This is a genomic window from Aerosakkonema sp. BLCC-F183, assembly GCF_041929145.1.
Lineage (GTDB): Bacteria > Cyanobacteriota > Cyanobacteriia > Cyanobacteriales > Aerosakkonemataceae > Aerosakkonema.
The window spans coordinates 57,672-105,776 of record NZ_JBHFNU010000104.1; the positions used below are offsets into that span (position 1 = coordinate 57,672).

38 protein-coding genes, 1 tRNA gene and 2 pseudogenes (1 of these 41 cut by a window edge) are annotated in these 48,105 nt (G+C 44.5%); 22 read left to right on the top strand and 19 right to left on the bottom strand.

From position 1 onward, the window contains the following. Positions 1-1,244, bottom strand: partial view of a reverse transcriptase domain-containing protein gene (locus ACE1CD_RS30850; RefSeq protein ID WP_374800647.1) — the 5' portion only. The gene continues 298 nt to the left of window position 1, outside the view; only the first 1,244 of its 1,542 coding nucleotides appear in the window; its start codon is at positions 1,242-1,244; the stop codon falls past the left edge of the window. 950 nt (positions 1,245-2,194) lie between these two features. Here ACE1CD_RS30850 and ACE1CD_RS30855 point away from each other — a divergent pair. The 6 genes from ACE1CD_RS30855 (at position 2,195) to ACE1CD_RS30880 (ending at position 6,896) form a co-directional block, all read left to right on the top strand. Further along, positions 2,195-3,202 (top strand): rod shape-determining protein, encoded by a 1,008-nt coding sequence (locus ACE1CD_RS30855; protein WP_374800716.1) that lies wholly within the window; start codon positions 2,195-2,197, stop codon positions 3,200-3,202. 96 nt (positions 3,203-3,298) lie between these two features. Further along, positions 3,299-4,036: a rod shape-determining protein MreC gene (gene mreC, locus ACE1CD_RS30860; protein ID WP_374827230.1), complete on the top strand. Its 738-nt coding sequence runs from the start codon at positions 3,299-3,301 to the stop codon at positions 4,034-4,036. 110 nt (positions 4,037-4,146) lie between these two features. Beyond that, positions 4,147-4,728 (top strand): rod shape-determining protein MreD, encoded by a 582-nt coding sequence (mreD, locus tag ACE1CD_RS30865; RefSeq protein ID WP_374800651.1) that lies wholly within the window; start codon positions 4,147-4,149, stop codon positions 4,726-4,728. Between the two features lie 88 nt (positions 4,729-4,816). Further along, the gene (ribD, locus tag ACE1CD_RS30870) at positions 4,817-5,923 is read left to right on the top strand and encodes a bifunctional diaminohydroxyphosphoribosylaminopyrimidine deaminase/5-amino-6-(5-phosphoribosylamino)uracil reductase RibD (RefSeq protein ID WP_374827231.1); all 1,107 of its coding nucleotides are present in this window, start codon (positions 4,817-4,819) and stop codon (positions 5,921-5,923) included. Between the two features lie 158 nt (positions 5,924-6,081). After that, a complete protein-coding gene (locus ACE1CD_RS30875; protein ID WP_374827232.1) occupies positions 6,082-6,693 on the top strand; it encodes a hypothetical protein in 612 nt (203 codons plus the stop codon). 35 nt (positions 6,694-6,728) lie between these two features. Further along, positions 6,729-6,896, top strand: a complete 168-nt coding sequence (locus ACE1CD_RS30880) for a hypothetical protein (protein ID WP_374827233.1) — start codon at positions 6,729-6,731, stop codon at positions 6,894-6,896. Positions 6,897-7,030: 134 nt separating this feature from the next. Here the strand turns inward: ACE1CD_RS30880 and ACE1CD_RS30885 are convergent, their stop codons facing one another. Next, a complete protein-coding gene (locus ACE1CD_RS30885) occupies positions 7,031-7,264 on the bottom strand; it encodes a hypothetical protein (protein ID WP_374800657.1) in 234 nt (77 codons plus the stop codon). A gap of 157 nt (positions 7,265-7,421) precedes the next feature. Beyond that, positions 7,422-7,586 (bottom strand): hypothetical protein, encoded by a 165-nt coding sequence (locus ACE1CD_RS30890; RefSeq protein ID WP_374827234.1) that lies wholly within the window; start codon positions 7,584-7,586, stop codon positions 7,422-7,424. A gap of 86 nt (positions 7,587-7,672) precedes the next feature. Here ACE1CD_RS30890 and ACE1CD_RS30895 point away from each other — a divergent pair, with 86 nt between their 5' ends. Beyond that, positions 7,673-7,834 (top strand): hypothetical protein, encoded by a 162-nt coding sequence (locus ACE1CD_RS30895; RefSeq protein WP_374827235.1) that lies wholly within the window; start codon positions 7,673-7,675, stop codon positions 7,832-7,834. A gap of 68 nt (positions 7,835-7,902) precedes the next feature. Here the strand turns inward: ACE1CD_RS30895 and ACE1CD_RS30900 are convergent, their stop codons facing one another. The 5 genes from ACE1CD_RS30900 to ACE1CD_RS30920 all read right to left on the bottom strand — a co-directional run bounded on the left by ACE1CD_RS30900 (position 7,903) and on the right by ACE1CD_RS30920 (position 12,844). Next, on the bottom strand, positions 7,903-10,548 hold the full coding sequence (locus ACE1CD_RS30900; protein WP_374827236.1) for a S8 family peptidase: 2,646 nt from the start codon (positions 10,546-10,548) through the stop codon (positions 7,903-7,905). Further along, entirely contained in the window at positions 10,541-11,605 is a 1,065-nt protein-coding gene (locus ACE1CD_RS30905) for an ATP-binding protein (RefSeq protein ID WP_374827237.1), read from the bottom strand. The genes ACE1CD_RS30900 and ACE1CD_RS30905 overlap by 8 nt, the downstream gene beginning before the upstream one ends. A 229-nt stretch (positions 11,606-11,834) precedes the next feature. After that, positions 11,835-11,907: transfer RNA gene (locus ACE1CD_RS30910), tRNA-Ala, on the bottom strand. A gap of 51 nt (positions 11,908-11,958) precedes the next feature. Next, positions 11,959-12,681, bottom strand: a complete 723-nt coding sequence (locus ACE1CD_RS30915) for an HAD family hydrolase (protein ID WP_374800665.1) — start codon at positions 12,679-12,681, stop codon at positions 11,959-11,961. Continuing rightward, positions 12,656-12,844, bottom strand: a complete 189-nt coding sequence (locus ACE1CD_RS30920; protein ID WP_374827238.1) for a hypothetical protein — start codon at positions 12,842-12,844, stop codon at positions 12,656-12,658. Before ACE1CD_RS30920 ends, ACE1CD_RS30915 begins: the two co-directional genes overlap by 26 nt. 72 nt (positions 12,845-12,916) lie before the next feature. On the opposite strand from ACE1CD_RS30920, the gene ACE1CD_RS30925 reads away from it, so the two are divergent. The 3 genes from ACE1CD_RS30925 to ACE1CD_RS30935 all read left to right on the top strand — a co-directional run bounded on the left by ACE1CD_RS30925 (position 12,917) and on the right by ACE1CD_RS30935 (position 15,668). Beyond that, positions 12,917-14,098: an RtcB family protein gene (locus ACE1CD_RS30925; RefSeq protein ID WP_374827239.1), complete on the top strand. Its 1,182-nt coding sequence runs from the start codon at positions 12,917-12,919 to the stop codon at positions 14,096-14,098. A 161-nt stretch (positions 14,099-14,259) separates the two neighbouring features. Further along, the gene (locus tag ACE1CD_RS30930; protein WP_374800671.1) at positions 14,260-14,856 is read left to right on the top strand and encodes a GNAT family N-acetyltransferase; all 597 of its coding nucleotides are present in this window, start codon (positions 14,260-14,262) and stop codon (positions 14,854-14,856) included. Further along, a complete protein-coding gene (locus ACE1CD_RS30935; RefSeq protein WP_374800673.1) occupies positions 14,844-15,668 on the top strand; it encodes a class I SAM-dependent methyltransferase in 825 nt (274 codons plus the stop codon). Before ACE1CD_RS30930 ends, ACE1CD_RS30935 begins: the two co-directional genes overlap by 13 nt. Here ACE1CD_RS30935 and ACE1CD_RS30940 read toward each other — a convergent pair. Both ACE1CD_RS30940 and ACE1CD_RS30945 read right to left on the bottom strand, forming a co-directional pair. Beyond that, a complete protein-coding gene (locus ACE1CD_RS30940) occupies positions 15,665-16,255 on the bottom strand; it encodes a Uma2 family endonuclease (RefSeq protein WP_374800675.1) in 591 nt (196 codons plus the stop codon). The two genes, ACE1CD_RS30935 and ACE1CD_RS30940, sit on opposite strands and share 4 nt — an antisense overlap. A gap of 43 nt (positions 16,256-16,298) precedes the next feature. After that, complete coding sequence (locus ACE1CD_RS30945) at positions 16,299-17,807, bottom strand: TM0106 family RecB-like putative nuclease (protein ID WP_374800677.1); 1,509 nt, start codon at positions 17,805-17,807, stop codon at positions 16,299-16,301. 89 nt (positions 17,808-17,896) lie between these two features. Between ACE1CD_RS30945 and ACE1CD_RS30950 the strand changes: the two genes are divergently transcribed. The 7 genes from ACE1CD_RS30950 (at position 17,897) to ACE1CD_RS30980 (ending at position 31,065) form a co-directional block, all read left to right on the top strand. Continuing rightward, positions 17,897-19,075 (top strand): aminotransferase class V-fold PLP-dependent enzyme, encoded by a 1,179-nt coding sequence (locus ACE1CD_RS30950; protein WP_374827240.1) that lies wholly within the window; start codon positions 17,897-17,899, stop codon positions 19,073-19,075. Between the two features lie 624 nt (positions 19,076-19,699). Continuing rightward, positions 19,700-20,785 carry a glycosyl transferase gene (locus ACE1CD_RS30955; protein ID WP_374827253.1) on the top strand — a complete coding sequence of 362 codons (1,086 nt, stop codon included), beginning with the start codon at positions 19,700-19,702 and terminating at the stop codon, positions 20,783-20,785. An 11-nt stretch (positions 20,786-20,796) separates the two neighbouring features. Further along, positions 20,797-21,216 carry a secondary thiamine-phosphate synthase enzyme YjbQ gene (locus ACE1CD_RS30960; protein ID WP_374827241.1) on the top strand — a complete coding sequence of 140 codons (420 nt, stop codon included), beginning with the start codon at positions 20,797-20,799 and terminating at the stop codon, positions 21,214-21,216. 561 nt (positions 21,217-21,777) lie between these two features. Beyond that, a complete protein-coding gene (locus ACE1CD_RS30965) occupies positions 21,778-25,914 on the top strand; it encodes a PAS domain S-box protein (RefSeq protein ID WP_374827242.1) in 4,137 nt (1,378 codons plus the stop codon). 60 nt (positions 25,915-25,974) lie between these two features. After that, entirely contained in the window at positions 25,975-27,699 is a 1,725-nt protein-coding gene (locus tag ACE1CD_RS30970; RefSeq protein WP_374827243.1) for an alpha/beta hydrolase, read from the top strand. 325 nt (positions 27,700-28,024) lie between these two features. Continuing rightward, positions 28,025-30,223 (top strand): PAS domain S-box protein, encoded by a 2,199-nt coding sequence (locus ACE1CD_RS30975; RefSeq protein ID WP_374827244.1) that lies wholly within the window; start codon positions 28,025-28,027, stop codon positions 30,221-30,223. Between the two features lie 47 nt (positions 30,224-30,270). Continuing rightward, positions 30,271-31,065 (top strand): SPFH domain-containing protein, encoded by a 795-nt coding sequence (locus tag ACE1CD_RS30980; protein ID WP_374800690.1) that lies wholly within the window; start codon positions 30,271-30,273, stop codon positions 31,063-31,065. A 93-nt stretch (positions 31,066-31,158) separates the two neighbouring features. On the opposite strand, the gene folP is transcribed toward ACE1CD_RS30980, so the two are convergent. From folP to ACE1CD_RS31000, 4 genes are all read right to left on the bottom strand, one after another. Continuing rightward, entirely contained in the window at positions 31,159-31,983 is an 825-nt protein-coding gene (gene folP, locus ACE1CD_RS30985; RefSeq protein ID WP_374827245.1) for a dihydropteroate synthase, read from the bottom strand. A 182-nt stretch (positions 31,984-32,165) separates the two neighbouring features. Next, positions 32,166-32,891: a triose-phosphate isomerase gene (gene tpiA, locus ACE1CD_RS30990; protein ID WP_374827246.1), complete on the bottom strand. Its 726-nt coding sequence runs from the start codon at positions 32,889-32,891 to the stop codon at positions 32,166-32,168. A gap of 175 nt (positions 32,892-33,066) precedes the next feature. Then, positions 33,067-34,122 carry a DUF6745 domain-containing protein gene (locus ACE1CD_RS30995; RefSeq protein ID WP_374827247.1) on the bottom strand — a complete coding sequence of 352 codons (1,056 nt, stop codon included), beginning with the start codon at positions 34,120-34,122 and terminating at the stop codon, positions 33,067-33,069. 333 nt (positions 34,123-34,455) lie between these two features. Then, complete coding sequence (locus ACE1CD_RS31000) at positions 34,456-36,615, bottom strand: polyribonucleotide nucleotidyltransferase (RefSeq protein ID WP_374827248.1); 2,160 nt, start codon at positions 36,613-36,615, stop codon at positions 34,456-34,458. A 1,392-nt stretch (positions 36,616-38,007) separates the two neighbouring features. On the opposite strand from ACE1CD_RS31000, the pseudogene ACE1CD_RS31005 reads away from it, so the two are divergent. The 4 genes and pseudogenes from ACE1CD_RS31005 to ACE1CD_RS31020 form a co-directional block, all read left to right on the top strand. Then, positions 38,008-38,955 (top strand): annotated as a pseudogene (locus tag ACE1CD_RS31005) (SNF2 helicase-associated domain-containing protein); the annotation flags it as partial. A gap of 231 nt (positions 38,956-39,186) precedes the next feature. Then, complete coding sequence (locus ACE1CD_RS31010) at positions 39,187-41,949, top strand: SNF2-related protein (protein ID WP_374827254.1); 2,763 nt, start codon at positions 39,187-39,189, stop codon at positions 41,947-41,949. Beyond that, on the top strand, positions 41,949-42,782 hold the full coding sequence (locus ACE1CD_RS31015; protein ID WP_374827249.1) for an SWIM zinc finger family protein: 834 nt from the start codon (positions 41,949-41,951) through the stop codon (positions 42,780-42,782). The genes ACE1CD_RS31010 and ACE1CD_RS31015 overlap by 1 nt, the downstream gene beginning before the upstream one ends. Next, positions 42,779-43,147 carry a hypothetical protein gene (locus ACE1CD_RS31020; protein ID WP_374800700.1) on the top strand — a complete coding sequence of 123 codons (369 nt, stop codon included), beginning with the start codon at positions 42,779-42,781 and terminating at the stop codon, positions 43,145-43,147. Before ACE1CD_RS31015 ends, ACE1CD_RS31020 begins: the two co-directional genes overlap by 4 nt. A gap of 138 nt (positions 43,148-43,285) precedes the next feature. Here the strand turns inward: ACE1CD_RS31020 and ACE1CD_RS31025 are convergent, their stop codons facing one another. Further along, positions 43,286-45,151 (bottom strand): pentapeptide repeat-containing protein, encoded by a 1,866-nt coding sequence (locus ACE1CD_RS31025; RefSeq protein ID WP_374827250.1) that lies wholly within the window; start codon positions 45,149-45,151, stop codon positions 43,286-43,288. Between the two features lie 118 nt (positions 45,152-45,269). Between ACE1CD_RS31025 and ACE1CD_RS31030 the strand changes: the two genes are divergently transcribed. Next, positions 45,270-45,419, top strand: a complete 150-nt coding sequence (locus ACE1CD_RS31030) for a hypothetical protein (protein ID WP_374827251.1) — start codon at positions 45,270-45,272, stop codon at positions 45,417-45,419. Between the two features lie 58 nt (positions 45,420-45,477). On the opposite strand, the gene ACE1CD_RS31035 is transcribed toward ACE1CD_RS31030, so the two are convergent. The 4 genes and pseudogenes from ACE1CD_RS31035 to ACE1CD_RS31050 all read right to left on the bottom strand — a co-directional run. Next, the gene (locus ACE1CD_RS31035; RefSeq protein ID WP_374800706.1) at positions 45,478-46,137 is read right to left on the bottom strand and encodes a Uma2 family endonuclease; all 660 of its coding nucleotides are present in this window, start codon (positions 46,135-46,137) and stop codon (positions 45,478-45,480) included. A 15-nt stretch (positions 46,138-46,152) separates the two neighbouring features. Further along, a complete protein-coding gene (locus ACE1CD_RS31040; RefSeq protein WP_374827252.1) occupies positions 46,153-46,338 on the bottom strand; it encodes a PCP reductase family protein in 186 nt (61 codons plus the stop codon). A gap of 157 nt (positions 46,339-46,495) precedes the next feature. Next, complete coding sequence (gene psbC, locus ACE1CD_RS31045) at positions 46,496-47,884, bottom strand: photosystem II reaction center protein CP43 (protein WP_374800710.1); 1,389 nt, start codon at positions 47,882-47,884, stop codon at positions 46,496-46,498. Then, positions 47,868-48,105, bottom strand: a pseudogene (locus tag ACE1CD_RS31050) (photosystem II D2 protein (photosystem q(a) protein)); the annotation flags it as partial. The pseudogene ACE1CD_RS31050 and the gene psbC, both read right to left, overlap by 17 nt.

Sequence of the window (48,105 nt, forward strand, 5' to 3'; positions counted from 1 at the left end):
ATCGCATTATCCATGTGTTTGTGAGTGCGACTGTTCGCCACTGTAGAGTAATATGCTGCCCATCTTACAATTGCAGAATTGAGAGCACTAATTACTTCTATCTGACTGGATTTACAATTTTTAGCAAGCAATTCGTCCACGCTTGCCAAGTGTCGCTCGATCGCTTCTTTACTGGGTTTAATGAGCGTTTTATGCCCTCGTTTGCTTTGGGTTTTGCCCTCCCACCCGCTTTGTTTATCACGGCACGGGTATTGTCTGACATTGAATCCAAGAAAATCAAACCCTACATTTCCATCATGTTTCTTGAAGGTATGCGTAATTCGGGTTTGAGATTCTTTAAGGGCTAACCCCATTTCCATCAACCATTCTTCTATTAGCTGTTTGGCTTCCAGCACTACTTCCAAGCATTCATCCATAAGGACAAAATCATCGGCATACCGAACTAATGTCACTTTTTGTTTTCGATCGTTGGCGATCCTCTTGATGAATTTTTTTTGTAGCATATCTTCCAAACCGTGAAGGGCAATGTTTGCCAGCAAGGGAGATATTACTGCTCCCTGTAAGCTTTCTTCATCTGTCGGAAATACTTCCTTAGCATTCATAATCCCAGATTTGAGCCATGCTTTAATCTGTCGTCTGAATGTCGGAGTAGTTTGCAGCTTGGAGAGTAGCTTTTCATGGTCAATCCGGTCAAAGCGCTTCTCTATACGCGCCTCTAAAACATACTTTGTTTCTTGAACAATACTGTTATAGATGGCAGCTATAGCATCGTGGTATGACCGTCCGGGCCTAAAACCATAACTGTTTGGCTCAAAGCGAGCCTCCCATTCTGGTTCTAGCGCCAGTTTTAATAGGGCTTGCTTTGCTCGTTCTGCGATCGTTAGTATACCAAGCGGTTTTTTCTCATCCTTTCCGAGTGTGTTAATCCATACCCGTCTAGCTGGTTGAGATTTGTCATTGAATCGCAGTTTTTTGGCCAAGTTAATTTTCTGGTGGTTGGTTAGTTTAGCTACACCACCTACACCAAACATCTTCTTTTCCCAGTTATTCTGCGTGACTCGTCTGATTGCTACCAACTTGGCATACCAAGATTTAGTCAACAGCCTTTGTAGAGAGCGAACTGTTTTTACATCACCACGAATAGAGGCTCGATAGATTCTCTTTTGGAGCTTGAAAACTTGTCGCTGGACTTTTGCCCATTCGATCGTTTCCCATCCATACATCGGCTTTATTGCCGTGTTCATGACTTGTTTACTCCTACTAAAATTATCCATCTCTGAGTTATCGTGGCTCTGTCAGCATATCCTTTGGCTTTCCCAAAGGCATTGGCTTGAGAGCCAATCCCTCTCGCCAATTTCATGCGGTTGACTACCGACTCAAGATTCGACCTTTCTTGAGAGAAATTGGCGAGTTATCCCGTTCCTAGCTCCTGCGATTGCGATGGGGTTAGAGTCTTACTATCCGCCGGGTTTGTTGGGGATGCTCTAGGTCAAATTTCGGGTTGCCTAGCCCTTATCCTTGCCTTTTGGCTCAGCCAATAACCTGCGTAGGCTGTTGTAAATTACGACGGCTCAAGCGTAAGTTCAGATGGCCTTACTCGTACCCATCTCTGCTATTAGGGATTCTCTGTCAGGTTCAAAGTTACCTCTTTGTACACCCCGCTTCACCGGGAAAGATAGTCAGTCGTTCCGGTGGGAGTGTTGCATCTCCTGGCATCTAGGAGGAGGGAATTGGCTTCTAAAAATATTGCTATCGTATCGACTTCCAGCTAACATTTTTGAGAAATCGCACCCTCTCAGGAGCTAAGTTGTCAAGGTTCGGTAGGCATTCCTACTTATCCTTGCGAGCGATACCCAATCTGGGGATTGGTTTCTCACTCAACGGGTCGCACCGAAATACTTCACATCGGGGTCTTGGCCAACACGGCCTACTAAGCTAACGACATTGAGATTGAGAGTCATAATTGTTTATCAGTACAGCTGTACTCATTTACGGTGTATCTACTTTAGCGAATTGACGGTAGCATACAGATTTAAATTGTTGCTGGTGCAAGAATTTTCCTGCTTGACTAGACGCCGGATAGAAAACGTAATAAAATCCAGCACGGTTGGGTTACAGTCGTACACAAAAGCATCTCTCTTTGGGGGCCAAGAAGCGCGTGGGTTTTTTCAATCGCTTACCTTTATCTCGCGACATGGGTATCGACCTCGGTACCGCTAACACACTGGTTTATGTATCTGGGAAGGGTATTGTTCTTCAAGAACCTTCTGTAGTGGCCATTGATAAAGATACGATGGAGCCGCTAGCAGTGGGCGAAGAGGCGAAAAAAATGCTGGGCCGCTGTCCTGGCAATGTAGTTGCTCTTCGTCCCCTACGGGATGGCGTGATTGCCGATTTCGATACCGCAGAGCTAATGCTGAAAGCTTTTATCCGGCGGGTGAACGAAGGAAGAGCTTTAGTTTCACCAAGAATTGTGATTGGCATTCCCAGTGGCGTAACTGGAGTAGAACGGCGAGCTGTTATGGATGCAGCGCTTCAAGCCGGTGCGCGGGATGTCCGGTTAATTGACGAACCGGTAGCGGCAGCTATTGGTGCTGGACTACCTGTAGCGGAACCTACGGGTAATATGATTATCGACATTGGCGGCGGCACAACGGAAGTAGCTGTTTTGAGCTTGCAGGGTACTGTGATCAGCGAATCGGTAAGGGTCGCTGGGGACGAGCTGAATGATTCGATCGTTCAGTACATGAAAAAAGTTCACAATCTGGTAGTAGGGGAACGCACTGCTGAGGAAATTAAGATTCAGATTGCCTCTGCTTACCCAACAAATGCTGATGAAGAGCAAATTATGGAAGTCCGAGGTTTACATCTGCTTTCCGGTCTGCCGCGAACTGTTACCATTAAAGGGCCAGAAATCCGCGAAAGTATGTCGGAACCTCTGGCTGTGATTGTTGATGCTGTTAAACGTACTTTGGAGCGCACTCCTCCGGAACTGGCAGCTGATATTATCGATCGCGGTATCATGCTGGCAGGCGGCGGTGCTTTACTGAAAGGTCTGGATACTTTGATCAGTCACGAAACTGGTATCGTAGTACACGTGGCAGCCGATCCCTTGAGTTGTGTTGTGTTGGGCACAGGTCGGGTATTGGAAAATATCAAGCAGCTGGATAGAGTATTCAGCGGTCGCTCTCGCAACCTCTAATTTTTAGTAAAATTTAAATCTTGAAGACCAGAATTCAAAGTAAATTCTGAGTGCTAATACTTGACTGCGGACTTTTATTTTGCATAAACTCCTTGAATGTACACGCTACGTCGCTGGTGGGATCGTAATTGGTTACAATTGACCCTGGTGGGAACAGCTCTGACTGCTGCCTGGATCGCTAAGCAAACTCAGGGTGCAGCAATTTTTGAGCTTTACCAGATGGTGTCTCGTCCTTTTCAATCCAATCCACCCAAAACAGAGATTCTGGCAGATGCCAAAAGTTTGGAACTGCAAGCGCGGTTAGAGGAAACACAAAGCCAAAATCGCAAATTGCAAGAGCTTTTGGGATATGTATCTGCCCAAAAATCTAAAGGGATTGTCGCTCCTGTGGTTGGTCGAAGTGCGGATCGGTGGTGGCAACAGATTACTGTGGGCCGGGGCTCCGCAGCGGGAATAAAACAAGGCTATATTGTTACGTCTACCGGCGGTTTGGTAGGCCGGGTGATCGGTGTGACTAAAAATACTAGCCAGGTGTTATTAATTAGCGATGCCAGCAGTCGTGTTGGCGTTAGTATCAGCCGCAGTCGCTATATGGGTGTAATGCGCGGTCAGTCAGGAAATCGAGCGGTAATCCAATTCTTTGAAAGAGTTCCAGATGTCCGCAAAGGTGATGTGGTCGCGACCTCATCTGTAAGTCAGTTTCCGTCAGGTGTGCCTGTGGGACGTGTGGAATCGGTGAATCTCAGCCAAAGCCCCGCTCCTGAAGCTGAGATCGTACTTTCAGCACCCACAAGTTACTTGGAGTGGGTGGTTGTTCATCCAAGTGATAGATAATATATTTTGTCGATCGATCGCCTTGGCAAGGGAGAGAAAAATAGAGAAAATTAGCTGAAAATGCGGGTCGATTCAACCAAAAATGACAAGTCGCCGATAAACAATAACCAATGACCAGTTACCGCTCTTCATCTCAAAAATATCATCGCTGGCTTGATATCTCTAAATGGCATCCCACCAACCGTAAAGTTATCAATGCGATCGTCACGATTGGCTCAGTTTTATTGTGTTTGCTTTTATTGCTGGCTCGATTACCGGGAATGGAATTATTGGGCTTGGGGCCCGATTGGTTGTTGATTTGGGTGGTGGCATGGAGCGTAAAGCGCAGTCCCATATCAGGCGCGATCGCAGGTTTGAGTTTGGGGCTGATTGAAGATGGGATGACGGCACCTTATCCTTCTCATGCAATTAGTCTCGCTTGTGTGGGAATTTTGACCGCTTGCCTTAAAAAACAACGATATGTCGAAGAAGATTTTATTTCGGTAGCGTTAATTGTTTTTGGCATGGCAATAATGTCAGAAACGGTTTTTGCGCTTCAGTTCACAACTATAAGCGATCGCAATATGGCTGAAGTTTGGACTCAACATCAGCGCATTGCCCTGGCATCAGCTATTCTAAGCAGTCTCTGGGCTCCAGTTCTTTACTATCCGCTCAATCGTTGGTGGAAAAAAGTAAACTGGCAGGAGTCGTAGTTGAAGGTTCGCTGTTCGTAGTTCGCGACAAAGCAGGAAAGAAGACAAAATATCAACATTGTGCCTCTCGCTACCCAGGCTATGAACTATGAACAATGAAGAATTCGATCGGGCGATGATGCTGAGATGCTTGGAACTGGCTCGTTTAGCTCTAGGACAAACTGCGCCCAATCCTTTGGTAGGTTCGGTAATTGTCAGAGAAAGTAAGATCGTCGGGGAAGGGTATCATCCGGGAGCGGGTCATCCTCACGCGGAAATTTTCGCGCTCAGGCAAGCAGGCGAACTGGCTAAAGGTGCGACTCTATATGTTAATTTGGAGCCTTGCAATCACTACGGACGGACGCCTCCTTGTTCGGAAGCGCTGATCGCAGCTGGTGTGGGTAAGGTGGTGGTGGGTACGATCGATCCCGATCCGCGAGTGTCTGGTGGCGGAATTGAGCGTTTGCGATCGGCTGGTATTGAAGTGGTAGTGGGAATTGAAGCGGATGCCTGTCGCCAACTGAATGAAGCTTTTATCCATCGCGTTCTGTATCGCCGCCCATTTGGAATTTTGAAATTTGCTACGACTGTGGATGGTAAAATTGCCACGACCACCGGCGACAGTGTTTGGATAACGGACACAAATGCTCGCACCCAAGTACACAAGCTGCGGGCTGCTTGCGATGCTGTAATTGTGGGTGGCAATACCGTTCGTCGAGACAATCCCCACTTAACCACTCATCAAACAGAGGGGCACAATCCTTTGCGAGTTGTGATGAGTCGAACGCTGAATTTACCGGATCGAGCTTATCTATGGCAGACGGCAGAAGCTGGTACTTTGGTTTTGACTGAAAAAGGAGCTAATCCAGATTTTCAGCAGTTTCTGCTCAAAAGCGGTGTGGAGGTGGTGGAATTGGATTCGCTCAGACCTGCGATCGCTCTGTCATACTTGTACGAGCGGGGTTTACTTTCGGTGTTGTGGGAATGTGGAGGTACTTTGGCTGCACGAGCGATCGCAGAAGGAACCGTACAAAAAATTTTGGCTTTTATTGCCCCTAAAATCGTTGGTGGCACTTCTGCGCCAACACCTGTGGGAGATCTGGGATTCACTAAAATGAGCCAAGCGTTTACTTTAGAACGAGTCAGCTGGCAAACTGTAGGTCAAGATTGTTTGATGGAAGGTTATTTACCTGCACAGATATGGGCAAATGTTTGATCTAGAGTGGAGAGATTCTGGGAACTGGCAAATCGAAGTTAAGGACTAAAGAAGAATATACAATAGCCTTGACGCTCAATGCCCTATGGCTTAAGTTCCCGGATTGAAAATACCAATCTAGGTAGGAAGTGCAATAGACTAACAACAGCACAGAAAAAATGCTAGAACTTACTTTTTTAAGCTTATTTGTCGGTAGTCTTGGTTTCCAGGCAACAGCTATTGGGGGATGGATGCGTTGGTATCAAGCGGCGGTGGTGCAAGAAGAGGAACAGGAGGAAGAAATTTTGACCCGTTACGAATCCAAGGCAAATGCCGAGGCAGAAGCGCCTGGGCAACCGAACGGTTCCGCACAAGGGTTATCCCGCGAGCTGCGTTTGGCAGGATGGGAATTTAAAATTGTGCGAGCTAACCGGGATCTGTTTCGCGACCCGGTTGTGTTTCAGCGTTTATGCGATGAAGAGGGGGAAGCTGGTTGGATTTTACTAGAAAAACTGGACGATCGCCGCGTGCGATTTAAGCGACCTGTGGCGTTGCGGGATCTGATTAAGCCGGAACGTTTGAAATTCGATCCCTACAGATGTTATTATGGTTCGTCGTCAAGACCGCTGATGTGGTTGGGTGCGATCGCTGCTCTAACGGCAATTATTTTACCTGCTTATCTAGGTTATGCTTTGGTGGCCAGTACTCTCAAACAATCGACAGTTAATCCCTCCGCTATTCAAGAGCAAATTTCACCAGAAGGAACGCCAGAACCATCGCCGCGAGATTAGTCTGTTGTTAGTCTTGGTAAAAATGCCGATCGCTAATGACCGTAACTGATTACTACAAAAATTCACATAAAATTTCCCAGGTGCGCTTTTCTTGGAAGAGCGCTATTTGGCTTGGTACGTTGTGGCGATGCGGTGCTAAAGCGCAAGCAACAACGTACCTGCTGAATTTTTCTACTTCTGCTCCCCTTTCCCAGCTTTCTTAAAGATACAAAAGTACAAAATATCAGAGGCAACCGCAGGTGTTGCGAGTTATTGGCTCAATATTTTTATTAATGTTATAAAATATACCAAATTAAACGATCGGGGACATCCAATCCGATCGGGCTTTTTAGTATCGCTAATGGGTTTCTTGCCAGGTGGACTGACGCTCTAAGGCGAGGTCTCTGATCAAGGTCAATTTAGAGTAAATATACTCGTTGAGGATGTTGGTTTCGTTGTGGTCGAGCGATCGCTCGTTTTTCAATTGTTTGAGTAGCCACTGTACCAGCGTCGCATCATCGAGTTTTAACAGGATATTCGCTTGGGTGGTTTCAATTAAAGTCCATAACTGACGTAGTAGGGTGGGAGTCATACGACCTCCTCTTAAGTATTCCTTTACGTTTTAAGATACCCAATTTTGCTGGTACTAAACGGTATTGCACACAAGATGATACAAGAATTACAAAATGCTTAATAAACTGACTAATATCTTGATGGAAAAAGAGAGTATAACTGCCTATTTTCGCTATCTATACCGAAAGTTCTGTATGAGAACTTCTGCCAAGGGAGTGAATATGGTTGGGGTAGTATAAGGTGCGGGGTGTAATACTGCTGGGATAAGGGTAGGCGCGATTTCTTGAGATACCGTACTTTGAAGTAACTTCCTCTGGCGGTAATATTTTAACTTGACCCATAAGCCGTTTGATAGAGAAGATTTGTTATAAAACTTTACGAAAAATGCGATCGGGTGGTATTCGCTGCAATAAAGCGAGTTTCTGGAATGGAAGAAGGGAAATTTGGTTGTGACTGGGGGAAGAAATGGGGTGTGTGCGATCGAGCGATCGACATTAACTGCCTTCTGTATTCTAGGATACGATCGATCGCGGCATTTGTAACTTTTGATTTAGTTGTGCCGAAAGTTACAAATTTAAAAATAGATTAATACTGCGGGGATGTACACTCCAGAAAACCGTTTTCTTCCTCCGTATGAGTGGTTGAAAGATAAAGTTTTTATACAGATTGCTGAATCTGTATTTTCTGCTGTTGTTTAACTTCGGTACGTGCTTTAGCTTCTGCTTCAACAAACGAGGTATATACGTCTATACTTGAATTGACAGCTTCAAAACTAACAGCCAGCGCAAAAGGTACTTCAGCATTACTATCTTGGTTCCATCCTGTGTGTCCAACTACAGCAATACAGAAGCTTTCCGGTAGCTCATAGGATTTTACAGTAGCCCAATCTTTCTGAACAGTTCCTTTACTTCGGGACAGTTCCTTTACTATGCCATCAATTCCTTTTGGGCTTGTTTTACCTTTACCTAACTGTTTTTTTCCTAATGTCCATTGGAATAAACCATCATCTTTCTCAGTTTCTTCTGGTGCATCATAGTCTTTGAGAACTCTTTTGAGAAAACGCTTGGGATCTTCTCCCCGTTTGCTACAAGTCCAATCTAACCAAGTTGATAGATATTTCCTGTGATTACGTCGGGTACGACGAGGTTCAGCCACATAAGAAAGCGTGATCTCAATCAGAATGTCGAACCCTTCCCCTTGAGGTAAAAAATCTTCTGGCACTTTTACTTGGTAAACTTTAGCTTGTCGAGCTTTAATACGCTCTAGCCCTCTAGTTGTTAGTGTTACCCGATTAGGAGAATTGCCAAGAGCGCGATTGATGTCTGGAATACCATAACCCATAGTCCGAATGGCATGATAAAGTTCTTTAGTATCCAAATTATTTGTCCACGCTGGTAAACGCGCTGATTGAACAATGAGTGCGCGGTAAAGTAGTGTGCTTTCTTGAGGAAATGCTGCTGCTAATGCAGCAGCGATATGTGTGACTTTAGGTGCAGCAAATGATGTCCCTACGGCATCAGCACTAACAGGTTTACCACCATCACGGGTTGAACGAATTAATTCTGGACAGACTGACTCTGGGGTAGTGAAGTTTGGTGAAGTTGGTGAATCAATCACATAGTCCCCTCCATATTCAACTACTTCTGGTTTAATAGTGTCCCAGATGCCTGGGCCTGAACATGAGAAAGAAGATGGATGATTTTCCTCTGCAATTGACCTTAGTGGTGGATTATTATAAGTGCTGTGAGCAACAGAACCGACAGTTAGTGCTTGAAAATTTTGCGCTGGATTAGCGATCCGTGCAGAGGGTTGCAGTAGATATTCTGGATAGTTACGACCAGCTTGTATATGAGCAGAAATTGAAGGGCGTGTTATATAGTTGACCCGTGCTTCAATATTACCAGCAGCCACAATGAATAGAACATCGTTTTCCCAGCTTAGTTTATCGATGGCTGCTGCCCAAGGAGTCATTAATTGGGTGCGACATGGTGAAATTCCAGCTATTGAGTGGTTATAGATTCGCGTTCTAGTTTGCCGATAATAAATGTCCACAATTTCCTCTAGAACTTCTGGCGGGAATAGAAGTTTAGGTAGTTCGTTACGAGCATTTAAAATTCTGGCATTTTGAAGCCAACACACTGCCTGTTGACGACCTGTTAGAGGAATACCTCGTGGGTATAAAACTGCTCCTGCAACTCTAGTACCATGCCCACCACCTCTACAATAATCAGCAGTCATATTAATTTCTCCAGGCACCCAAGATGTAGAGAGAGTAGAGTCAATCGCAACTTTCAGTTTAGGGTGAATCTCTTGAATACCGCTGTCGATAATACAAACTTTGGGTGCGTTTGGCTCAGCTGCTTCTAATTCAAACTGCTCTCGATCGGATTCGGAACTATTCGGTGTATCGGAAGGAGCAATAAATTCATCGGCTTCGCTGACATCAAAAATATATGGAAAGTTGAGAACAAGATCCTTTAAACCTTTACCAAGTATGCGAATTCGGCAAGAAAAGCTATCGGGTAACCGCGAAATTCCAACTTCTTCACCTGGACTAGACCGCAAAATTTCTCCACGATATAGCGGGTCTTGAATAAATTTAAGAAACTTGGCTTCTCGGTCTGAATACAGATCATCCCACTCTTCAGGTGTAAGATTATGTTTATCCAGCCATTTATTAATGCTTTTCTGAAAGTTGTCATCATTCTTAAATTTTTCACGTTTAGGGCATCTAGAATATTGTTCTTGAATGTTGATACAAGAAATACCTACATCCACAAAGTATTCTTGATGATCTAAAATTTTATCCCACTGGAATTGAAGACTAGGAGAAAGAATATACTCCGGTCGTCTAGTTCCTTCCACAATTTCCCATATTTCTGGAACTTTGCCACCACCAGGCTGGGACTCAATGAATTGCTGAATCTTTTTTCTGAGTTCCGAAAGCCCTATATCTGCGGATGCTCCAATAATGTAACCTTCTTCCAGATCGGCAACAACCTCAATACCGAAACTTTTCAGTGCATCTGCGTCAAATAAATTAGGGTCTACTTGCAAAATGAATGAAATTGCATCTGGAAGCTCAGGTTTACCTTCTTCCTTGCGCTTTTCGCGTTCTTCCTCCCAACTTGAGACAATAGATGATATAGAAGACTTTAGCTTGCTACCATGTCCACCTCCATTGCCTCGATTAGCCAGAGTTGTTGTAGAGGGCTTGCGCCCACCTCCTGTAGGTGGAGCAGCAGTTCCTTGATTGGTCAAACGTAGCGGTAAATGAGGAAATTGATTCAATTGCTCAGACATGGGAAATTACAACGTCTTGAATAGATGCCTCAAAATGTTCTTGGATGACAAGTTCTTCCCGATCGAGGATGGCGCGTTTGGCAGCATCTTGAGCAACTCGAACAATCTGTGCAGCTGAAAGTTTATCCAGTTTTTGCACGATTATTTCCCAGTTAATTACGCCAACCTCAACTGAGGAAAGTGTCTGTTTTAATATAGCCTCGATTTCTACCGATGTAGGTTTTGGCACTTCGATGACATCATCAAATCGTCGCCATACAGCTTCATCCAGAAATTTAGTCAGGTTTGTGGCTGCAACAAGCAATCCATTTGAGGCTTCGTATTCATCAAGGAGTTGTAAAAAAGTGTTAACAACTCGCTTAATTTCGCCAACTTCCTGAACGTCTTCCCGTGATTTAGCGATCGCATCACATTCATCAATAAATAATAAACACGGAGTTTGAGAGGCTGTTTCAAAGACTTCGCGCAAATTGGTTGCAGTTTCCCCTAAAAATGAAGAAACCATTGCATCAAAGCGTACTTTTACAAGACTAAGCCCTGTATTCCAAGCTAAACGTTCAGCCCCCATCGTTTTACCGCACCCAGGAGTACCGTAGAGTAGGATTTTTTGGCGGTAGCGTAAACCGTGATGAGCCAGCCGATCGCGAGCCGCATATTCTCTTTCAATACGACGAAAACGCTCTTCCACAACATCCGAAAGAATCATGTGGTGTCGTAAACGCTCTCTAGCAATACTAACAATGAAGGGATGGTTAAAACGCTGCTTGCTCGACAGCAAGGTTAGGGAGTGAGTATCAGGTGCCCTTGAAAGAGTGCCTCTGTAAGGTGCAGAAGAAATTGCATCACCAGAGGTATCAGGTGAAAGTGCTGACATCTCTGGAGGAGTGCGGGGCGATTTACGACTGCTTTTGTGGGTAATATTTTCGAGTTGTTCAGCGAGGAGGGTATGTCCTTTTTTACGTTCTTCCTCGACGACTACAGATAGCATACTTTGGATCGCCGTTTTATCTTCACTAGCGATCGCCCTAAATAGCCGTTTGAGCAACTCTCCTTTCATTTTGCTGATTTACTGCTATATAGTACTATTGTACTACTAAATAGGTACATAGGCAAACTTAGACAGTTGTCCATTTTAAATCTATATGAGTTTGCTTTCTCCAATTATTACTATTGTCTAACTTTGCTAGGACATCACCAGAAACAAAGATTTCTATATAAGATCGGCATTTAATTACCTGATAGTAGATTTTTAGTAGACTTGCGGTTAACTAGCTTCCCGGAACCTATGGAGAATACCGGACTCGAACCGGTGGCCTCTGCGGTGCGATCGCAGCGCTCTACCAACTGAGCTAATTCCCCGTGTTGAGGATTTCATCTCGCATCGACGAAATGCCATCCTTTATTATAGCACTAGCTGGCGGTTGTTTGGGGTGCTTTTCGGGAAAATAATTCTTGCACTCGCTCCAGTTCTAGATGTGAAAGAAAATCTACTGTCCAGTTCGCTTGTCGCTGAAGCATATGGAACGGGTAGGTATTCGCGACGCCAACTACCTGTATGCCAGCACTTTTGGCTGCTGTTATCCCGGCAAAAGTATCTTCAATTGCCAGACATTCGGACGGTTGCAGGTTCAAATCGGGAAATTTCTGATTTAATCGCTCTACTGCTAGCAGATAACTGTCTGGTTCTGGTTTGCTGGCGGTGAGGTCATCTCCGGCGACGATTAACTCGAAGTTTTGGGCTAGCTTAGCTCGATTTAGTACCAGTTCCACTTCCGCACGCAGGGCACCGCTGACTACTGCCATTTTTATTTTGGCGACTCGGAGCTTGTAAATCAAGTCCTCCAGTCCTGGATAAATGGGTAATTTTTCCAGTTTCTCCAATTCTTGCCGGTAAGCTTCGGCTTTGCGGATGAGCAGCTGGGTTAAGTAGTTTTCCGTGACAACTCGACCCCTACGAGAAAGTATATCGGATAGACAAGCGCGATCGCTCCTACCGAGACAAATTTCTCGATATTCCCCCGGTTTTGGCCGCAAATTTTCATCAATCAAAATCTGGCCAATCAGCTTTTCGTGAATCGCCTCATCATTAATGATGATGCCGTTAAAATCAAACAGTACTGCCTTTAGTGTCATGCCTCAGTTTTTGGGATGAGGGGGTGCGGCTTGATTGTTCCCACCTTAAAGATTTTACAGGGCTGGCAGTGCGATCGAGTACGCCCATCCCAGAAACCCCTTCAAGAAACCCGGTTTCTTCAAGAAACCGGGTTTCTAGGGTTTCTAGTGTGGTGTAAGTCATGATGCGATCGAGGAAATTTTTGTATTATATTAGTAGTATTACGTAATTATTCTTTGAGAAAGCAAACGGGTTATGCCCTACGAAAAGTTAGAAATGTCAACACCAGCGCCGATACTTTCTTGGGCTAACCACAGCCTTGGCCCAGAAGAAAGTAAAATGGCCAAGAATGTAGCATCGCTGCCCTTTGTTTTCAAGCACGTAGCGCTAATGCCGGACGTTCACCTGGGCAAAGGTGCTTTGGTGGGGTCTGTAATTGCTACTAAAGAAGCAATTATGCCAGCTGCTGTCGGGGTCGATATCGGTTGCGGGATCATGGCTGTTAAAACTCCATTTAATGCCGATAAACTTGAAGGCAAGCTGAAGAAAATTCGTCTGGATATCGAAGCAGCTATTCCCGTCGGATTCAACGAAAATAAAGAAGCCGAAAAAACAGTTATAAACTGGCAGGGTTGGCACGATTTCAAGGAACTGCATCCGGGAGTGCAACACCTGGAAAATAAGGCTATCAAACAGATGGGTTCTCTCGGTGGCGGCAATCATTTTATTGAAGTTTGTGTGGATACAGATAATCAAGTTTGGTTGATGTTGCACTCCGGTTCGCGACATATTGGTAATATGTTAGCGCAGCATCATATTGAAAGGGGAAGGGAATTAGCTAAGTTGGCAGATATCCGTCTACCAGATCGAGATTTGGCTTATTTTGTGGCGGGTACGTCAGAGTTTGCTGCTTATTGGAATGATTTACAGTGGGCGCAAGATTACGCTCGTTTCAATCGCGATGTGATGATGGCGCGTTTGAAGCGGGTTATTGAAAAACATCTGGCTGGCGGTAGAGAATTTAAGCCTTTATTGTCTGTGAATTGCCATCATAATTATGCGGAAAAAGAGGTACATTTTGGTGAGGAAGTTTACGTTACGCGCAAGGGTGCGGTGAGGGCTACTGAGGAAGATTACGGAATTATTCCGGGTTCGATGGGAGCAAAATCTTACATTGTTAAAGGTAAGGGAAATCATGAAAGTTATTGCAGTTGTTCTCACGGTGCTGGGCGTTTGATGTCTCGCAATAAGGCGAAGAATAATTTCAGTTTGGATGATTTGATTCAACAAACTAAAGGGGTGGAATGTCGCAAAGATGAGGGTATTTTGGATGAAATTCCAGGTGCTTATAAGCCGATCGATGAGGTGATGGCCAATCAAGCGGATTTAGTTGAGGTTGTAGCAACTCTCAAACAAGTTATTTGCGTGAAAGGTTAGATTAGGTACGTAGTTGGGCTTGACGCCTCTTATCCCTCGAATAAGAGGCGTCAAGCCCAACTACGTACTCAGGGCTAAAGCCCAACTACGTACTCAGAAAGCAACTTGCCTTAATAAGGTGGGTAATACCTACCTTACTAAAAATTTCGATCGTCAAACATATGAAAGTATTTCTCGAAACTGAAAAATTGATTCTCCGTTATTTTACTGAGGCAGATGCCGATAATTTATTTACTTTGGATAGCGACCCGGAAGTAATGCGATTCATCAGTGGTGGTGTGCCAAACGATCGCGCATTTATTCAATCGAACTTTCTGCCTAGAATTATGGGATATTACAGCAAATACGAAAATTTTGGCTTTTGGGCAGCTATCGAAAAATCAAGTCAAGATTTTATCGGCTGGTTTCATTTATATCCTGCGATCGAAAATGCTTTCGCTGTCGAACTAAATGTAGTAACTGATGAAGAAATCGCCCTTGGTTATCGCCTGAAAAGAGAAAAATGGGGCAAAGGTTATGCAACTGAAGTTTCGCAATTGTTGGTAGAAAAGGGTTTTGCTGAATGGGGCGTTAAACGAGTTGTGGCATGGGCTTTAGTAGCAAACAAAGCCTCTATAAGAGTAATGGAAAAAGTTGGCTTAAAATACGATCGAGAATTTACTTTTACAGAGAGTCAATTGCCACATCTAAAACCGTCTGAACGAAAAGCAGTTAAGTATGCTATTTCTAAAGGAGAATTTTACAAATGTATAAACTAACAAATACTGAAGAATATAAGCAGCGAGTGATTGCGGAATTTAATGCCAGAAATAACTACGATAATGATTTTCGCTATCGCCTCGCGAATCGTTTGGTGGAACTGGCAGGATTGCAAAAGGGACAAATAGTTTTGGATGTGGCAACTGGGACTGGTATAGTTGCCATTTCCGCAGCACAAATCGTTGGTGATGAAGGCAAAGTTATCGGAGTAGATATATCTTCAGGTATGCTAAGTCAAGCGCAACGCAAGATTGAATCAGCCAATCTGAAAAATATCGAATTACAGGAAATAGATGCAGATTTTCTCAACTTTGGCGATGAAAGTTTTGATGCGATTTTGTGTTCTTCGGCAATTGTGTATTTGAGCGACATTCCCACTGCATTAAAGTCCTGGTATCGCTTTCTGAAAAAGGGTGGATTGGTAGCTTTTTCTACTTTCCCGGATGGTGTACCTAGTTTGGCTGAAATGTTTGCAGCGATCGCGACAAAGTATGGTAGCTCAATTCCAGACGTGAAAGAACCACTGAATACCCCAAAAAAGTGCCAGAAAATGTTGCAGTCAGCAGGTTTTGAAAATATAGAAGTGAACACAGAACAGTTTGGTTATTATATGAGTGTCAGCGATGCGAAAAGTTTTTGGGATCAACTCTCTAATAACAATTTAATTAAGCCAAATTTGCCGGTTTCGGCAGAAGAATTACAGCAATTTAAGTCTGAATATATTGCCGCAATTGAGGCGTTAGAAACTGATAAGGGAGTTTGGAATGATTTTACAACTTTCTTTGTATTAGCTCGCAAAGTGGTTTTTTAACTTTCTTCTTCTGTTCTATTTTCGCTGAATTCTACATCCTCATACAGAGCATCAATGCTAATGCGAAAGTCAACGCTAGCTAAGTAAATTTCGCTTCCTTGGGTGTAGGTATGCAATACCCAAAGTCCTTCTGCGTTGCGACGGAAAACCTCGACACGCTGACGCTTTTGGCCGATCAATACATATTCTTGCAGTGTTTCTAATTCTTGATAGTCAGCAAACTTATCGCCACGATCGAATGCTTCTGTTTTCGTGGAGAGTACTTCTACAATCAAGCTGGGATATTTCTTGAAAGAGGAGAACGCTCTATCCCGTTCATCACAAGTTACCATAACATCGGGATAGTAAAAGGTATTGGCTGTATCAATCCGCGCTTTCATATCTGACGCATAGACACGGCAACCTCTACCCCGAATATGATTTCTCAATAGAGCTGTTAAGTTGACAGTAATGGTTACATGGACGTCACTTGCTCCTGCCATTCCGTAGACTTGTCCCTCAATGTATTCGTGCTTGATGGGACTTAGTTCTTCTCCGGCGAGATATTCTTCGGGAGAGATGAAGTTTTGAGCTTGACTGGCAATCATTTGTTTGCAAATAGGACATCCATTATAATAATAGCTTACCATCTCAAAGAGCGTTAACTTTGAGAGCATCGCGCACAAAGTTGGCTAACCAATTTTTAACGTGATGTGTGGCGCGACAATCATCTTCATTGTAACGGACGATCGCATCTAAGCTGGCGCGATCGCTTATCTTCAACCAACGATCGTACCAGTAAATTGCCTGCGCTCCATTTGCCTTGGTATCCCGCCATTCAAAACCCATCCACCGCGCAATTGATTTGAGAGTATAATTTTCCAAAGGCAAGGTTACTTTAGTGGTGATTTCCTCATGGATATCCACAAAGCGATCGAGCAGAGGTTGCCACAAATCGTTAGATGTTTTGTAGCGTCCAGCTAATTGCCTGACAGCTTGCATTTCGTAATCGCAAAAATGGAAAATAGGGGCAGAAGGATAAATCCAAACTAAATCTAAAAATTGCTGCCAAACTGATGCCTCATCTTCCGGTTGTTCTGCCAAAAAAGCATAAAATTTTTCAGTTTTAGCTTCGCGATCGACAACCAGCACTCCTAAAAGATAATCTATATCTAGATCGGGATCGGCTTCTATATCAAAATACAACTCAATCGGTGCAGTCGGTAAATTTATAGTTAGATCGGGTTTGCAAATAACTCGATTTTCTAATACAGATTGTGCTTGCCTAATTAGCTGTTCGGCTATTTCGCTACCGAAAACAGGTTCCAAAACGCTGAAGCTGGCATCGGCTAAAGATTCCAATGTTGTTAAATTAAGCGTTTTCAAAATGTCGTAGCGACTGGGAGTAACTCCTGGTAGCAGCGAGAGGTGCTGCTGAGATTTGGCTACGCCGTGACAGTAGCTATGCCATCCACAAATATTGCATTTTTGGCGACTGATAAAAATTTCTGGTGGTGACTCTTTTAGTAACTGTTGAATGCACTCTTCTAAAATTATCTGCATTTGAGGAATGCGAATGTCTAGCTGCACGGAATACGGTCTTTTTCCACGCAAAATTAGCCATGAAGTTTCGGGCATTGCCTCTTGTAATTGGGCTAGGACTTGGGCGTGAAAAGCAGCGATAATTTGATAATCCAATTTGGCACGTTTACCCAATTCAATATCGAGGGGAACGTAATGCCAATCGCCAAAACGAGATTGTCCGGGTTGTTTGATGAATAAATCGGGACGACTCAATAAGGTAAGAGGCGATTCGGGAATATTATTTGAAGGAAAATTTTCTCCACTCTCCCACTCTCCCACTCCCCCCATCGTGCCATCTAGCGTAGCGATCAGTACCCCTTTGCGGATGCGATCGACACCTTGCTGCATCAATGCTAATGTGGCTTGTGTACCAGCTTCCCAATCGCCCTTTGGGTATACTGGTTGGTGATAAACGAGATCTGCTAAAACATTTTTTTGATGAGCGAAGCGGTCTTGGATCAGTTTTAAATAAAAGTCGCTGGGAGGTTCCACCTGGGAGGGGTCTCCCCAGACATCGAGAAACGCCCGTCGGTGACAGCGTTGGTAGTGCAGCAGCAGTTCGGCAGTTACTAACATAACTTTACACTAGCAATAAATCTTGTTTGGGCTTACGCTTAACTGTGGCATTTCCCAATCTGCAATCCCCAATCCCCACTTCCCAGATTATGACCGACGCGGTTTCAGCACAAACTTTGTTACAGCATCGCCAAAAATTTCCAGCTTTGACAAATAAAGCTTATTTTAACTACGGCGGTCAAGGGCCCATGCCCCAAGCGGCGCTGGAGGCTATTTATCGATCGTATGAATACGTGCAGCGTATTGGGCCATTTTCTGAACAGGCATTAGCCTGGGTGCTGGACGAGGCGAATAAAACGAAGGAAGCGATCGCCTCGGAATTAGCTGTCCCACCGGAAACGATTTCCATCACCGAGGATGTGACGGTAGGCTGCAATATCGTTTTATGGGGTATCGATTGGAAAAAAGGCGATCGCTTGCTTATTTCTGATTGCGAACATCCCGGTATTGTAGCGACGGTGGGGGAAATTCAGCGTCGTTTTGGTATTGAAGTTGATGTTTGCGATTTGATGTCAACTTTAAATGAAGGAGATCCGATCGCAGCCATTACCCAACATCTACATCCCCACACACGCTTAGCAGTTTTGAGTCATATTCTCTGGAACAACGGTCAAGTTTTACCTCTAGCTGAAATTGCCAAAGCGTGCCAGCAAAATTATACAAAATTACTGATAGATGCCGCGCAATCTGTCGGATTGCTGCCTTTAAATCTGACCGAATTGCAAGTAGATTTTTATGCGTTCACCGGTCACAAATGGTGGTGTGGCCCAGAAGGTGTCGGCGGTCTTTACGTGCGACCGGAAGCTTCAGAAAGTTTGCATCCTACTTTTATTGGCTGGCGCAGTCTACAATACAGCAAAGCGGGGATAAGTTGGCAACCGGATGGAAGGAGATTTGAAGTTGCGACATCTGCCTATCCGCTTTATGCTGGATTGAGGGCTGCGATCGCCACTCATCAGCAATGGGGTTCTCAGTCAGAACGCTATCAACAAATCCTCTCTTTGAGTAAGTATCTTTGGCAACAACTATCTCAGCTTCCTAATATTACTTGTCTGCGGAAATCTCCCCCAGACGCCGGACTCGTTTCTTTTCAATTTACTGATGGTAGTTCCCATCGCCAGCTAGTGCTATTTTTGGAATCTCAAGGTGTTTTCCTCCGCACTATTCATCAACCCGACTGCGTGCGTGCTTGTGTCCACTACTTCACCACAAAAACTGAGATCGATCGGCTCATCGAAGCCGTTTCTAAATTTCAGATCGCACATTGAAAAAAGCACCAAAGAAACCCAAAAATCTTATTGCTATTTTCGATTTGTATGGTATGCTAAGAGAATGGGAATCCGTGCGCTCATATATACTCGTTCCCCAAACATCAAAAATCATCGCTCGCCATAAACAAAAATCCTCATCTATACTCAAAAAGAGTTCAACCCAACGATTCTGTGAGTGTGTTGGGTTTCGTGACCTCAACCCAACCTACGCAGCGAGTAAATAGGCGATCGAACATAGCCAAAATAACCCGCCAAACACAAAAATTTTTGCCAAATAGTCTTGCTATTTTCGATTTGTATGGTATCGTAAGATAATGGGAATCTGTGCGCTCATATATACTCGTTTCTCAAACATCAAAAATCATCTACTACAACAAACAAAACTCCTCATCTATAGTAAAAAAGAGTAGGTTGGGTTGAACGGTAGTGAAACCCAACGATTCTGTGAGTGTGTTGGGTTTCGTGACCTCAACCCAACCTACTTATCTATGTAGTAAAAAAAGATTAGGTTGGATTGAGGTAACAAAACCGAACCTGCCTATCTACTTTTGACTTTTGACTTTTGACTTTTGACTTTTGACTTTTGACTTTTGACTTTTGACTTTTGACTTTTCTAGTTATATGTCTAAAAGACCGACTTTATACATTGCCATCACCAATCATGGATTCGGTCATGCAGTGCGTGCAGCATCTGTAGCCGCCGAAGTTCAGCGCTTAAATCCAGAAGTGTTATTAATTATGGTGACAACAGCACCGCGATGGTTGCTGGAGTCGTATATTCCAGGCGATTTTATTCATCGTCCTCGCGGTTTTGATGTGGGAGTTATCCAGTCGGATAGCTTGAATATGGATAAAGCTGCTACCCTGGAAAAACTGCGGGAAATAATGGACAAGCAGCAATCTATTGTGGCGGGGGAAGCTAGTTTTATTCGGCAAAACCGAATCAGCTTAATGCTGGCAGATATTCCACCTTTGGCAGCAGTTATTGCCAAAGCTGCTGGGATACCATGTTGGATGATGAGCAATTTTGGTTGGGATTTTATATATGGTGATTGGGGGGGAGAATTTATCGAAATTGCTGATTGGATTGGCGAATGTTTTAGTAAGTGCGATCGCTTATTTCGCTTACCTCTCCACGAACCGATGAGTGCCTTTCCAGTTATCGATGATGTGGGTCTAACTGGCGGTTCGCCCCGATACAATTTAGACGAACTACGCACTCGCTTTAATATAACTGCATCACCAGAAAAAACGATTCTATTCACATTTGGCGGTTTGGGTTTGCAACAAATTCCTTACGAAAACGTACTCAAATTTCCCGACTGGCAATTTATCAGTTTCGATCGCGATCTACCCGATTTTCCTAATTTACTGCCAATTGACGGTGGCGAGTGCCGTCCGGTCGATGTGATGCCTTTATGCGGACGGGTAATTTCCAAACCGGGATACAGCACCTTTTCCGAAGCTTTGCGACTTGATGTTCCGATTGTTACCCTAACGCGAGAAGGTTTTGCCGAATCGCCTTTACTCATAGAAGGAATTCAAAATTACGGTTATCATCAAATTATCAGCCCATCTGAGTTTTTTGAGGGCGGTTGGGGATTTCTGCACGAACCCCTAAAACCACCCCGTCAAACTCAGTCGTTACCGAAAGACGGTACGGAAGCGATCGCACAAGAAATAGTCAACTACTTACAAAATAATTAATTGCCCAAACTATGACTTGTCACCAACAATTACTTACCATTAAAACAGCAGGTAAATCATTGTGCAACATTACCGCCAAAGTGGAAAATATAGTTGCTGAATCTGGCATAAAAACTGGGCTTTGTACCTTGTTTATGCGTCATACTTCGGCTAGTTTGCTGATTCAAGAAAATGCCGACCCGGATGTTCTACTAGATTTGGAAAAATTCTTTGCTAAGCTAGTACCGGAGGATAGTCAACGCTATATTCATAATGCTGAAGGCCCTGATGATATGCCCGCCCACATTCGCACAGCCCTGACCAAAACATCGGAACAAATACCTATTTCTCAAGGCGAATTGGTGCTAGGTACTTGGCAGGGAATTTACATTTGGGAACATCGCCAGCGAGGTCATATTCGGGAAGTATTTATACACATCACGGGGTACTGAGATAGTATATAACTCAACTTGAAAGCGCATAGCTGATGCGATCGGCTAAATTCTTTGTTGGTTTAGTTTATATTTTTTCACTAAAGTATATATAAAGCGATTTGAATTATCTCAGCATAAAGTTTTTGTGTTGTTTTCTTGACAATCTACCTGGGTAGCCTCTGAAGAGATTTTTGTTGAAAAATAATTTAATATTGCGGATTTATAAAAGAAAGAGTAAGCTGTTGGGCATTTAAATTTAATTATTGGGAAACAGAAGAAGTAGCTCTAATCCTCTCCCCTGCCCCCCTGCCCCCCTGCCCCCCTGCAATCTCAATAACTAATTTAGATGCGTGACAGCTTATTAATGGTAGCAGCATAGGTAACTCTTGTAGTTGCTGACGATCGAGCTTTATGTTGCTATTTTTTAGAAAAATGGGAAAAATATAAACACAGTCAGATTAGTCAGAGGTAATCAAGCTGAAAATAAAATATTAAGAAATTTGTATTAGTGCAGAGTTTTGTATAGTTTTTGACAAAAAATATTGCTTTAAATATTGAACTAGATTTATGAGGTAAAAAATGATTCTTAAGAGTGGAAAATTAGAAAAGTTAGGCGAGTACAAACGGATAGAAACAAAGATATCTGGGAATTTTTTCCGGCATTTAGTTTGTATATTCGATAAAAACGGCTACTTCCAGCACGTCAATACCAGATGGGAAAAAACGCTGGGTTTTAGTAGGGAAGAACTTTTGGGAAAAGCAGCGATCGAATTCGTCCACCCCGAAGATCGAGAAGTCACCCTAGCGGCAGCAAAAAAGCTCTCAAAAGGCGTCAATTCCATCTATTTTGAAAATCGCTACCTCTGCAAAGACGGCAGTTATAAGTGGCTGATGTGGACGGGAGCCGAGTTGACAGCAGATGGTTCGGCATATGCAATAGCTTACGACATCACCGATCGCAAGCACATCGAGAGGGCGCTGCGGGAGAGCGAAGAACGCTACCAAACATTAACAGAAGTATCTCCAGTCGGAATATTCCACACCGATGCGGAAGGACGCTACTTATACGTCAACGATCGAATGCGCGATATCGCAGGGTTAACTCCCAGAGAGGCGCTGGGACAGGGTTGGTTAAAAGCTATACATCCGGAAGATCGCGATCGCGTTTTGCAACAGTGGCAGCAAGCTGTAAAAGCCGAGTTGCGGTTTAGCTCAGAATACCGTTTTCAACATTCCGATGGTACGACAATCTGGGTATTCGGTCAAGCAGCTGTGCAGCAAAATAGCGCGGGAGAGATTAAAGGTTATATAGGGACAATCACCGACATCAGCGATCGCAAGCGAACTGAAGAAGCACTGCGGGAAAGCGAACAACAGTTACAAGCTATCCTCGATAATTCTCCCGCAGTTATCTTCGCCAAAGACACTCAAGGGCGATATATTTTCTCTAACCAACGACATGAAAAGTTATTTGGAGTAAGTCGAAAACACATCGAAGGTAAAACGGACTACGATATTTTACCCCGCGAGATCGCGGACACATTTCGCGAGAGCGATAGCAAAGTACTTGAAACCGGAACTCCTTTAGAATGGGAAGAACTCGTTCCACAACAAGATGGCATACACACTTACATTGCCAGCAAGTTTCCTTTGTACGACGCGACAGGAGTTCTCTACGCAGTCTGCGGCGTCGCCACCGATATAACAGAACGCAAACGAGCGGAACAAGAGCGTTTGGAATTAGCCGATCGCATTCAATTACTTCTAGAATCAACAGGCGAAGGTATCTACGCAATCGATTTAGAAGGACGTTGTACCTTAATTAACAAAGCAGCAGCACAGATGCTGGGATATAAACCCGAAGAACTTTTGGGTAAAGATATGCACGAGTTAATCCACCACACTCACAGCGATGGCTCCGCATATCCCAGTTCTGAATGTCCCATCTTTTGTGCTTTTTACAAAAGAATAGGTTGCCGCGTGGATAACGAAGTTTTTTGGCGGCGGGACGGCACAACTTTTCCTGTCGAATATTCATCCTATCCAATCCTAGATGGAGAAGTAATCAAAGGTGCTGTAATAGTTTTCATTGATATCACAGAAAGAACACAAGCACAGGCAGAACTGTACAAAACACAAAAACGATGGGAACATCTTGTGAATGCAAGTCCGGCAGTTATCTACAGTTGCAAAACTAATGATGATTTTGGCGCTACCTTTGTCAGTCAAAATGTCACAATGCAGATGGGTTACGAACCGAAAGATTTTTTAGAAGATTCCCACTTCTGGCTAAGTCATATTCATCCAGAAGATACCCCTCGCGTATTGGAGGGAATGGCGCATTTCTTTGAGCGGGATTATGACTGCAAGGAATACCGCTTCCTCCACAAAGATGGCACCTACCGATGGATGCACGATGAAGTGAGAGCGATCCGAGACAATGAGGGGAATCTGCTGGAGTTAATCGGTTTCTGGCAAGAAATTACCGATCGCAAACAAGCAGAGCTAGCTCTCAAACAGCTTAACGAAACTTTAGAAAGTCGCGTGCAAGAGCGCACTGCTGAATTAAGAAATGTCATTCAGCAGTTGGAAGCAGAAATAGTCGATCGCCAGCGAGTACAAGAAGCACTGGAAACAGCAAAAAAAGATGTCGAAATTGGCAATAACCTCTTAAATTCGGTCATTGAAGGCACAGCAAATCCTATTTTTGTTAAGGATCTTGAAGGTCGTTATGTGATGATCAACTCTGCCGGAGCCAGCGTTTTCGGAAGATCTATAGAACAAATAATAGGTAAGAAAGATCTTGAGTTGCTCCCGCCTAAAATAGCACGTAAACTCATCCAAACAGATAGACGCATTATCCGAGCCGGTCAAACGGAGAGATTAGAGGAACTTTTAGTAGTTAACGGCATTACCAGAACTTATTTTTCTACAAAATGCCCTTACCGTAACCCAGAAGGAAAAATCGTCGGGGTTATTGGCGTGACCCAGGACATTACCGATCGCAAGCTCTCAGAGAAAAAATTGCGCCAAACTACAGCAGAATTAAAGACTATTTTGCAAGCACTGCCTGACTTATATTTCCGTCTTGCTAGCGATGGAACGATTTTAGATTACATGGCCGGACACTCTCAGGATATTTACGCGCCACGGGAAGTTTTTTTGGGAAAACGGATTGAAAATATCTTACCACGAAAAGTTGCACAAAAATTACAAGACGCAATTACTGAATTACGCCAAACTCACTCATTAGTTACCATTGAATATTCCTTACCGATAGCGCAAGGAGAATGCTTTTACGAAGCAAGGCTATTGCCGTTACTGGAAGATGAAACGATCGCGATCGTTCGGGATATTAGCGCTCGCAAACGTTCGGAGGAAGCCTTGCGACGCAGCGAAGAACTCTACAGCACCCTCGCCCGCAATTTTCCCAAAGGTTCGGTAGCTTTATTTAACCGCGACTTGCGCTACATCCTGGCGGACGGAACCGAACTAGCGGCGATCGGACTTTCAAAAGAGTTAATCGAAGGCAAAACACTTTGGGAAGTATGGCCACCGGAAATTTCCAGTCGCCTCGAATCAATGTATCGAGCGGCACTCGCTGGCACTGAGACAGTTTCTGAAATGCCTTATGGCGATAGAACCTATCTGTTGCAAATTTTACCAGTCACCAATCGGAAGGGAGAAATCTTCGCAGGCATGATTTTACTCCAAAACATCACCGATCGCAAGGTCGCAGAAGAAGCGTTGCGGCAGTCGGAAGAGCAATTCAGGCAACTTTACACCCAAGCCCAACATTCCGCTCAACAAGCTGAAGAAAAAGCTTACCAGCTAGAACAAACTTTGCACCAATTAAAACAAACTCAAGCGCAGCTAGTTCAAAGCGAAAAAATGTCCAGTTTGGGACAGATGGTGGCCGGTGTCGCTCACGAAATCAACAACCCCGTCAACTTTATTTACGGCAATCTCAGTCATGCCGATCGGTATATCCAAGACTTGTTAAACTTGTTACACTGTTACCATCAGCACTATCCCATTCCAGCAGCAGAAATTCAAGCATTGGCAGAAGAGATCGACCTCGACTTTTTGCTGGAAGACCTCCCCAAAATCCTGAATTCGATGAAAATAGGAGCCAATCGCATCCGCGAAATTGTCCTGAGTTTGCGGAATTTCTCCCGTCTCGACGAAGCCGACATGAAAACGGTGGATATCCACGAGGGGATTGAGAATACGCTGCTAATCTTGCACAACCGCTTGAAAGCGAAATTAGATTATCCTGCCATAGAAGTAGTTAAAGTTTACGGCAATTTGCCCCCAGTAGAATGCTATGCAGGTCAACTGAATCAGGTGTTTATGAATATCCTCAATAACGCCATTGACGCCCTGGAAAATCAACCCGCTCCTCGAAAGATCGAGATTCACACTGAAATCGTCACCACTCAGAAGTTGGCGACTGATGACACAAAACAACGCATACTCGATAAAGTAGCCATTAGAGTGCGAGACAATGGCCCAGGTATGACAGAAGCCGTCAAAGCTCGTTTGTTTGACCCGTTCTTTACGACCAAACCCGTAGGCAAGGGTACCGGTTTGGGTTTATCGATTAGCTATCAAATTGTGGTAGAAAAACACCGTGGAGTATTAAACTGTCTTTCGGAACCAGGGCAAGGCTCGGAGTTCAGCATTGAAATCCCCGTAGCGCAAAATAAAGGCTAAATTAGGAAAGGCACAGGGGCTGAGAAGCTGAGCAATTCATTAACTCAAAAGTCAAAAAATATGGCGAACCAAATTGGAAAAATGGCAAATATAAAACCAAAAAAAGTTAATTTATTTTTTTGGCTTTTGACTTTTGAATTTTTACTTTTAACTTCCCTAGCAGCACCTGCTGTAGCAGTCGATCGCTTGAAGCTGCGCCTTGGCCCATTTGAGCAGTCGGTAAGAGTAGCAGATTTAGATCGGTTTGCCAAAACGGGAGAGTTATCTGCTGCTTTGAAACCTTTCTCTTTTCTGCTGACTTCCAGCGTGCGAGAAGCTTTTTCTCAACGTCTGCAACTCGACCCCAACCTAACAGATAAATTTATCGAAAATTGGTTGCGATCGCCCATGTCAGAGCCGTTACTCAGAGCTTTGAAACGTGCTATACCCGACTTCAGTATCGAGCAAATTCAAGCTGCCATAGCCGTAGCAGCACGACAAGCAAACGGTATCACCTTAATCGGAATTCTGCGATCGCTACCTGGTGAAACCGTGACAGTAGATGCGACTGAGGCGATCGCTGTCGCCCTTCAATTTAACCCCTCCTATTGGCAAAGTCACGCTCTTGGCCCTTTATTAGAACGGGAACTAACTGTCGAAACCTCCCCCTTTCGCGCATCTGTTGACCCAGCAGCCCCAGGTGAAGAGCGCGTAATCAAAAAAACCCTAACTTTTGAGGATCGACAACGCGATCGCACCATTCCTGTAGATATTTATTACAGCGATAATTCCACTGGTTCTCTCGTCGTAATGTCTCACGGCTTTGGTGCCGATCGCACCTTTTTAGAATATTTGGCTCGTCACTTAGCTTCCCACGGCATTGTCGTTGCATCTATCGAGCATCCCGGTAGTAACTATACTTCCGTATCGAGAGCATCTGTGAGCGGTGAACCCAGCAGTTTAATACCGCCCAGCGAATTTATCGATCGACCTAAAGATGTCAGCTTTTTATTAGATGAACTGGCCAAAATAAATGAGAGACCTGGTGCATTACAGGGCAAAATTAACACTCAAAAAGTAACTGCGATCGGTCATTCTTTAGGAGGTTACACTGCTTTAGCTTTGGGTGGAGCCGAAGTTAATTTAGATTATTTACGGCAAGCTTGTAAATCTATGTTTGCTATCGATTCAAATAGAAGTTCTGGAAATAGTAGAAACAGGGAAAATCTGTCTTTAAATTCTCCTTTACTACCTTCTCCAGGTGAGTGGTTGCAGTGCGCCGCCGCCGAGCTGCCCGATCGCAAACTGCAATTACGGGACGATCGCATAGCAGCTGCGATCGCGCTCAACCCCCTCATCGGTCAACTGTTTGGCCCTTCTCGCCCCAGTCAGGGAAACAGCGGTCTGAGGAAGGTCGTCATTCCCACCATGATTTTAGCCAGCACCGAAGATGCCTTTACACCTGCGATCGCACATCAGCTGCAACCTTTTACCCAGCTTGGCAGTACGAAATATCTTTTAACAGCAATTGGCGCTACTCATTTAAGCGTTGGCAACCCAGGCAATTACGGTAGAAATACTCTACTGAGAGAGCGAATTGGAGAAGAAGCCGAACCTTTGCGTCAAGTGGTTAAAGGTACGACGTTAGCTTTCATCAAACAGCTGACCCCGGAAGCAAAAAACTACGAACCGTTTTTGACACCAGCTTATGCCCAATCTCTCTCTACCTCGCAATTACCTTTGCGGCTAAATGCAGAGCTACCTGCGATTGTCTTTCAGTGGCTGAATTTAGCAGCTGTCTTGTAGGAAATTATAAATTTTATCTTCAGGAAAGCCTCGGTTGGGTTAAGCTCTAGCAAAATCCAACTTAAATTTACTTTCCCCGTTCTGTATCGGCTAATTTTAAAATCAGCACTTTGGCCTTGAAATACTGATTTTTATTAGTTATATTAACAGAAACAAGGCTATAATTTTAGCATAAATATTTTATTATATTAATTATAAAAATTTGATTGTAAATTTCCTTTAGCTAAATACTTTTAGACTAGAACAAGGTCGATCGCTTGCGCTAGCAGGCGACGTAGATTTGACGGGGTGCGAAGTAGAGCCAGAAAATCTGGTTAAGGAAATCATGCAACTCAAACAAGCTAACCCGGAATCAGTCAAATACTCAAACGAAGCAGTCGTCTGCCGCTACATTAACGAGCCAGAACGGATAGAAGATCGCCTGCGCCTGCTAGAGCAAGCGATCGACGCCTGTAGCGTCGGGGTGGTGATTAGCGACTGTTCCTTGCCAGATAGACCGATTATTTATTGCAATCGTGCATTTGAAAGGATCGCCGGCTATTCGGCCCAGGAAGTAATCGGACGCAACTGTCGTTTTTTACAGGGTCAGGAAACCGATCCGGCTGCCTTGGCCCAAATTCGCGCTTGCCTCAGCGAAGGCCGCAACTGTCAGGTAATTTTAAAGAATTACCGCAAAGATGGCACCACCTTTTGGAACGAGCTGACAATTTCACCAGTGCGGAATTCCGAAGGTCAGGTGACTCACTTTATCGGCGTGCAGAACGATATTACCTCCCGCAAGCAAGCTCAGGAAGAGCGCGATCGATTTTTTACCCTATCGCTCGATATGCTGTGCGTTGCGGGTTTCGACGGCTACTTCAAACAAGTGAATCCAGCTTGGGAAAAAACACTTGGTTTCAGCCAAGAAGAACTTCTAGCGAAACCTTTTATTGAATTTGTCCATCCTCACGATCGCGAAGGAACTCTGCTTGAATTGGAAAAAATATCTCAAGGAGCTGACACAATAGCCTTTGAAAATCGCTATCTTTGCAAAGATGGTTCTTATAAATGGTTATCCTGGAATGGTATTTCTATTCCCGAACAGGAATTGTGTTATGCTAACGCTCGCGATATAACCGATCGCAAACAGCTCGAAGCAGCACGCGCATCTACAGAAGCAGCACTAAGAGCTTCTGAGGCAAAATTTCAAAAGCTGGTAGCCAATGTGCCCGGAGTTATCTATCAATTTCGATTGCGGCCAGATGGCTCATTCTGTTTTCCCTACATCAGCTCCGGTTTGAGAGAAATTTACGAACTCGAACCACAAGCAGTTCAAGACAACGTGCAGCTGATGTTTGCTAGCGTTCCTCCAGAAGATCGAGAACACTTCAACGAGTTAATTGGTGTTTCTGCCCAACAGCTTCAACCTTGGCGCTGGGAGGGGCGCTGCATGACTCCATCGGGAAAAATTAAGTGGATACAAGGTGCTGCCCGTCCGGAAAAGTTAGACAATGGGGAAATTCTTTGGGATGGATTGCTGATGGATATTAGCGATCGCAAAGAAGCGGAAGAAGCTTTACGTCGCTCAGAGGAACAATTGCGCCAAAAAGCCTCCGAGCTGCAAGCAGCTTTGCTCGAATTGCAAAGAACTCAAACTCAATTGATTCAGAACGAAAAAATGTCCTCTTTGGGTCAGATGGTCGCCGGTGTCGCTCACGAAATTAATAATCCGGTTAGCTTTATTTATGGTAACCTTATCCCGGCGAGCGACTATCTGCAAGATTTGTTAGAGCTAATCGAACTTTATCAAAAACATTACCCCGAACCAGTACCCGCAATTCAGCAGTTAGCCGCCGCTATTGACCTCGACTTTTTGACCGGGGATCTGCCCAAAATGCTCGGTTCGATGAAAGTGGGGGCAGAACGCATTCGCGAGATTGTCCTCAGCTTACGGAATTTTTCTCGCTTAGATGAAGCAGAAATGAAGCCGGTCGATCTTCACGAAGGTCTCGATAATACCTTGTTAATATTGCAGCATCGACTGCATTCTCAGACAGTAACTTGGGAAAAAAACAGCGGACATTCCGGTATTGAGGTAATTAAAGAATACGGCAAACTGCCTTTAGTCGAGTGTTATGCTGGGCAAATAAATCAGGTATTTATGAATATTATCGGCAATGCGATTGACTCTTTGGAGTCACGCTTCGCGATCGACGCCCTTGAAGAGGCAGAAGAACAGAGGGACAAAGGGGTACAAATGAGTAAATTTTCCCCCGCGCCTTGTATTCGGATTCGCACTTACGTCTCATCTGACACCTGCCGCGCTGTGATTCGCATTTCTGATAATGGCCCAGGTATAGCAGAAGATGTCAAAATGCGTTTGTTCGATCCGTTTTTCACGACTAAACCTGTCGGTAAAGGTACTGGTTTGGGCTTAGCGATCGCCTATCAAATTGTTGTCGAAAAACATGGAGGTTTTTTAAAGTGTATTTCCACACCAGGGTCAGGAGCCGAATTCTGCATTGAAATTCCCATTTGTCAATAGCTGCTTTTCCAGATAACTTGGCAAAAGTTTAGCAGGAGAAATTGTTTATGGAAGCGATATTCGCCGCTATTGCCTTACTGACGATCGGTTACTTAATAGGTTCGGTCAAAATAATCAATCAAGGATATGAAGCTTTGGTAGAGCGCTTGGGCAAATACATTGCTACGCTGAAACCGGGTGTTAATTTCATAGTTCCTTTCCTTGACACGATAGTTTGCGAGGAGACTACACGGGAGCGAGTTCTGGATATTCCTCCCCAGGAAGCAATTACTAAAGATAATGTTTCTCTCAAAGCCGATGCTGTTGTGTATTGGCGGATTTTGGATTTGAAAAGAGCTTATTACGCTATTGATGATGTTGAGGAGGCAATTCAAAACCTGGTTTTGACAATGTTGCGTTCTGAAATCGGTCAGATGGAATTAAACGAGACTTTTTCCGGAAGAAAGGAAATCAATCAAGCGCTGTTGCAGGAATTGGACGAAGCAACAGAACCTTGGGGTGTCAAGGTTACTCGCGTGGAAATTCGCGATATTATACCAGCGCCAAAGGTTCTCGAATCGATGCAACAAGAGAAAGCTGCTGAAATCAAAAAACACGCCGCTATTTTAGAGGCTGAAGCTACTTTAGAATATATGAAACGACTTTCGGAAGCTTTGCGATCGCAACCTAACAGTAAGGAAGTTTTGCAGTTTTTGTTAGCCCAAAGATTTGTCGATGCTAACTTTAGACTGGGTGAAAGTCCTAATTCCAAAATTCTGTTTATGGACCCGAAAGCGATGACAGAAGCTCTGGCAGAGTTGCTAAATTCTCACAATGAAAATGAGGAGAGAAAACAGAAATAGCGCGTCGGGAAGTCAAAAATCAAAAGTCAAAAGTAAAAACTTAAAAGTCAAAAACGACATAAAAAATTCAATCCAAAATCCAAAATCCAAAATCTAAAATCGAAAGATGGCATCGGCGACGCGACAAACATCTCGCATTTCTTTAACATCGTGAACGCGCAGGATGTCAGCACCAAAAGCAATAGCACCGCAACAAGCGGCACCGGTTCCCCATACTCTCTGTTTGGGGTCTGGTCGATCGAGAATATGTCCGATAAAGCTTTTGCGGGATGGCCCGACTAAAATCGGGCAGCCCAGAGCGCGAAATTCGGCTAATCTTCGCAAAATTTCTATGTTTTGCTGATAAGTTTTAGCAAAGCCAATACCCGGATCGATGATAATTTTCTCTCGTTTAATTCCAGCTGCGATCGCATCTGCAATTCGACTTGCCAAAAATTCGTAAATTTCCCCAATCAAATCTCGATAATCAGTCATCTGCTGCATAGTTTGCGGCGTACCCCGAATGTGCATCAACACAATTGGAACGCCCAATTGTGCTACTGTCGGCAACATTTCCGGGTCGAAAGTCGCAGCAGAAATATCATTAATTATATCTGCACCAGCTGCAACCGCAGCCTTGGCTACAGCTGCTTTTGTAGTATCGACAGAAATCCGTATTGTGGGATGGGCATCTTGCCCGTCCCGTAAAGCTTGCACGATCGGTACTACTCTGTCAAGTTCTTCTTGTAAAGATATTTCAGCAGAGCCAGGGCGAGTTGATTGACCGCCGATATCGAGAATATCGGCACCAGCTGCGATTAAATATCGAGCTTGTGCCAAAGCATCTGCGAGAGTATCGAACTCTCCCCCATCGCTAAAGCTATCTGGCGTCACATTGAGAACGCCCATCAGATATGTACGATCGCCCCAATTGAACATAGTTTAAAAGTCAAAAGTCAAAACTCAAAAGTCAAAAGTCATTTAGACATGATGACTTTTGACCGATGACCGAGGACGAATGGCACTAAGATAAGCTGAATCTAGATCCCCGACTTCTTGAAGAAGTCGGGGATCTGAGCAGCAACTTTTGCTTTTTGTAACTGCCATTCGAGCCAGAACAATTATTTGTAATTAACAATGCGAGCAAAACTGGCAGGTTGCAAACTCGCACCTCCGACGAGAACGCCATCAATGTCTGACTGAGCCATAATTTCATCGATGTTATCCGGCTTGACAGAACCGCCATATTGAATGGGAACATCGGGATTAGTTAGCTGGCTGCGAATCAAGCCGATCACGCGGTTGGCTTCTTTTGTCTCGCAGGTGTCGCCGGTGCCGATCGCCCAAATCGGTTCGTAGGCGATGACGAGATTGTGTTGATCTACGCCAATCAAATCTTTTTCCAACTGACCGACGATCAGGGATTCGGTTTCGCCCGCGTCTCGTTGCTGCTTGCTTTCGCCCACGCATAGAATGGGCGTAAGGCCGTGACTCTGCGCTGCTAGGAGCCGTTTGTTGACAGTTTCATCGGTTTCGCCAAAGTATTGACGCCGTTCGCTGTGACCGATGATGACGTAACGCACTCCAATTTCAAGGAGCATTGGGGCGGCAATTTCCCCTGTGTAGGCTCCAGCATCTTCCCAGTGGACGTTTTGGGCACCCAGCTGCACGCGGCTACCGTGCAAACTTTTGGACATGATGCCCAAGTCGGTGAAAGGAGCGCACAGCACAATTTCCCGTTCTTCCGGGGTTTCTTCCAAGCTTGACATGAATCCTTGCAAGAACTCCAGGGCTTCTGCCTGGGTCTTGTACATTTTCCAGTTGCCAGCGATGACGGTTTTTCGCACGGGTACTCTGAAGAGACGAACAATAAACGTAAACAACAGTTTAAGGCTTTTGGGCGATCGTTTTGCGCCTGCGTCCTCAGATCGGCCTCAGACTTGCGTTATAGATCGATACAATGAGGGTTTGGGCCTCTGACGCACCCTACTCTCTGTGCCAGTTGCGTAACTCCTAAGAACTTTAGGTTTCCACAGCAAATTCTTCTGGGTCAACTCCCCAATTCACCCAAGCAATTGCTTCCCGCGCTGAGTTAACGCTAGGCGGTACGCGCAACATATGAACGTATCCGGTGCTTGGACAAGTCATCTTCAACAGATAAACAGGTTCAACATCTATACTTTCTTCTATACCTAGCAAAACATATTCTCGCCAATAATCTAACTCGACTGCCTGCAATTCCTGGCAGATCCGATCGTAGCCAATCCCTTGAATTAATACGCGGCGTAGTTCGGCGTTATCTTCTTCTAAAATCCATTGCGATCTCCATTCTTTCAGGTGGCATTCACCGTATTTTTCTGGTAATCTCACACCATGATAGGCGTAAACGTTAAATTCTTTGTAGGCGATCGCGGGTTTACCTTCCGCGTGTAACCTGCTTTCATTATCTAAGGCAATCGCTTTAGGTTTGGGCGTAGCAATAGCAATATGTTTAAAATCCCACCACAGAGCGCAGTGTTTGGCAGCTTCCCACATACCTTTGACTTTTGAACAATCTACTCCTATTGTTTGTAAGTATTCATAAAAAGCTAGGTATTGTACTTGAGATATCCCGTTAGAGCCTATATACAAATTCGACTCGATAAAATTTCGGTTATTTTCAAACAAGTCTTCATCTATGGCATCCCAAACCGCACCCAAAATTTCATGTGTAATAATCTCAATATTTCGCAACTTTGAGTGTAAAATATTTATGAGGCGTATTTCTACAGAACGTTCTATAGCAAAATAAATTATTATCTTTTCCAATTTTAGCCAGATATTGTAGTTAATAAAACCCTCCCGCAGGCTATATCGGTTAGCGACCATCCAATTAACCGCAGCTAGAGGATTATCGAACCACAAAATTTGCTGAGGAGGTTTTAACCCTAAGTACACATATGCAAGAACAATCGCTTCCTCTGCTTTTTGTTTGTCTGTAGGTGAAGTATCTAAAGCAATCTTTACCCACTTATCTCCAATAAGAGGTATTAATGTTTCTTGTTCGGAGGTGAGTTCAGTTATTCTGTTTTGGGACATATAAATTTAGAATTTAATTGTTAAGGATTGCCCGTTAACTGTTAATACCTAGTTGCATTTATAGAGCTAAATTTCTATCTTCTCTACTTCTCTGCTGTGACAATCTGGTATCTTTAAAGGTTCGGTATAATAGCCAACAGTCAGCTATTTCGATTTATTTATATTTTGCTTTGGGAAATTTGTTAGCGATTTTATTACAAGTAATTGGAAATCATACTTGGTAATAGGTAATTGATAATTGTTTTTTTACCCGTTACCCATTACCCAAGTTGGAATTAGCTGACCCTGAAAAGCATCGCAATTAGCTGCTAGCTAATTCTCGATCGCGTCAAGCTACTTCTTATTCAGACCGCCGCTAGCACGAGCTGCCGCTGCTTCATCCGGATGAATTCCCAAGCGTGTGAGATTGATGCGTCCCTTGCTGTCAATTTCGCGCACTTTGACAATCACTTCATCGCCTACTGCCACTTCATCTTCCACTTTACCGACGCGGTAGTCTGCCAGTTGGGAAATGTGAATCATTCCTTCCTTACCTGGGAGAAACTCGACAAAGGCTCCGATCGGGATAATGCGAGTAACGCGACCGGCGTAGACATCGCCTTCGTTCAGCTTGCGGGTCATGTTAAAGACAATACTGCGGGCACGTTCTGCCTTATCTACATCTACGGCAGAAATAGTCACCGTACCATCATCTTCGATGTCAATTTTGGCTCCGGTTTCTTCGGTAATACCTTTGATTGTCTTGCCACCAGGGCCGATCACGATGCCGATCAAATCTGGATCGATCTTAACGGTGAGCAGACGTGGGGCAAAAGGCGACATTTCGGTGCGCGGTTTTTCCAGCGCCGCCAGCATTTTTTCCAAGATATGCAGTCGTGCCGGACGAGCTTGATTGATGGCTTTGGCGATCGTATCCATTGATAGACCGTTGATTTTCATGTCCATCTGCAAAGCAGTGACGCCGGTATCGGTGCCCGCTACTTTGAAGTCCATGTCGCCCAAGAAATCTTCGATACCTTGAATATCAGTGAGAATGCGGACTTCATCGCCTTCTTTAATTAAGCCCATTGCCGCACCGCTGACCGGTTTGGTGATGGGAACGCCAGCATCCATTAAAGCTAAAGTGGAACCGCAAACAGAACCCATTGAGGTGGAACCGTTGGAGGATAGGATTTCCGACACTACGCGGATGACGTAGGGGAATACCTCTTTCGGCGGCAATACCGGCACCAATGCTCGTTCTGCCAAAGCACCGTGACCGATTTCGCGGCGTCCGGGGGCACGTAACGGTTTGGTTTCTCCTACTGAGTAGGGCGGAAAGTTGTAGTGGTGCAGGTAACGCTTGGCATCTTCTGGGTGCAAGTCATCTGCCATTTCTTGGGCATCGCCGGGAGTTCCCAAGGTGACGGCGGATAAAACTTGCGTTTGTCCTCTGTTAAATAAGCCGCTGCCGTGGACTCGTCGTGGTAGCAATCCGACGCGACAGGAAACAGGTCGCACTTCGTCGAGTTTGCGACCGTCAACGCGGACGCCATCTTCGACGATCTGACGGCGCATCATCTTCTTAGTGATATCTTTGAAGACGTTGCCCAGGGCTTTGCTTTCAGTGGCGGTAATGAGGCGCAGGGGGTCTTCTTCTGGGAGTTCTGCGATCGCAGTTTCTACACTTGCTTTGATTTCATCGAGTGCTAGGTCGCGAGCTGATTTGTCCAACTCGAATTGAGATAGGATGTTTTTGATCGGTTCGCTCACGCGATCGCGAATAAAGTTTTCCAGTGTTGCGTCTACTTCCGGTGCCGCTTCTTGGGTCAGTTCGATACCCAATTCTTTCATCAATTCTTGCTGGGCTGCAATCAGATCCCTGACTGCTTCGTAACCGAAGTCGATCGCTTCTATTATGTCAGCTTCGGGCAGTTCGTTTGCCCCCGCTTCTACCATGATTACGCCTTCTGGAGACCCTGCTACCACTAAGTCCAAATCTCCAGCTTCCATCTCTGCGTAGGTGGGATTAATAATAAAGTCATCTCCTACCAATCCCACGCGCACCGCTGCCATTGGCCCGTTAAACGGGATCTTTGCCAATAGTACCGCTACGGAAGCGCCAGTCACAGCCAGCACATCGGGCGGTACTTGCTCATCCATCGATAATGTTGTGGCTACAATTTGGATGTCATCTCGCAGCCAACTGGGAAATAGAGGTCGTAGGGGGCGATCGATCAGACGGCTTGTGAGAACTACTTTTTCTGGCGGACGACCTTCGCGTCGCAAGAAACCGCCTGGAATTCTACCCGCAGCATACATTCTTTCTTCGTAATCTACCAATAAAGGGAGAAAATCTATATTTTCTCTTGCTTTTGAGCGGGTAGCAGTTACTAATACGCTTGTATCCCCGGATTGAATTAATACCGAACCATCGGCCTGTTGTGCAAGGAGGCCAACCTTTAGTCTAATATCCCTTCCGTCAAAGGATATTGATTTGTCTATCTCTACCATTCGGTCCTGCTCTATCACAATTCTTTATCTGTGGCAATCCTAGCACTGATACACCAGTGCTGTTCTCAGACTTTCTAGGGTTTGGGGCGATGTGAGGGGCTTAGGAGTTCGAGAAACCGGATTTTTGACAAAAACTCGGTTTCTGGCCAAGGCAACCCCGAATTGCATCAATTTGGCGCACTACTAGACAAGCCATTCGGTGAATGCCCCTAATAGTCTGGAATTAACGATTATGCCACAAATTGAGGCAGTAAAACTTGTCGCTGGGCGTCGGGGCTGGGGGATGAAAGGCTGACAAATCTTGTGTTTGCCGGAATTAAGAACGTCCTGACTGACTTTTATTCTTTTTTTATTTTTCAGGCTAAATCAGGGCATAGGTTTGCGGAGCGTCACTCTGGGGCAATTTTCCCGATCCGCTAACCCGCCTACAGACTAGAGCGCCAAGCTCGCCAGCTAGGTTGTACAATAAATTCATTGCACAACTCTTTTTTTTGGAGATAATTTTAACCTTTTTTCCCAATACTCTATTATAACTCTATGCGAGCGAAATTTTTTAATAAATAATGATAAATACTTGCCATTTACAAAAATTCGCCACAAATCTCAGCTTTAAGTATTAAATTAGTTATTAAAAATAAGCAATTAACAATTGCTAACATCGTTCAACTAAGGCAATAACTGAGCAGTTTATAAATGGCAGTTTTACACGGTAACTGGTTACCTCAAACTCAGGGTGGTTATCTATTTATTTGGGGAGAAACTTGGCGTAGAATCGCGGCTGAGGCGTCTTCTCAACTTGGCGGAGTATCGCTTCATCCATTGGCGATGACTCCAGACGAGCTGACCGCCTACTTGAAATCTTTACCGCATCTAAGCGGTGTCTTACCGGTTGATGCACTCGTTACAGAAGAAGGTTCCCCTAAAAAAGGTAGAGGCGCTAAAAGGCAGAGCCAAGAAACGATCGCAGAAAACAGAAATCATCTTTCATCTTCGTGGCGCAAGCACTCGCAAGTGTTGGCATTACCCACTCATATTTCCGAAGATAATCAAGGCGCAATTTTACCAGTACATTCCGCGACCGAAGTCTCAGAAACTACAGATGAGAGAACACCCCTTTTATATCCTTGGCAAGTCGAAGGGTTTTGTTTGAACGAACGAGAGGCGATCGCATTTTTAACTGCTCTCCCCCTCGGTTCCGTCAACGAATCCGATTCGTTTTTGGGCAGAGATTTGCGGTTTTGGTCGCATATCGCCCGTTGGAGTGTCGATTTACTGGCAAGGTGTAAATTTTTACCAGGATTAAAGAGAGACGATCGCTCTGCCGTTGCTAGCTGGCAACCCGTTCTCGATAGTGCCGCCGATCGCGCTCGTTTGCAAAGATTTGCTCAGGAAATGCCAGCCGCTTGTCGCACATATCAAAATAGTAGAGAAAGTGGAGAATCGATCGCAGTTAACCTACCCGCAGAACCCAGAGAACTGCTGCTAGCATTTTTGAGCAGCACCATTGACTCGCAAGTGCGAACTGTGGTAAAGACGAATTCCCCACCGGATACAGAACCGTTGCTGAAAGAGTGGCTGCAAGCATTGCGAAGCGAATCTGCCACCCTGACAGCAGAACCTCAAGCAACAGAACGTCTGCAAGCAACCCTCAACGCCTGGACTGCGCCGCTGCAACCATTCTTGGCCGGTCAGACTTTATTTAACACCTGCTTTAAGGTTCTTCCCCCAACATCCGGCGAGAAAGATTGGACGTTGGAATATTGCTTGCAAGCAGTTGACGACCCAGAATTTTTAGTAGATGCGACAACCATTTGGAATAATCCAGTCGAACGTCTGACTTTCCAAGGAAGGATAATAGAATTACCTCAAGAAACTTTACTCAGAGGGTTGGGATTAGCTTCTCGCTTATTGCCAATTATCGAACCCAGTTTGGAAACTCCGACTCCCCATTCTTGTCACCTCAACCCATTACAAGCTTACGAATTTATCAAAAATGGTGCTTGGCGTTTTCAAGATAGTGGATTGGGAGTAGTTTTACCGCCCAGTTTAACAAATCGGGAAGGTTGGGCAAGTCGTTTGGGATTGAGCATCAGCGCACAAAGTCCCGACATTAAAAAGAACGATCGTTTGAATTTGCAAAGTCTGCTGAATTTCAAATGGGAATTATCTATTGGCGGACAAAGACTGAACAAAAAAGAATTTGACAAGTTAGTAGCCCTCAAGACTCCCTTGGTGGAAATCAACGGGGAATGGGTAGAATTGCGACCTCAAGATATCAAAGCAGCGCAAACATTTTTTGCATCTAGAAAAGAGCAAATGTCTCTATCGCTGGAAGATGCTTTGCGCCTCAGTAGCGGCGATTCTCAGACAATTGAAAAACTGCCAGTCGTCAGTTTTGAAGCATCGGGGGCGCTACAGGAATTGATATCAACTTTAACAGGAAGTAAAAAAGTTGAGGCGATCGATCCTCCCTCTAGCTTTAAAGGAGAATTGCGTCCTTACCAAGCATTAGGTGCCGGTTGGTTAGCATTCTTGGAACGCTGGGGTTTGGGTGCGTGTCTGGCGGATGATATGGGATTGGGGAAATGCTTGAGTCCAGATTCTCTCATTTTTGTGAATGGAATGCTGCGAAAAGCAGCAGAAATTTGGGAAGCTTATTCTGAAGATGCAGAGTTCGACGGCGAGGGATTTTGGGCTACTCCCGCTGAGTCATTGCTTGTGAATGCGATCGACAATAATACAGGTCAAATTGTACTGGCTCCCATCCGACGGCTTTACCGACAGCAAGTGCAGGAAAAATTGCGGAAAGTAACGCTAAAAGATGGCAGCACGATCGCTATTACCCGTCGTCACAAATTACTGACTGATAAAGGTTGGACAAATAACCTCTTAGTAGGAGATTACGTCTGCGTACCGGGCGAGTTAGTTTGGAAAGGAAAAGCAGAAGATCCAGATCTAGTTAAGTTTCTGGCTTGGCAAATCGGCGAAGGTTACGAAATAGAGAATGGGGGAACAGTGACGATATCGCAAAAAGATATCGGGCGCTTAGAAGAATTACTCGAAATATTTGAGCGAATCGGTAAGCGCTATAACCTCAAAATCAATCATCCTGGCATCAGAATGTTTCCGGGAAAAGTTCCTGTCCTTCAGATAAACAGTCAGGCGTATCGACGATTTCTAGAAAGTAAGGGGTATCAATGGGGCAAGCGATCGCGTGACAAATCTATTCCCCCCTTTATCATGCAGGCAGATTTGAATAGCGTGCGTATTTTCCTGCGAAATTATTTCGATGCTGAATCTGCCGTAGTTGCCAGTATGCGGAGTATCGAAATCGCTACAGCATCACCCCTATTAATCCAGCAACTTTCGACACTACTCCGGCGCTTTGGTATTTGGTTAAGGATAGCAGCCAAACAAAAACGCGCTACTAATGGCACGGGAATTTTTCGTACTTATTACATTGGCACACTGGGAGGAAATAGCGCCCGCAGGTTTTTGCAAGAAATAGGATTTAGCAATCCAGACAAACAGCGAAAATTAGCAGATATTTGCGAACGGGTAAGCAACACTAATGTAGAAGGAATTCCAGCTTCAGATATAATGGCTCAGATAGTTGAGTCAACAAAGCTCCCCATACGGCATTTTGGCATCCCTAACAATGTCTATATCAACGGATCGCAGCAATTTTCGCACACCAGCTTATCGCGAGTTGTCGCTGGATTCGATCGCATCCTGAGTGGGGAAGCAGAGCAAAAATATCGGCAGCTAAAACCTTCTAAATGGACGACTCAGACCCTGGAAGCTTACGCGCAGTTAGATACACAACTGTTGAGTCTAACTAGACAAAACGTGCAATCTCTTCTGGATCGCGAAGTTTTTTATTGCCAAATCGAGTCAATTGAAGATATCGATTACGATGGCTGGGTGTACGATTTTGAGGTGAGCGAACATCACAATTTTGTTGCCAACAACATTCTTTGCCATAACACCATTCAAGCTATTGCTTTTCTACTGCATCTCAAAGAACAAGATGCACTGGAAAAACCAACACTGTTAGTTTGTCCAACTTCTGTTTTAGGTAACTGGGAACGCGAAGTTAAGAAATTTGGCCCGACGTTAAAAGTTTTGGTGCATCACGGCGATAAACGCGCAAAAGGAAAGACTTTTGCTAAAGCTGTTCAGGATAAGCATTTGGTAGTCACCAGTTATGCGCTAGCATTTCGAGATGCTAAAGATTTGCAGAGCGTTGCTTGGCAAGGTGTGGTTTTAGATGAAGCTCAAAATATCAAAAATTCGGAGGCGAAACAGTCGCAAGCGGTGCGCCAGTTGAATGCTTCATTTAGGATCGCGCTGACAGGAACGCCAGTAGAAAACAGGCTGCAAGAACTTTGGTCAATCTTGGATTTTCTCAATCCTGGGTATTTGGGACAGCGCAATTTCTTCCAGCGACGATTTGCGATTCCCATTGAAAAGTACGGGGATACAAATTCGCTGAAGACATTGCGATCGCTCGTGCAACCTTTCATCCTCCGTCGCCTCAAAACTGACCGCGAAATCATTCAGGATTTGCCAGAGAAACAGGAAATGACTGTATTTTGCGGCATGACGGCGGAACAAGCTGAATTATATCAGAAACTGGTACAAGAATCTCTGGCTGAAATTGAAGAATCATCAGGGATTCAGCGACGAGGAATGATTTTGGCTCTGCTGGTAAAGTTGAAACAAATTTGCAATCACCCAGCGCAATTTTTGAAAGAAAATAGTCTGGGTAACCAAAATCGTTCCGCCAAACTTCAGCGTTTGGAAGAAATGTTGGAGGAGTTGATTTCGGAGGGCGATCGCGCTTTAATTTTCACCCAATTTGCGGAATGGGGTAAACTGCTCAAACCGCATTTGGAGAAACAACTTGGGCGAGAAGTGCTGTTTCTATATGGTAGCACTACCAAAAATCAACGCGAGGAAATGATCGACAGATTCCAGCACGACCCCCAAGCGCCGAGAGTGCTGATTCTGTCGCTAAAAGCTGGTGGTGTCGGTCTGAATTTGACGCGAGCAAATCACGTTTTCCACTTCGATAGATGGTGGAATCCAGCCGTAGAAAATCAGGCAACAGACAGAGCATTTCGTATCGGTCAAAAGCAAAATGTACAAGTGCATAAATTTGTTTGCACTGGCACTTTGGAAGAAAAAATTCACGATTTGATTGAAAGTAAAAAAGCGCTGGCGGAACAAGTTGTAGATGCTGGCGAACAGTGGTTGACCGAACTGGATACCGACCAACTTCGCAACTTACTATTGCTCGATCGCACTGCTGTAATTGAAGAGGAGGCATAATGGTAGATAACTACACTGAAATCAGCCGCGAATGGTGGGTAGAGCAGTGGTTGGGATTGCTAGATTCCTATCGTTTCAAAAAGCGATTGGAACGTGCGCGTGTTTATGCGCGAGAAGGAAATGTCCGCAGTATAGAATTTCCAGGACAAAAAGTTTTTGCCAGAGTTCAGGGAACAGAAATAGAACCATATCAAGTTTCGATATGGCTGGACTCTTTCAGTGATGAAGAGTGGCAATATGTGATTGAAACAATGTCAGAAAAGGCGATATATTCTGCTAAACTATTAGCAGGAGAAATGCCAGCTAACATTGAAAAAGTCTTTACCGCAAATGGTTTGAGTTTGTTTCCATTTAAGCTGGATGATGTACGCAGTAAATGCAGTTGTCCCGACAAAGCTGTTACCTGCAAACATATTGGCGCGGTGTATTATTTGTTAGCCGATCGCTTCGGTGAAGACCCCTTCGTATTATTTCAGCTACGCGGACGCACGAAAGAACAAATTCTCGAATCAATCCGGCAAATGCGAAGTAGAGGTGCCCAGGAGCAAAAAAGTGGGGGAGAAACACAAACTTCCCAACCTCTATATCCTCTAAAAATTGAGCATTTTTGGCAATACGACGAGCCTTTAGAATCTTCCCTAGTTGTGATTGTACCGCCACCAAGTAGCGAAACAGTTTTAAATGTTTTGGGAACGATTCCTTTGGCAAACGATGCAACGGAAAATGCCGACTCAAAAACAGCACCATCTGAAACTGTGATGAAGTATTTAGATACAGTTTATCAGGCGGTGAGTCAGCAGGCGATCGTCTCAGCGATGAAGGTGGGAGAATGACGAGAAACTTTCACGACCAATTTGCCAAGCAGTATCTCAGCGAACTATTGATCGGTTTAGAAACGAGTCAAAATTTAAGTGAAGACGAGGAGGAATTGCTTATGAACTTATCATCAGCTTATGTACGTTGGCGCGAAGATACTTTACGAGAAGGTCGCCAAGAAGGTCGCCAAGAAGGTAGACAAGAAGGTAGACAAGAAGAACGGCGGGAGATGGTGGAAAATCTTCTGAGAGTTCGATTTGGCGCTTTGGACGATCGATTAACCAGAACTATAACGCCTATGTTACAGCTACCGCCAAGTGAGTTAACTCAATTGCTGCTGACTCTTTCTCGCGAGGAAATATTGGCTAGATTTGGAGGATAATCTTCTGATTAAGGAGATGGAAGTTAAAAGAAACCCGGTTTCTTGAAGAAACCGGGTTTCTGAGAATGCTAGCAACCAAATTCTCGATTATTAATCAAAAGAAACTGGTTTTTTGATATTTATCAAGCTTGATAAACTTTACTCGTGAGTCGTTCCATCAGGCATAATTGCACCAGTAAGTTTTGCATTATTCAAGATTGCTCCATTAATGTTTGCTCCCTTAAGATTGGCTTTTTCTAGATTTGCGTTCTCCAAGTTTGCCCCACGTAAATCTGCTGAAGTCAGGTTTGCTCCACTTAAGTTTGCCCCGTTCAATTGTGTTCCACAAAGGTTTGCACCGCTCAAGTTTGCCCCACTCAGCTTGATACTATTTAGGCTTAGTCCCAGAAGATTGGCTTCTGTCAGATTAGCACCACTTAAGTTTGCACTATAAATATTTAGTGCGTTCTTCAGGTCTGTTTGGCTTATATCTGCACCAGCTAAGTTGCTTCCGCTTAAATTTGTTTGCATCAGCGTTGCTTTTCTAAGATTGGCAGCAGTTAGGTTTGCACTACTCAAATCTGTATCGCTTAAGTTGGCATTCCAAAGACTTGCTTGAAGCAATTTTGCACTACTCAAATTTGCCTTGCTTAAGTTTGCTCCATTCAAATTTGCTTGACTTAAGTTTGCACTATAAAGTTTGGCTGAATTGAGATTTGCGCCGCTCAAGTTTGCCCCAGTTAGGTTTACTTGACTCAAATCATTACCAGCTAAATTCACATTTTGCAGTGACGAGCTAGGAGCAATTAAATAAGCACCCGCTTTAACAGGGTCAAAATCTTTGGGAAAGATAGTCGCCGTGCTATAAATTGCTTCTTGAAGGTTAACTCCCCGAAGGTTTGCTCCTTCTAGATTTGCTTCTAACAGATTAGCGTTACTAAGATTGGCATTACTTAGGTCTGCATTCATCAATTGTGCTTTCCTCAAGTTTGCACCGCTCAAGTTAGCTTGACTTAGGTTTGCATCATTAAGGTTTGCTTGCAAAGACAAATCCGCACGGCTAAGATTTGCCCGAATCAAATTGGCTTCACTTAGGTTTGCTCTTTGCAAATTCACTAAGCTTAAGTTTGTATTTCTAAGGTTTGCCTTACCCAACTTAGCTTCATACATTTTTGCTTTACGAAGATCTGCATTAGTTAGATTTGCATCGTTCAGATTTATGTAATTTAAATCTGCCTCGCAAAGTTCAGCCCCTCTGAGATTTGCTCCACTCAGATTTACAGCAGATAGGTTTACCTTTCTTAGCTTGGCTCTGCTCAAATTGACTTGACTAAGGTTCAGATTTCTATAATGTGGAAAAGATTTTTCATTTAAATCGACTCCTGCTAAGTTAATTCCAATAAAATCTCTTTCTCCCTCTTCACACCGACTCAAAAATTCCTCAGCGCTAATACCTGGTTCTTGACTCTCTTCTTCATCAGTATCATCTCTCATTAGTAGCAGCAACATTCTCTCAATCTTGAATTCTTCATCACTGAAAACACTGACTTTTTGTTCTTGTTTACCTGCATCAGTATCCTGATTTTGGTAGGTTTCAACATCATTCCCAGATGCAGTAGTTTCCTGTAAAATTGATTGATGGGATTCTGCAACTACTGTTGGTGCGATCGACTCTTGGCGGATTTGCTCATCAAGCCGTTCTATATTCACCATCACGCGATCGCCATCATTAATATTATCCCCTATATCTTTTGTCAGCACACTGTTTGTTACTGCATAGGATATCTCAGAGTCATCATTACCAGAGATAAAATTAGATAGGCGATCGCATCGCTTTTGAAGGTCTGCAATTTCTCTTTCGGAAGTTTCCAAACGCACTAATTCAGGTCGAGCGTTGAATTGTTCTGTTAGTTTATCTAATTCGCGTTTAAGACCTTTAACATATTTTTTTACAACTATTTGTTCTTGTTCGAGTTGTTCCAGTTTCGCCAACAGTGACGCTAGCTCGATTTGTTGTTCAGTCATATTAGTCAATTTTTAGCTCATAAAGCATATTTTATGCCATCTTCCTGCCTATCTGATAGCGGATAAATACTCAAATACAATAACAGATGCTCAATCCGTTCAACCAGAAGTTTTGGATTTGTCAAATCGATTAAAAGCTTTTGAATCACAATATCAAATGTCATCTGATGAATTTTACCAACGCTTTCGGTTAGGAGAATTAGGAGACGAAATAGATTTCTTTGAGTGGAGTGTCTTCTATGAAATGTGGAAGACAGCCCAGAAATAACTGAAATCTATCGAAAATTCAGCCTAATGGAACTTAATTGACTTAATCGAAGCAGAAATTAGTTAAATAAATCATCAGGATTTCCACCCAATTGCCGCACCATATCCGCCAGTTTTTGCGCCTTTTCTTCCGGTGTCAGCAATCGTTTTCCTTGTTCGTTATACCAGTACAGCCACTCCCGCGTTATACCCTGAAAAGTTCCTTTCTCTCTACCAATTGCCAAATTAATTTCATGCAACCAAACCCTATCTCCTGGCTGTAAAACATAGTCTCCATTCACCAAGCGATACACTTCTAAAGTAGGTTTTCTGCGACGACGGGGATTATATATTACATAATACAAAACACCTAAATTCGCATACAAATCTTTCTTAGTGTTGTATTCTCCTCTTTGCTTTTGAGAAACAACCTCTAACACTAAAATCGGAACTTGCCTTTCTTCCCAAATGGCATAACTCAAGCGCAAGTCTTCGTGGAAAACTCGCTCTACTCCTAAACTCAAAAACCCATCCGGTACAACAGCAGGCTCTTGAGGATCGTAGTATACTCCCATATCAACGCCGAAAAACCAATCCATGCGATCGGCCCAAAAAACAGCCAATACTGCTTTTAGCAGCGTGGGAATTAAATATTGCAGTTCGTTATCTACAGGTTTATCGTCAGAATCGGGTAGCTCCTCAGAAGAAGGCAAACACATTAGGGGGTCGTACTTTAACATAAGAGTTTGGAAGTTCTACTGCCCGAATTCTAACCGTGCCTGTTCGACAATTTCAGCGGTCACCACATCTTGTTCTGCTTCCCGCGCCAATTGCTCAATTCGCAGTCGAGCTTGCGATCGCACAAAAAAAGGAATATTTTTCAGTTTTGCCTGAGCTTCAGGCGTCCATTTCAAAGCACCCGTAAAATCAGAATCGCGCATGGCACACTAGCATCCAGCAATTACCAATCAGTTTATATATTAAGCTCCATCAATGGTTTAAAGCCGAATTTTGACATAAATACAAAAAAGGCTCCTGCCTTTAAGCAGGAGCCTTATCACTCTATAGGAGAGAGTAAAGTTAAACTAAACTGACAACCTAGTCGAGTTCCTTCATGAACAGCACTGGCTCGGTTTCGCGATCGATACCTTTTTCAAAGCCAGCAGCAGCAGCGCGAGCGCGACCGGCGTGCCAGAGGTGACCAACTAAGAAGAAGAAGGCCAATACAAAGTGAGAGGTTGCCAACCAAGCGCGTGGGTTAACGTAGTTAAAACCGTTGATTTCGGTGATAACGCCACCCACAGAGTTGATGGAACCGTTAGGAGCGTGGGTCATGTATTCAGCCGCACGACGAATTTGCCAAGGCTGAACGTCATTCTTGATCTTGTCGAGGTCAAGACCGTTGGGGCCGCGCAGGGGTTCCAACCAAGGGCCACGGAAATCCCAGAAGCGCATCGTTTCACCACCGAAGATGATTTCGCCAGTAGGAGAGCGCATCAGGTATTTACCAAGACCGGTTGGGCCTTGTGCAGAACCGACGTTAGCACCCAAGCGTTGGTCGCGCACCAAGAAGGTGAAAGCTTGCGCTTGGGAAGATTCAGCGTTGGTTGGGCCGTAAAATTCGCTGGGATATACAGTGTTGTTAAACCAGACGTAGCAAGCAGCAATAAAGCCCATCAGGGACAGAGCGCCCAAGCTGTAGGAGAGATAAGCTTCTCCAGACCAGATGAAAGCGCGACGAGCCCAGCCGAAAGGCTTGGTGAGGATGTGCCAAATGCCACCAGCAATACAAATCAGGCCAATCCAGATGTGACCGCCGATCACATCTTCCATGTTGTTGACGCTGACTATCCAGCCATCGCCGCCGAAGGGAGACCTGGTTAAATAACCGAAGATCACAGCCGGGTTCAGTGTCGGGTTAGTGATAACGCGAACATCACCACCGCCTGGAGCCCAGGTATCGTACACTCCGCCGAAGAAGACTGCTTTCGCCACCAACAGCAGGGCACCAAGACCCAACATAATCAGGTGGAAGCCCAAGATGGTCGTCATCTTGTTCTTATCTTTCCAGTCGTACCCGAAGAAAGAGGAGTACTCTTCCAGGGTTTCTGGGCCGCGAACGGCGTGATAGATACCGCCCAGACCGAGAACGGCAGAGGAAATCAGATGCAGAACACCAATTACGAAGTAGGGGTAAGTGTCGATAACTTCACCGCCTGGACCAACACCCCAGCCCAGTGTGGCAAGGTGAGGGATCAGGATTGCGCCTTGTTCGTAAATGGGCTTTTCTAGCGTAAAGTGAGCGACTTCAAACAAAGTCATCGCTCCAGCCCAGAAGACGATCAGACCGGCGTGAGCAACGTGAGCGCCCAGCAGTTTACCGGAAAGATTGATCAAACGGGCATTTCCAGACCACCAGGCAAAACCGGACGATTCCTGGTCGCGGTTGCTACCTGCGATTCCAGAAGTATTAGAGAGCGTTACCACGCGGTAAAACCTCCTCAGGGAATACAAAGTGTTCGTGAGGTTGATCGGCAGGAGACATCCAAGCGCGAATCCCCTCGTTAAGCAGAATGTTCTTGGTATAGAAAGTTTCAAATTCTGGGTCTTCAGCCGCCCGCAATTCTTGGGATACGAAGTCGTATGCCCGCAGGTTAAGGGCTAAGCCGACAATGCCCACGGCGCTCATCCACAAGCCGGTCACGGGG

What these genes read in the sequence shown, in the direction of transcription:
- ACE1CD_RS30875 (WP_374827232.1), top strand. Translation starts at nt 6,082, where the DNA reads ATGCTAGAACTTACTTTTTTAAGCTTATTTGTCGGTAGTCTTGGTTTC.
- ACE1CD_RS30905 (WP_374827237.1), bottom strand. Translation starts at nt 11,605, where the DNA reads ATGAAAGGAGAGTTGCTCAAACGGCTATTTAGGGCGATCGCTAGTGAA.
- ACE1CD_RS30970 (WP_374827243.1), top strand. Translation starts at nt 25,975, where the DNA reads ATGGCGAACCAAATTGGAAAAATGGCAAATATAAAACCAAAAAAAGTT.
- ACE1CD_RS30915 (WP_374800665.1), bottom strand. Translation starts at nt 12,681, where the DNA reads ATGACACTAAAGGCAGTACTGTTTGATTTTAACGGCATCATCATTAAT.
- ACE1CD_RS30890 (WP_374827234.1), bottom strand. Translation starts at nt 7,586, where the DNA reads ATGGGTCAAGTTAAAATATTACCGCCAGAGGAAGTTACTTCAAAGTAC.
- mreC (WP_374827230.1), top strand. Translation starts at nt 3,299, where the DNA reads ATGTACACGCTACGTCGCTGGTGGGATCGTAATTGGTTACAATTGACC.
- ACE1CD_RS30965 (WP_374827242.1), top strand. Translation starts at nt 21,778, where the DNA reads ATGATTCTTAAGAGTGGAAAATTAGAAAAGTTAGGCGAGTACAAACGG.
- ACE1CD_RS30935 (WP_374800673.1), top strand. Translation starts at nt 14,844, where the DNA reads ATGTATAAACTAACAAATACTGAAGAATATAAGCAGCGAGTGATTGCG.
- ACE1CD_RS30940 (WP_374800675.1), bottom strand. Translation starts at nt 16,255, where the DNA reads ATGATTGCCAGTCAAGCTCAAAACTTCATCTCTCCCGAAGAATATCTC.
- ACE1CD_RS31035 (WP_374800706.1), bottom strand. Translation starts at nt 46,137, where the DNA reads ATGTTAAAGTACGACCCCCTAATGTGTTTGCCTTCTTCTGAGGAGCTA.
- ACE1CD_RS30975 (WP_374827244.1), top strand. Translation starts at nt 28,025, where the DNA reads ATGCAACTCAAACAAGCTAACCCGGAATCAGTCAAATACTCAAACGAA.
- ribD (WP_374827231.1), top strand. Translation starts at nt 4,817, where the DNA reads ATGAACAATGAAGAATTCGATCGGGCGATGATGCTGAGATGCTTGGAA.
- ACE1CD_RS30955 (WP_374827253.1), top strand. Translation starts at nt 19,700, where the DNA reads ATGTCTAAAAGACCGACTTTATACATTGCCATCACCAATCATGGATTC.
- ACE1CD_RS30945 (WP_374800677.1), bottom strand. Translation starts at nt 17,807, where the DNA reads ATGTTAGTAACTGCCGAACTGCTGCTGCACTACCAACGCTGTCACCGA.
- ACE1CD_RS30900 (WP_374827236.1), bottom strand. Translation starts at nt 10,548, where the DNA reads ATGTCTGAGCAATTGAATCAATTTCCTCATTTACCGCTACGTTTGACC.
- ACE1CD_RS30995 (WP_374827247.1), bottom strand. Translation starts at nt 34,122, where the DNA reads ATGTCCCAAAACAGAATAACTGAACTCACCTCCGAACAAGAAACATTA.
- ACE1CD_RS30855 (WP_374800716.1), top strand. Translation starts at nt 2,195, where the DNA reads ATGGGTATCGACCTCGGTACCGCTAACACACTGGTTTATGTATCTGGG.
- ACE1CD_RS30960 (WP_374827241.1), top strand. Translation starts at nt 20,797, where the DNA reads ATGACTTGTCACCAACAATTACTTACCATTAAAACAGCAGGTAAATCA.
- ACE1CD_RS31040 (WP_374827252.1), bottom strand. Translation starts at nt 46,338, where the DNA reads ATGCGCGATTCTGATTTTACGGGTGCTTTGAAATGGACGCCTGAAGCT.
- ACE1CD_RS30950 (WP_374827240.1), top strand. Translation starts at nt 17,897, where the DNA reads ATGACCGACGCGGTTTCAGCACAAACTTTGTTACAGCATCGCCAAAAA.
- ACE1CD_RS30930 (WP_374800671.1), top strand. Translation starts at nt 14,260, where the DNA reads ATGAAAGTATTTCTCGAAACTGAAAAATTGATTCTCCGTTATTTTACT.
- ACE1CD_RS30925 (WP_374827239.1), top strand. Translation starts at nt 12,917, where the DNA reads ATGCCCTACGAAAAGTTAGAAATGTCAACACCAGCGCCGATACTTTCT.
- mreD (WP_374800651.1), top strand. Translation starts at nt 4,147, where the DNA reads ATGACCAGTTACCGCTCTTCATCTCAAAAATATCATCGCTGGCTTGAT.
- folP (WP_374827245.1), bottom strand. Translation starts at nt 31,983, where the DNA reads ATGTTCAATTGGGGCGATCGTACATATCTGATGGGCGTTCTCAATGTG.
- ACE1CD_RS30920 (WP_374827238.1), bottom strand. Translation starts at nt 12,844, where the DNA reads ATGACTTACACCACACTAGAAACCCTAGAAACCCGGTTTCTTGAAGAA.
- ACE1CD_RS30880 (WP_374827233.1), top strand. Translation starts at nt 6,729, where the DNA reads ATGACCGTAACTGATTACTACAAAAATTCACATAAAATTTCCCAGGTG.
- ACE1CD_RS31015 (WP_374827249.1), top strand. Translation starts at nt 41,949, where the DNA reads ATGGTAGATAACTACACTGAAATCAGCCGCGAATGGTGGGTAGAGCAG.
- ACE1CD_RS31010 (WP_374827254.1), top strand. Translation starts at nt 39,187, where the DNA reads ATGGGATTGGGGAAATGCTTGAGTCCAGATTCTCTCATTTTTGTGAAT.
- ACE1CD_RS30885 (WP_374800657.1), bottom strand. Translation starts at nt 7,264, where the DNA reads ATGACTCCCACCCTACTACGTCAGTTATGGACTTTAATTGAAACCACC.
- ACE1CD_RS31025 (WP_374827250.1), bottom strand. Translation starts at nt 45,151, where the DNA reads ATGACTGAACAACAAATCGAGCTAGCGTCACTGTTGGCGAAACTGGAA.
- ACE1CD_RS30980 (WP_374800690.1), top strand. Translation starts at nt 30,271, where the DNA reads ATGGAAGCGATATTCGCCGCTATTGCCTTACTGACGATCGGTTACTTA.
- ACE1CD_RS31020 (WP_374800700.1), top strand. Translation starts at nt 42,779, where the DNA reads ATGACGAGAAACTTTCACGACCAATTTGCCAAGCAGTATCTCAGCGAA.
- ACE1CD_RS30895 (WP_374827235.1), top strand. Translation starts at nt 7,673, where the DNA reads ATGGAAGAAGGGAAATTTGGTTGTGACTGGGGGAAGAAATGGGGTGTG.
- ACE1CD_RS31000 (WP_374827248.1), bottom strand. Translation starts at nt 36,615, where the DNA reads ATGGTAGAGATAGACAAATCAATATCCTTTGACGGAAGGGATATTAGA.